This is a genomic window from Mesorhizobium sp. B2-4-3, assembly GCF_006442815.1.
In the GTDB taxonomy this organism is placed as follows: domain Bacteria; phylum Pseudomonadota; class Alphaproteobacteria; order Rhizobiales; family Rhizobiaceae; genus Mesorhizobium.
Genome location: NZ_VFVL01000012.1, coordinates 111,719 through 153,964, shown reverse-complemented (window position 1 = coordinate 153,964; position 42,246 = coordinate 111,719). Strand labels below are relative to the sequence as shown.

Annotated in this window: 36 protein-coding genes, 1 tRNA gene and 1 riboswitch (1 of these 38 running past the window's edge); of the genes, 11 read left to right on the top strand and 26 right to left on the bottom strand. The window is 63.8% G+C overall.

Going from position 1 to position 42,246, the window contains the following annotated elements:
• Positions 1 to 283 precede the first annotated feature (283 nt).
• Positions 284 to 670, bottom strand: a complete 387-nt coding sequence (locus FJ956_RS14595) for a MerR family DNA-binding transcriptional regulator (protein WP_027168973.1) — start codon at positions 668 to 670, stop codon at positions 284 to 286.
• A gap of 145 nt (positions 671 to 815) precedes the next feature.
• A complete protein-coding gene (mgtE, locus tag FJ956_RS14590) occupies positions 816 to 2,234 on the bottom strand; it encodes a magnesium transporter (protein WP_140683816.1) in 1,419 nt (472 codons plus the stop codon).
• A 362-nt stretch (positions 2,235 to 2,596) separates the two neighbouring features.
• On the opposite strand from mgtE, the gene FJ956_RS14585 reads away from it, so the two are divergent.
• The 6 genes from FJ956_RS14585 (at position 2,597) to FJ956_RS14560 (ending at position 9,642) form a co-directional block, all read left to right on the top strand.
• Complete coding sequence (locus FJ956_RS14585; protein WP_246672222.1) at positions 2,597 to 3,268, top strand: response regulator transcription factor; 672 nt, start codon at positions 2,597 to 2,599, stop codon at positions 3,266 to 3,268.
• A gap of 135 nt (positions 3,269 to 3,403) precedes the next feature.
• Entirely contained in the window at positions 3,404 to 4,594 is a 1,191-nt protein-coding gene (locus FJ956_RS14580) for an aminotransferase class V-fold PLP-dependent enzyme (protein WP_140683814.1), read from the top strand.
• A 10-nt stretch (positions 4,595 to 4,604) separates the two neighbouring features.
• Positions 4,605 to 5,585 (top strand): CoA ester lyase, encoded by a 981-nt coding sequence (locus FJ956_RS14575; protein ID WP_140683812.1) that lies wholly within the window; start codon positions 4,605 to 4,607, stop codon positions 5,583 to 5,585.
• Positions 5,586 to 5,603: 18 nt separating this feature from the next.
• Positions 5,604 to 6,791 carry a malate--CoA ligase subunit beta gene (locus FJ956_RS14570; RefSeq protein WP_140683810.1) on the top strand — a complete coding sequence of 396 codons (1,188 nt, stop codon included), beginning with the start codon at positions 5,604 to 5,606 and terminating at the stop codon, positions 6,789 to 6,791.
• A gap of 13 nt (positions 6,792 to 6,804) precedes the next feature.
• Positions 6,805 to 7,704: a succinate--CoA ligase subunit alpha gene (gene sucD / locus FJ956_RS14565; RefSeq protein ID WP_040981997.1), complete on the top strand. Its 900-nt coding sequence runs from the start codon at positions 6,805 to 6,807 to the stop codon at positions 7,702 to 7,704.
• Positions 7,705 to 8,088: 384 nt separating this feature from the next.
• Complete coding sequence (locus tag FJ956_RS14560; RefSeq protein WP_140683807.1) at positions 8,089 to 9,642, top strand: anti-phage dCTP deaminase; 1,554 nt, start codon at positions 8,089 to 8,091, stop codon at positions 9,640 to 9,642.
• A gap of 23 nt (positions 9,643 to 9,665) precedes the next feature.
• Here the strand turns inward: FJ956_RS14560 and FJ956_RS14555 are convergent.
• Positions 9,666 to 9,750, bottom strand: a tRNA-Leu gene (locus FJ956_RS14555).
• Between the two features lie 182 nt (positions 9,751 to 9,932).
• Between FJ956_RS14555 and lipB the strand changes: the two genes are divergently transcribed.
• Positions 9,933 to 10,676 carry a lipoyl(octanoyl) transferase LipB gene (gene lipB, locus FJ956_RS14550; protein ID WP_140683805.1) on the top strand — a complete coding sequence of 248 codons (744 nt, stop codon included), beginning with the start codon at positions 9,933 to 9,935 and terminating at the stop codon, positions 10,674 to 10,676.
• 12 nt (positions 10,677 to 10,688) lie between these two features.
• On the opposite strand, the gene FJ956_RS14545 is transcribed toward lipB, so the two are convergent.
• The 23 genes from FJ956_RS14545 to FJ956_RS14435 form a co-directional block, all read right to left on the bottom strand.
• On the bottom strand, positions 10,689 to 11,939 hold the full coding sequence (locus FJ956_RS14545) for an SRPBCC family protein (RefSeq protein WP_140683803.1): 1,251 nt from the start codon (positions 11,937 to 11,939) through the stop codon (positions 10,689 to 10,691).
• A gap of 543 nt (positions 11,940 to 12,482) precedes the next feature.
• Complete coding sequence (locus FJ956_RS14540; RefSeq protein ID WP_140646673.1) at positions 12,483 to 13,163, bottom strand: ABC transporter ATP-binding protein; 681 nt, start codon at positions 13,161 to 13,163, stop codon at positions 12,483 to 12,485.
• The gene (locus FJ956_RS14535; protein WP_140683801.1) at positions 13,163 to 14,449 is read right to left on the bottom strand and encodes a lipoprotein-releasing ABC transporter permease subunit; all 1,287 of its coding nucleotides are present in this window, start codon (positions 14,447 to 14,449) and stop codon (positions 13,163 to 13,165) included. The genes FJ956_RS14540 and FJ956_RS14535 overlap by 1 nt, the downstream gene beginning before the upstream one ends.
• On the bottom strand, positions 14,446 to 15,774 hold the full coding sequence (gene proS, locus FJ956_RS14530; RefSeq protein WP_140683799.1) for a proline--tRNA ligase: 1,329 nt from the start codon (positions 15,772 to 15,774) through the stop codon (positions 14,446 to 14,448). The genes FJ956_RS14535 and proS overlap by 4 nt, the downstream gene beginning before the upstream one ends.
• 572 nt (positions 15,775 to 16,346) lie before the next feature.
• Positions 16,347 to 16,631, bottom strand: coding sequence for a DUF1467 family protein (locus FJ956_RS14525; protein ID WP_140683796.1), 285 nt, complete (start codon positions 16,629 to 16,631; stop codon positions 16,347 to 16,349).
• Positions 16,628 to 17,032, bottom strand: coding sequence for a methylmalonyl-CoA epimerase (gene mce / locus FJ956_RS14520; RefSeq protein WP_140542006.1), 405 nt, complete (start codon positions 17,030 to 17,032; stop codon positions 16,628 to 16,630). The genes FJ956_RS14525 and mce overlap by 4 nt, the downstream gene beginning before the upstream one ends.
• A gap of 109 nt (positions 17,033 to 17,141) precedes the next feature.
• Positions 17,142 to 18,812: a ribonuclease J gene (locus tag FJ956_RS14515; protein WP_140683792.1), complete on the bottom strand. Its 1,671-nt coding sequence runs from the start codon at positions 18,810 to 18,812 to the stop codon at positions 17,142 to 17,144.
• Between the two features lie 94 nt (positions 18,813 to 18,906).
• The gene (locus FJ956_RS14510) at positions 18,907 to 19,728 is read right to left on the bottom strand and encodes a biotin--[acetyl-CoA-carboxylase] ligase (RefSeq protein WP_140683790.1); all 822 of its coding nucleotides are present in this window, start codon (positions 19,726 to 19,728) and stop codon (positions 18,907 to 18,909) included.
• 4 nt (positions 19,729 to 19,732) lie between these two features.
• Positions 19,733 to 21,169: an NADH-quinone oxidoreductase subunit NuoN gene (nuoN, locus tag FJ956_RS14505; RefSeq protein ID WP_140683788.1), complete on the bottom strand. Its 1,437-nt coding sequence runs from the start codon at positions 21,167 to 21,169 to the stop codon at positions 19,733 to 19,735.
• A gap of 14 nt (positions 21,170 to 21,183) precedes the next feature.
• The gene (locus tag FJ956_RS14500; protein ID WP_140683786.1) at positions 21,184 to 22,689 is read right to left on the bottom strand and encodes an NADH-quinone oxidoreductase subunit M; all 1,506 of its coding nucleotides are present in this window, start codon (positions 22,687 to 22,689) and stop codon (positions 21,184 to 21,186) included.
• Positions 22,689 to 24,662, bottom strand: a complete 1,974-nt coding sequence (gene nuoL, locus FJ956_RS14495; protein WP_140683784.1) for an NADH-quinone oxidoreductase subunit L — start codon at positions 24,660 to 24,662, stop codon at positions 22,689 to 22,691. Before nuoL ends, FJ956_RS14500 begins: the two co-directional genes overlap by 1 nt.
• A gap of 11 nt (positions 24,663 to 24,673) precedes the next feature.
• The gene (gene nuoK / locus FJ956_RS14490; protein WP_027168992.1) at positions 24,674 to 24,982 is read right to left on the bottom strand and encodes an NADH-quinone oxidoreductase subunit NuoK; all 309 of its coding nucleotides are present in this window, start codon (positions 24,980 to 24,982) and stop codon (positions 24,674 to 24,676) included.
• A gap of 1 nt (position 24,983) precedes the next feature.
• Complete coding sequence (locus FJ956_RS14485; RefSeq protein WP_140683782.1) at positions 24,984 to 25,604, bottom strand: NADH-quinone oxidoreductase subunit J; 621 nt, start codon at positions 25,602 to 25,604, stop codon at positions 24,984 to 24,986.
• A gap of 239 nt (positions 25,605 to 25,843) precedes the next feature.
• Positions 25,844 to 26,335 carry an NADH-quinone oxidoreductase subunit NuoI gene (gene nuoI, locus FJ956_RS14480; RefSeq protein ID WP_140683780.1) on the bottom strand — a complete coding sequence of 164 codons (492 nt, stop codon included), beginning with the start codon at positions 26,333 to 26,335 and terminating at the stop codon, positions 25,844 to 25,846.
• On the bottom strand, positions 26,335 to 27,378 hold the full coding sequence (nuoH, locus tag FJ956_RS14475) for an NADH-quinone oxidoreductase subunit NuoH (RefSeq protein ID WP_140626976.1): 1,044 nt from the start codon (positions 27,376 to 27,378) through the stop codon (positions 26,335 to 26,337). The genes nuoI and nuoH overlap by 1 nt, the downstream gene beginning before the upstream one ends.
• Positions 27,379 to 27,380: 2 nt before the next feature.
• Positions 27,381 to 29,462 (bottom strand): NADH-quinone oxidoreductase subunit NuoG, encoded by a 2,082-nt coding sequence (gene nuoG, locus FJ956_RS14470; RefSeq protein ID WP_140683777.1) that lies wholly within the window; start codon positions 29,460 to 29,462, stop codon positions 27,381 to 27,383.
• Between the two features lie 74 nt (positions 29,463 to 29,536).
• Positions 29,537 to 30,220, bottom strand: coding sequence for an NADH-ubiquinone dehydrogenase (locus FJ956_RS14465; RefSeq protein ID WP_140683775.1), 684 nt, complete (start codon positions 30,218 to 30,220; stop codon positions 29,537 to 29,539).
• Positions 30,221 to 30,294: 74 nt separating this feature from the next.
• Complete coding sequence (gene nuoF, locus FJ956_RS14460; protein WP_140683773.1) at positions 30,295 to 31,599, bottom strand: NADH-quinone oxidoreductase subunit NuoF; 1,305 nt, start codon at positions 31,597 to 31,599, stop codon at positions 30,295 to 30,297.
• A gap of 10 nt (positions 31,600 to 31,609) precedes the next feature.
• Positions 31,610 to 32,935: an NADH-quinone oxidoreductase subunit E gene (locus FJ956_RS14455; RefSeq protein WP_140683771.1), complete on the bottom strand. Its 1,326-nt coding sequence runs from the start codon at positions 32,933 to 32,935 to the stop codon at positions 31,610 to 31,612.
• Positions 32,935 to 34,125 carry an NADH-quinone oxidoreductase subunit D gene (locus FJ956_RS14450; RefSeq protein WP_140683768.1) on the bottom strand — a complete coding sequence of 397 codons (1,191 nt, stop codon included), beginning with the start codon at positions 34,123 to 34,125 and terminating at the stop codon, positions 32,935 to 32,937. Before FJ956_RS14450 ends, FJ956_RS14455 begins: the two co-directional genes overlap by 1 nt.
• Entirely contained in the window at positions 34,125 to 34,727 is a 603-nt protein-coding gene (locus FJ956_RS14445; RefSeq protein WP_140683766.1) for an NADH-quinone oxidoreductase subunit C, read from the bottom strand. Before FJ956_RS14445 ends, FJ956_RS14450 begins: the two co-directional genes overlap by 1 nt.
• A 4-nt stretch (positions 34,728 to 34,731) precedes the next feature.
• Positions 34,732 to 35,313, bottom strand: coding sequence for an NADH-quinone oxidoreductase subunit B (locus tag FJ956_RS14440; protein ID WP_140683764.1), 582 nt, complete (start codon positions 35,311 to 35,313; stop codon positions 34,732 to 34,734).
• Positions 35,304 to 35,669 (bottom strand): NADH-quinone oxidoreductase subunit A, encoded by a 366-nt coding sequence (locus FJ956_RS14435; RefSeq protein ID WP_140644309.1) that lies wholly within the window; start codon positions 35,667 to 35,669, stop codon positions 35,304 to 35,306. Before FJ956_RS14435 ends, FJ956_RS14440 begins: the two co-directional genes overlap by 10 nt.
• A 330-nt stretch (positions 35,670 to 35,999) precedes the next feature.
• Between FJ956_RS14435 and FJ956_RS14430 the strand changes: the two genes are divergently transcribed.
• The 4 genes from FJ956_RS14430 to FJ956_RS14415 form a co-directional block, all read left to right on the top strand.
• Positions 36,000 to 37,199, top strand: coding sequence for a winged helix-turn-helix domain-containing protein (locus FJ956_RS14430; RefSeq protein ID WP_140781974.1), 1,200 nt, complete (start codon positions 36,000 to 36,002; stop codon positions 37,197 to 37,199).
• Positions 37,200 to 37,228: 29 nt separating this feature from the next.
• Positions 37,229 to 37,433, top strand: a riboswitch (cobalamin riboswitch).
• A 39-nt stretch (positions 37,434 to 37,472) separates the two neighbouring features.
• Positions 37,473 to 37,898: a DUF1636 family protein gene (locus FJ956_RS14425; RefSeq protein WP_140674427.1), complete on the top strand. Its 426-nt coding sequence runs from the start codon at positions 37,473 to 37,475 to the stop codon at positions 37,896 to 37,898.
• A gap of 2 nt (positions 37,899 to 37,900) precedes the next feature.
• Entirely contained in the window at positions 37,901 to 38,938 is a 1,038-nt protein-coding gene (gene cobW, locus FJ956_RS14420) for a cobalamin biosynthesis protein CobW (RefSeq protein ID WP_140674429.1), read from the top strand.
• An 18-nt stretch (positions 38,939 to 38,956) separates the two neighbouring features.
• Positions 38,957 to 42,246: the 5' portion of a cobaltochelatase subunit CobN gene (locus FJ956_RS14415; protein WP_140674431.1), read on the top strand. The gene runs 265 nt beyond the window's last position; the window shows 3,290 of its 3,555 coding nt (coding positions 1-3,290); its start codon is at positions 38,957 to 38,959; the stop codon falls past the right edge of the window.

The window sequence follows — 42,246 nt, the reverse complement described above, 5'->3', positions numbered from 1 at the left end:
CGAAGCAATCCCCGTTTGCTTTACAGCTGCAAAGACTTAGGACGGGCCGCCGCTCAGACCACGGTCATAACGTCTAGAATCCATGCCGTTGCCTATCGGCGTTGCTGCGGTGCAGAAAGCCTTGTTCTGCACCGTCCTCATCCTCCGGCGAAGGTCACGGAATGGATCCTCGGGTCTTCGCTCCGCTTCGCGTCGCTACGCCCAAGGATGACGAAGTTCGGGAGGCTCCGGCCAATCTCGAACGTTTGTGCCACCTAGCGGGATTCTTTGGGCTGTCAGCGGGCTACGTATTCACACCCAACTCAGCCAGCCGCTCCACGCAGGACTCTTCAGCCTGGTCCAGCTCGGCCAGCGTCTCCTCCAGGTCGCGCCGCTTCTGGCGCAGATCCTCGCGTTTCTCCTCAATGCGCTTGATCATCAGCTTGAGTTGGCCGACCTCGCCGGGCGGCTCCTTGTACATCTGGATAATCTCGCGGATCTCGTTGATCGAGAAGCCGAGCCTTTTTCCGCGCATGATCTGGCGGATCAGGTGCCGGTCGGACGGCCGGAACAGCCGCGTGCGGCCGCGCCTTACAGGCTGCACCAGCCCTTCGTCCTCGTAAAAACGCAACGTCCGCGTCGACACGTCGAATTCGCGTGTCAGCTCGGTGATCGTGTAATATTCCCGCATTCCCGCTCCCAAGCCCGGGCATCGCCGCTTGGTGCGTCGCCCTTCCCTCCGATCAGACCCATCCCGTGCCGGAATCGGCACGTGACCCCAGGGGGCAACCTCGCACGGCATTTACGTAAAAGTCAATTGACGGCGCCTTCTTGCTTTAGCGAATGCTGAACCACCAGGTAGCCAACCCAAGGAAAGCAAAGAAGCCGACGACGTCGGTAACGGTGGTGACGAAGACGGCGGAGGCCACGGCCGGATCGATCTTGAAACGGTCAAGCAGCAGCGGGATGAGAATCCCGGCCAGTGCGGCGGCGAACATGTTGATGATCATCGCCGCCGCGATGATGCCGCCCAGATTGGCGTCGCGGAACCAGAAACCGGCAACCATGCCGATGAGCACCGCGAACACCATGCCGTTGATGAAACCGACGCCGACCTCGCGGCGGATGATGCGCGCCGCGTTGTAGATGTCGAGCTCCCGCGTCGCCAGCGCGCGCACGGTGACGGTCATGGTCTGCGAACCGGCATTGCCGCCCATGCCGGCGACGATCGGCATCAGCACCGCCAGCGCCACGATATGCTCGATCGTGCGGTCGAACAGGCCGATCACCGAAGCGGCGAGGAAGGCGGTCACAAGGTTGACCAGCAGCCAGGGCACGCGCGAGCGCGAGGTGGCGAGCACCGTGTCGGACAGTTCCTCGTCGCCGACGCCGCCCATGCGCAGAAGGTCCTCTTCCGCCTCCTCCTGGATGACGTCGACCACGTCGTCGATGGTCAGCACGCCGACCAGCCGCCCGTTCTCGTCGACCACGGCGGCGGAGAGCAGGTTGTATTGTTCGAACTCGCGCGCCGCCTCTTCCTGGTCCATCGTGGCCGGGATCGCATGCAGGGTCTCGTGCATGACCTCCTCGACCTTGACCGCGCGCTTGGTACGCAGGATCTGGTCGAGGTCGATGGCGCCGAGCAGCTTGAAGCTCGGGTCGATGACGAAGATCTGGCTGAAGCGCTCGGGCAGGTTCTTGTCCTCGCGCATGTAGTCGATGGTCTGGCCGATCGTCCAGAAGGGCGGCACGGCGACGAACTCGGTCTGCATGCGCCGGCCGGCTGTCTCCTCCGGATAGTCGAGCGAGCGCCTGAGCCTGATGCGCTCGGTGAAAGGCAGCTGCGACAGGATCTCGTCCTGGTCTTCCTTCTCGAGGTCCTCGAGGATGTAGACGGCGTCGTCGGAATCGAGCTCCTGCACCGCCTGCGCGATCTGCGCGTTGGGCAGATTGTCGACGATATCGAGGCGGATCGCCTCGTCGACCTCGGTCAGCGCGGAGAAGTCGAAATCGGAGCCGAGCAGCTCGACCAGCGCGCGGCGCTGTTCGGGATGAAGCGCCTCCAGCACGTCGCCGAGCTCCGACTGGTGCAGGTCGTCGACTTGGCGCTTGAGGGTGATCGTGTCGCGGTCGGCGATCGCCGCGCCGATCTGGGCAAGGAAGGAGGCGCGCACGGCGCCGTCCTCGCCATAGATGTCGGCATGGTGCTCCTCGGCGGGCGCGGCGCCGGTCGTCTGTCTGTCCTGGCCTTCCACCAGCGCCTCCCGCAACGAGGAATCCCGAAATGAGGTCTAGTGCATGATCCCGAAAAGTGGAAACCGCTTTTCGGGAAATCCAAACCCTGTGCGGCAGATAGCGCGGTAATAGGATTCGTCTTGGAAAGATGTCGCTCTAGCGCACGGAATAGCCAAGGAAATGTGGCGGTTGTCTTCGGCTCGCACCCCCTTCAAGAGCAGCATGCGGCGTCCCCGTCGCAGGCGTGACAATCGCTTCAGCCGACGCGACAGCGCATGTCGCTGGGGAAAGAGCACCCCTTCCCCATTGAGGCAGAATTGTCATGATGCATGATCCAGCAGGATCAACGCATCGCCAAACAGTCCGAGGACAAACGCTGCCCTTGAACATCAAGTCCGCAAAGACGAACCAAGGAAATGCCGAGCAGCGCGTTCGCGTGGTCGTTGCCGAGCGCAATCCGTTCGTCGTTTCGGCACTGCGCGAAATGCTGGAATGCGACGGCCGTTTCGATTTGCTCGGTGTTGTGCACAGCGGCGCGCAATTCCTGGAACTGGCCGCCGCCACGAAATTCGATGTTGCTGTCGTCGGCTGGAAGCTCGCCGATATGGATGGCGCCGACGTCCTCACGGAGGTCCAGAACCGCGAGCTCGGTGTGCGTATCACGATTTTCTCCAACGACCACGACATCGGCATCCTGAAGCAATGCGTGCGCCTTGGCGCGCAGGGCTACTGCTTCCAGTTCGACGAGCCGCCGGTGATCTTCGAGACGATCCTTGCGGTCGCGCATGGCCGCATCTGCATCCCCTATATCGACATCAACAAGGTCAACGACACGCCCTTGTCCCGCCTCACCGTGCGCGAGCGCGAGTTGCTGGCGGTGCTTTCCGACGGCTGGACCAACCTGCAGATCGCAACGCGGACCGGGATTTCCGAGAACACGGTGAAGTATCACCTGAAGAATCTCTATGACAAGCTGGACGTGCGCAACCGCGCGATGGCCGTCGCGCTTTATTCCAGCGAGAAACGCCGCACGTCCAAACCGCCTTTCGGTTAGGCTGCCCGGGTAGGCCAATCGGGTAGGACCATCCCACCCGCAAGGGCCAACAACTTACCCGGCAAGGTGTTGTTGCCGAGCCTCGCCGGGACGAAACTTCCTCCACTATCCCAAACGATCGGAGGAGTTTCGCGCATGGCTGGGTTCACGCATCTTTTCATCCCGGGGCCCACCAACATTCCGGAGCAAGTCCGGCAGGCCATGAATCTGCCGATGGAGGATATGCGCGCCGCCTCCTTCCCCGACCTGACCTTACCGCTGTTCGAGGACATCAAGCGAGTCTTCAAGAACGAGACCGGTCGCGTCTTCATCTACCCCTCCTCCGGCACTGGCGCCTGGGAGGCGGCGATGACGAATGTGCTCAGCCCAGGCGACAAAGTGCTGATGTCGCGCTTCGGCCAGTTCTCGCATCTGTGGGTCGACATGGCCGAGCGCCTCGGCTTCGTGGTCGACCTCATCGACTGCGAATGGGGCACCGGCGTTCCGCTCGAAATCTATGCGGAGCGGCTTAAGGCCGACAAGGCGCATCTTATCAAGGCGGTCTTCTGCACGCAGAACGAGACCGCGACGGGCGTCACCAGCGACGTCGCCGGCTGCCGCGCCGCGCTCGATGCGGCGAACCACCCGGCGCTCCTCTTCGTCGACGGCGTCTCCTCGATCGGCTCGATCGACTTCCGCCAGGAGGAGTGGGGCGTCGACTGCGCCGTCAGCGGCTCGCAGAAAGGTTTCATGCTGCCGGCCGGCCTCGGTTTCCTGTCGGTCAGCAAGAAGGCGCTGGCCGCCTCGCGGGTTTCGACGCACCGACGCTGCTTCTTCTCCTTCGAGGACATGATCCGCGCCAACGATGCCGGCTATTTCCCCTACACGCCGGCGACGCAGCTGCTGCGCGGCCTACGCGCCTCGCTCGACCTGATCGAGGAGGAAGGGCTCGACAACATCTTCGCCCGCCACCATCGCCTTGCCGAAGGCGTGCGCAAGGCGGTCGACGCCTGGGGCCTGAAGCTCAGCGCCAAGGCGCCGAAATGGCATTCCGACACGGTCAGCGCCATTATGGTGCCGGAAGGCATCGATAGCGGCGATGTCGTCAAGCGCGCTTACCAGGCCTACCAGACGTCGCTCGGCGGCGGCTTGAACAAGGTGTTCGGAAAAGTCTTCCGCATCGGCCATCTCGGCTGGTTGAACGAGGTGATGGTCTGCGCCTCGCTGTCGGCGGCTGAAATGGCGCTGCTCGATTGCGGCGTGCGTCTGGCGCCCGGCTCGGGCGTGGCCGCGGCGATCGAGCACTTCCGCCGCACGGCCGGCGTCCCGGTCGCCAAGGCGGCGTGAGGAGCGGACCATGAGCCACACCATCAACCATCTGAAGAAACTCAGGCTGCAGCGCAGCGAGCTCGCCGTCCCGGGTTCGAGCCCGGAGATGATCGACAAGGCGGCCAACAGCGCCGCCGACTTCGTCTTCCTCGACATCGAGGATGCGGTCGCGCCGCCCGACAAGGAGCGCGCCCGCAAGAACATCATCCAGGCGCTGAACGACATCGACTGGCGCGCCAAGGGCAAGGCCGTCTCGGTGCGCATCAACGGCCTCGACACGCATTACATGTACCGCGACGTCGTCGACGTCATGGAGCAGGCAGGCGACCGGCTGGACACCATCCTGGTGCCGAAGGTCGGCGTGCCGGCCGACCTCTATATGGTCGAGGCCATGGTCAACCAGATCGAGATGGCCAAGGGTTTCAAGACCCGCGTCGGCCTGGAAGCGCTGATCGAGACGGCGCTCGGCATGGCCAATGTCGAGGCGATCGCCGCTACGCCCGGTCGGCTGGAAGCCATGCATTTCGGTGTCGCCGACTATGCCGCCTCAAACAAGGCGCGCACCGTCAACATCGGCGGCCTCAACCCCGACTATCCCGGCGACCAGTGGCATTTCGCGCTGTCGCGCATGACGGTCGCCTGCCGCGCCTATGGCCTGCGCGCCATCGACGGACCGTTCGGCGATTTCTCCGATCCCGAAGGCTACAAGGCGGCCGCCAGGCGCGCCGCGGCACTCGGCATCGAAGGCAAATGGGCGATCCACCCCTCGCAGATCGCCTTGGCCAACGACGTGTTCTCGCCGCCGGAGAAAGAAGTCACGCGGGCCAGGCGTATCCTCGAAGTGCTGAAGGAGGCCGAGGCGCTCGGCAAGGGGGCGGCGGCGCTCGACGGCAAGATGATCGACGCGGCGTCGGAGCGCATGGCGCGCAACGTGCTGGTGGTCAACGAGGCGATCGAGCGCGCCGGCCAACGTGTTAGCGAAAAGAAGCCGCAAGCCGCCGCACAATAGAATGACCGGGAGGACATGATGGACATCCACGAATACCAGGCCAAGGAACTGCTTGCCCGCCACGGCGTGCATGTGCCGCGCGGCGGCCTCGCCTACAGCCCCGAACAGGCGACCTACCGTGCCAGGGAGATCGGCGGCGCGAAATGGGTGCTGAAGGCGCAGGTTCACTCCGGCGCGCGCGGCAAGGCCGGCGGCATCAAGCTCTGCTCGAATGACGAGGAGATCTCCAACGCGGCCGAAGCCATGCTCGGGCGCAAGCTGGTGACCCACCAGACCGGACCGCGCGGCAAGCTGATCTCGCGCCTCTATCTCGAGGAAGCCGTCGATATCGCGCAGGAGCTCTATCTCGGCTTCGTGCTCGACCGCAAGGAAGAGCGCGTCATGATCGTGGCGTCGGCGGCCGGCGGCATGGAGATCGAGGAGATCGCCGAGACGGCGCCGGATTCGATCATCCGCGCCACCGTCGATCCGGGCGTCGGCATGCAGCGCTTCCAGGCGCGCGAGATCGCCTTCGGCCTCGGGCTCGAGGACAATCTGATCGGCAAGGCGACCGAAACCATCCTCGGCTGCTACCGGGTGTTCCGTGATTACGACGCCACGATGCTGGAGATCAATCCGCTGGTGGTGACGCGCGACGGCAGCCTCGTCGCGCTCGACGCCAAGATGTCCTTCGATGAGAACGCGCTGTTTCGCCGCCCGGAAATCTCTGAATTGCGCGACAAGAGCCAGGAAGACCCGCGCGAGACCTTCGCCAGCGACCGCGGCCTCTCCTATGTGGGCTTGGACGGCAATATCGGCTGCATCATCAACGGCGCCGGCCTCGCCATGGCGACGATGGACATGATCAAGATCGCCGGTGGCGAGCCGGCCAATTTCCTCGACATCGGCGGCGGCGCCTCGCCCGAACGGGTGGCGAAATCCTTCCGCGCGGTGCTCGGCGACAAGAATGTCGAGGCCATCCTGGTCAACATCTTCGCCGGCATCAACCGCTGCGACTGGGTGGCCGAAGGCGTCATCAAGGCGATCCGCGAGGTCGGCGTCGATGTGCCACTGGTGGTGCGCCTTTCCGGCACCAAGGTCGAGGAGGGGCGCAAGATCCTGGCCGATTCCGGCGAGGCGGTGATCGTCGCCGACACACTAGCCGAAGCCGCCGAAAAGGCCGTCGCGGCCTGGCGCGAAGCCACCAAGAACAAAAAAGCAGCCTGAGGGAGGTCGAGAAATGGCAATCCTGCTCAACCGCAGCACGCGCGTCATCGTGCAAGGGTTCACCGGCAAGATCGGCAGCTTCCATGCCGATGACATGAAGCGCTACGGCACCAAGCTGGTCGGCGGCGTCACCCCCGGCAAGGGCGGCCAGACGCATCTCGGCCTGCCTGTCTTCAACACCGTCAAGGGCGCGGTGCGCGAGACCCGCGCCGAGGCGAGCATCGTCTTCGTGCCGCCGCCCTTCGCCGCCGATTCGATCATGGAGGCGGCGGACGCCGGGATAAAACTCTGCGTCTGCATCACCGACGGCATCCCCTCGCAGGACATGATGCGCGTCAAGCGCTACATGCGCCGCTACCGCTTCGAGGACCGCATGCGGCTGGTCGGCCCGAACTGCGCCGGCGTCATCACCCCCGGACAGGCGCTGATGGGCATCATGCCGGGCAGCATCTATCTGCCCGGACGCGTCGGCATCGTCGGCCGCTCCGGCACGCTGGGTTACGAGGCGGCCTCGCAGATGAAGGCGCTCGGCATCGGCGTGTCGACCAGCGTCGGCATCGGCGGCGATCCCATCAACGGCTCGTCCTTCAAGGACATCCTGCAGCTCTTCGAACGGGACGACGACACCGACGCCGTGGTGATGATCGGCGAGATCGGCGGCCCGCAGGAAGCCGAAGCCGCGATCTGGGCGCGCGACAATATGCGCAAGCCCCTGATCGCCTACATCGCCGGGCTTTCCGCACCGAAGGGAAGGCGCATGGGCCATGCCGGCGCCATCATCTCCGCCTTCGGCGAGTCGGCGCAGGAAAAGGTCGAGATCCTGAAGGAAGCCGGCGTCGTCATCGTGCCCACCCCCGCCTCCTTCGGCGAAGTGGTGGCCGACACGCTGGCGCGGACGAAGAAGGCGGCTTGATAAGCAAGGCATATAATCGCCTATAGCGTGTGAAATTAATTTCACACAAAAAGCCTTCCAAAACAAAGCCCGCTGCCATTTGACAGCGGGCTTCACTTTTTATCGGTCGATAGCGTCGTCGCCTATCGCTTTGTATTCGAGTTCGTTTGAGCGTTTGAAACGCTTTTAACGACGAAAGGCCCCCTCAATTCCTGCGGACGCTCACTCAACGATTTTGCAGCTTGGCTGAGGCTTTTCTCAATCTGCACCGAATACTTGTGGTTCGACGTACTCACAGCATGCGCTCCATGAGACTCCTTTGCCATATTTGATTCCTCCACAACTCCAATTATTGAATCGTTCAGAGAGAACCGACAAGGGCGTTATCGGTTCCAAGGGGGGAAAATGACAAATAGTGATCAAGCGACAACGGATTCCACCAATTTTCCAGAGCTGGTTTTTGGATTGGTGGGACCAATTGGCGTCAACATGGACATTGTCGAACGGAAACTCGCCGACGCACTGACTTCGGTCGGATATCGTTCAGAGCGGCTAAGATTAACAGAATTGATGAAGGGGATCGAAGTCGAAGGCTTGGAAATCGAGGAAAGCCAAGACCCCTATGTCCGCTACAAATCTCGAATTGATTTTGCCAATGCCGTACGAAAAAAATGTGAAAATGACGCAGCGCTGGCTGCCCTGGCAATCGCCGAAATTCGGGTCAGACGAGCGAAACACTGGATCGACGACCGAGGCGACGTTTCCGCTGAGGACATTCCAGTGGAAAAGACAGCGTACATCCTCCGACAACTAAAAAGGGCCGAAGAAATCCAGTTGTTGAGGAAGGTCTATGGCCGCAAATTCATTCAGATATCCATCCACGCAAGCGATCGTGAACGGTTGAAAAATCTGGAAAGAAACATCGCGCTTTCCAACCCAAACCTCTCCCCAGCCGAGTGCACCGACGCCGCTGAATTCCTTATGGACACTGACATGAACGAGAGGTCCGACATTCATGGGCAACGAATTGAAGAAGTTTTCCACCTTGGCGACGCATTCATCAATGGTAGGAACGAAGAAAGTATTTCCCGAACTATGGTTCGCTTTATTGACGGCTTCTTTGGAAAAAATTCAATTAGCCCCAACCGAGATGAATATGGTGCGTACATCGCTGCCTCGGCATCACTAAGGTCGATCGACCTAGCGCGGCAAGTCGGCGCCGCGATCTTTTCCCCCCGAGGCGAGGTTATCGCGCTGGGCTGTAACGAGGTTCCCAAATTTAGTGGCGGAACCTACTGGACTGAGGATCAGGATACCCACCGGGATCTGGACGATGGAATTGATGCGAATAGAACGGAGAAAAACCGCATAATCTTTGATTTTCTTCGAACACTTGAGGAAGCTCAAGTGCTGAAACCTGGGGAAACGGCTTCCTCGCTGTTTGCGGACGACGAGGTTAAGAAGCGGATAAAATCAGCATCGATATCGGACATTACCGAATTTGGTCGAATGACGCATGCTGAAATGACCGCTCTATGCGATGCCGCCCGCTTAGGCCGCCCGACTGCCGGTGCTTCGATTTTCGTGACAACATTTCCTTGCCATAACTGTGCCAAGCACATTATCGCCGCAGGCCTTCGGCGCGTCGTTTTCATCGAGCCGTATCCAAAAAGCAAAGCTTTGGCATTTCACGAGGACTCTGCCGTCCTTGATGAAAAGAACGATCAACGTGTGACCTTCGAGCACTTTGTTGGGATTTCGCCGCGGCGCTACCGTGATATTTTCGAAAAAGGATCGCGCCGCGCCTCGGACGGCAAGATAGCCGAATGGTACCGCAGCGAACCCATGCCTATGATTGAAGACAAAGGGCCAGCTTACGTCTGGAACGAAGCGTCCGCCATTTTCTCATCGCTATCGAATGTTGCGGCAGAGCTCGGCATAGAAGTAGCAGCGAAATAGAATTGCCACTCTCAGCGGCAATTTGGTGCGGTCGAGAAGACTCGAACTTCCACGGGTTGCCCCACAGCGACCTCAACGCTGCGCGTCTACCAATTCCGCCACGACCGCACGTGGTAGGAGCCGGAACCGTCCGGCTCGGGGCCTGTAGCAAATCGTTTCCGGCGAAACAAGTGCGCTGAGCGGAATATTCGTCGCTGATTTGCGCATCCCTCCGCGGCCCGGCTTCATGCTGGTGAAACTGGACGTTTTGATCGATTGCCGCCATATGAGAGGAGCATCGAGAAAGTTCCATGACAGAACGCAGCCAGATCGCCACGTCGTTCCTGCCCCTGCCCGGCTCGGCGCCGGTCGAATGGGTGATAGAGCCCGGCCTCATCGCCTATCCGGACGCATTGGCCTTCATGGAGGCGCGCGCCGAAGCGATCCGCAGCGGCGCGGCAGGCGAAATGGTTTGGCTGGTCGAGCATCCGCCGCTCTATACCGCCGGCACCAGCGCCCGCAGCGAGGACCTGATCGATCCCGACCGGTTCCCGGTCTTTGCCGCGGGCCGCGGCGGCGAATACACCTATCACGGCCCCGGCCAGCGCGTGGCCTATGTCATGCTCGACCTGAAGCGACGGCGCGAGGATGTGCGCGCCTTCGTCGCGGCGCTCGAGCAATGGATCATCTCCACGCTCGCCGCCTTCAACGTGCGCGGCGAGCGGCGCGAGGACCGCGTCGGCGTCTGGGTGGTGCGGCCGGACCGGCCCGCCCTGCCGGACGGCTCACCCGCCGAGGAGAAGATCGCGGCAATAGGCATCCGGCTGCGGCGCTGGGTGAGCTTCCACGGCATCGCCATCAATGTCGAACCGGAGCTTGGCCATTTCAGCGGCATCGTGCCCTGCGGCGTCTCGGACCATGGCGTGACCAGCCTCGTCGATCTCGGGCTGCCGGTCACGATGGCCGACCTCGACCTCGCGCTGAACTCCGCTTTCGAGGATGTGTTCGGACCGGCTGAAGTTCCGGTTGCCGAGCCTGCTCGCAAGGCCGGCTGAGCCGCCGTCTCGCTACATCAGCTGCGCGGAGGCCCACAGCATGCCGTAGCCGTGGATGGCGAAGACGGCGAGCAGCGCGCCGGCCATGGCCAGCCGGTCGAGAGGTCCGATCGGCTTCAACTCGTGACGCGGCTTCACGCCGCTGCCCACGGTGATCAGGCTGAGGATCGCGAACACCGCGCCGGCGATCAGCAGGAAGCCCGGCGAGAAACCGGCCCGCCAGCCGAGCGCCAGAAGCGCCGACAAAAGCAGAAAGGACGCCAGCGCGAGCGCCGCGGGGCCCGGGCAGATCTGACGCAGCACCTGGCCGCCGTCGAATTTCCACACCGGCACCAGATTGGCGATGTTGAGCAGCGACGCGCAGCCGGCGAGCGTGGCCAGGAGCATGGCGGCCAGCCGATGCCCCTCTTCATTGGCAAAACCGCTGGCGACGATCAGCACCGGCACCAGGAAAGCCGAGAAGCCGGCGCCCATCAGCGCCACGAAAGCGACCTCGAAGCGGCTGTCATAGGGCCTGCCGCCGATGGCGATGCCGCCGAGCAGCGGAATGAAGATCATCCGCGCCCGGCGATGCCCCGTCAGCCGGAAGGCCGCCATATGGCCGAGCTCGTGCAGGGCGACCACCGAGGTCAGGATCGCGGCCAGAGCCAGGCCGCCGAGGTTGAGACCGAAGAAGGGCCACAGGATCATGGCCGAGAGCACGGCGAAGCCGATCTGGCTCACCGGATGCTCGAACCAGCCGCCCTTGCGATACGTGCCGGTCGCCGCCCAGACATCCAACTTGCTGAGCTCGCGGCGCATGGCGAAGAAACGGAAGACCAGGAACGCGACGCCGCGATAGCGATCGGTTTGAGTAAGCGTGACCTGCGTCGCATCACCCTCGGGCACGAGTTCGGCGGTCTCGCGATAACTCGCCCAGAACGACGGATCGAGCGCCGTGTCCTCGATGACGGTCATCGAGAAGCGGCTTCCCTCGCTGACCTCCTCGAACCGCGCCTTGCGTTCGATCGGCCGGCCGTCCCGGCCATCCCACGACAATCTGATCAGCGCCGTCCCCTCGCCGTCGAGCGGCTCGGCGGAAAGGATCTCGCCCGACCAGCCGGCATCGCCGCCGAACGGCCACAGCGCCTGCCAGAGGCGATTGCGGTCGGCTTTGATCACGCGGCTCGCCGTCACCCTGCGCAATCCGAGCGGCACGGTCATCAAAAGAAAGATCAGTCCGAGATTGCCGGCCACGAGCGTGACCGTGACGATGACCGACACTGCCTTGGCTCCCTATCTTGAAGGAGCAGCCTAGCGTCGGCGCGGCCAAGAAAGACTTAACAACAATGGGCGGGCTCTTGCCCGTCCCAAGGCGGGCTCTTGCCCGTCCCAGATCCTAGGCGGGCCTCATGCCCGCCATACCAGGGCGGCGAAGCCGCCCGATCACATGGCGCCGATCCAGATCGCCATGGAAACGAGGAAAGTGCTCATGCAAACCAGTGAAACGACGTCCTGAACAAGATCGCTCATAACTCTCTCCTGTTGTTGCTATGTTCATAATTTGTTCTAATTTTGTTCGAATGTCAACGACCATGGCGGGCGCGCCGGAACGAATTCAGGCTGTCCGTTTGGGCAGGGTTAAGGAAAGGTTGACGGCGGATTGGGCCTTGTTGCGCAGAGCCAGGGCAAGCCGAGATTCGGATCAGGCTAAGTCGAGGACGGTAGGTTCCGAGAACCGGAACGGAGCGTACTTAAAGTACGTGAGTACCGGAAGCGCAGGAACCTGCCGTCCGCAGGCCGGCCTCATCCGAATATCGGTTTGGCCTAAAGCGGCACTACCTTGCCCTCGGCCAGCGTCACGCGCCGGTCCATGCGCGAGGCCAGCTCGTGGTTGTGGGTGGCGATCAGCGCCGCGAGGCCCGACTGCCTGACCAGCGCCTCCAGCGCATCGAAGACATAAGAAGCCGTGACCGGGTCGAGATTGCCGGTCGGCTCGTCGGCCAGTAGCACCAGCGGCGCATTGGCGACCGCGCGGGCAATGGCGACGCGTTGCTGCTCGCCGCCGGAAAGCTCGGCCGGCCGGTGCTGCGCGCGCTTGCCGATCTGCATGTAGTCGAGAAGCTGCGCTGCCCGTTCCGAAGCGTCCTTGGAGGAAAGCCCCTTGATCAGCTGCGGCATCATGATGTTCTCGAGCGCCGAGAACTCCGGCAGCAAATGATGGAACTGGTAGACGAAGCCGACATCGTTGCGGCGGATAGCGGTACGCTCCTCGTCCGACAGCCGGCCGCAGGCACGGCCGGCGAGGATCACGTCGCCCGCATCGGGCCGCTCCAGCAGTCCCGCCGTGTGCAAAAGGGTTGACTTGCCGGTGCCTGACGGCGCCACCAGCGCCACCATCTCGCCGCGCCGCAGCGAAAAGTCGGCGCCGTTCAGAATGGTGAGCTTGCGCGGCCCCTGGACGTAGTGCCGCTCGACGCCCTTCAACTCGATAATGGCCTCGGCCATCATTCGTACCTCAAGGCTTCGACGGGATCGAGCCGAGCGGCTCGCCAGGCCGGGAACACCGTCGCCAGGAACGACAGGGCCAGCGCCATGATGACGACATAGGTCGTCTCGCGCGGATCCATCTTCGCCGGCAGCTGGCTGAGGAAATAGAGCTCGGGGTTGAACAGGATCTTGCCGGTCATCCAGGAGAAGAACTGGCGGATCGATTCGATGTTGAGGCAGATGACGACGCCGAGCAGCACGCCGGCGATGGTCCCGGTGACGCCGATCGCCGCCCCCGTCATCAGGAAGATGCGCAGGATAGCGCCGCGCGAGGCGCCCATCGTGCGCAGGATGGCGATGTCGTGGCCTTTGTCCTTCACCAGCATGATGAGGCCGGAAATGATGTTGAGCGCCGCCACCAGCACGATCAGCGTGAGAATCATGAACATGACGTTGCGCTCGACCTGCAGCGCCGAGAAGAAGGTCTCGTTGCGCTGTCGCCAGTCGACGAGGTCGACCGGCCGCTGCGCCGCTTGCTCGACTAGCGGCTTCAGCGCGTCGACATTGTCGGGATTGTCGACATAGATCTCGATGGTCTGCGCGCGGCCGTCCATGTTGAAATAGAGCTGCGCTTCGGAGAACGGCATATAGACGATCGAGCTGTCATATTCCGACATGCCGACCTCGAAGATCGCCGCCACCTTGTAGCCCTTCATGCGCGGCGTGGTGCCGAGCGGCGTCACGTCGCCGTCCGGCGAGATCAGCGTGATCGTGTCGCCGAGCACCAGTCCGAGGCTTTCCGCCATCCGCTTGCCGATCGCCACGCCGTCGCTGGTGTCGAAACCGTCGAGCGTGCCCTGCTTGATGTTGCTGGAGACGATCGAAATCTTGCCGAGGTCCTCGCCGCGGATGCCGCGCACCAGGGCGCCCGTGCCGCCGCCGACATTGCCTTGCGCCAGCACCTGGCCGTCGATCAGCGGAATGGCGTATTTGACGCCCGCGACGCCGTTGATGCGGCTCGCCACCTGGGCGTAATCCTCCAGCGGCGAATCGAGCGGCTGCACGATGAGGTGGCCGTTGACGCCGAGGATGCGAGTAAGCAGCTCGGCGCGAAAACCGTTCATCACGGCCATGACGACGATCAGCGTCGCGACGCCGAGCATGATGCCGAGGAAGGAGATCGAGGCGATGACCGAGATCACCGTCTCCTTGCGACGCGAGCGCAGATAGCGCCACGCCACCATGCGCTCGAAGCCCGAAAAGGCGCCCGCCGCTGACCTGGCCGCTGCCGCCGGCTCGCTCATGCGGCGATACCCAGGCGTTTCCTGGCCTCGGCGATCGGCAGGGTCGCGCGCTCGCCCGACTTGCGGTTCTTGATCTCGACCTCGCCGGCGGCCACGCCGCGCGGGCCGACGATCACCTGCCACGGCAGGCCGATCAGGTCGGCGGTGGCGAACTTGCCGCCGGGACGTTGGTCGGTGTCGTCATAAAGCACATCCTTGCCGGCTGCGTTGAGCGCCGCATAGAGCTCGTCGCAGACGCGGTCGCATTCGCCGTCGCCGACCTTCATGTTGATCAAGCCGATGTCGAAGGGCGCCACCGCTTCCGGCCAGATGATGCCGTTCTCGTCATGACTGGCCTCGATGATCGCCGCGACCAGGCGCGACGGACCGATGCCATAGGAGCCCCCCGAGGCGAAGTGATCCTTGCCGTCGGGCCCGGTCACCTTGGCGCCCATGGGCTTGGAGTATTTCTCGCCGAAATGGAAGATGTGGCCAACCTCGATGCCGCGCGCCGAGACCTGCTCGCTTGGCGGAACGTTCGCCCAGGCCGCCTCGTCATGCATCTCGTCGGTGGCGGCATAAGGCGTCGTCCACTTCTTCACGATGTCGCCGATCTCGGCATCGTTGGCGAAGTTGGTGCCGGCGCCCGGCACGTCGAGCGTGAGATAAGCACGGTCGCAGAACACCTGGCTCTCGCCGGTGTCGGCCAGGATGATGAACTCATGGCTGAGATCGCCGCCGATCGGGCCGGTGTCGGCGCGCATCGGAATGGCCTGCAGGCCCATGCGTGTGAAGGTCCTGAGGTAGGAGACGAACATGCGGTTGTAGGCGGCCTTGGCGCCCTCGAAATCGAGGTCGAAGGAGTAAGCATCCTTCATCAGGAACTCCCTGCTGCGCATGACGCCGAAGCGCGGGCGCACCTCGTCGCGGAACTTCCACTGGATGTGGTAGAGGTTGAGCGGCAGGTCCTTGTAGGACTTCACATAGGCGCGGAAAATCTCGGTGACCATCTCTTCATTGGTCGGCCCGTAGAGCATGTCGCGGTCCTGGCGGTCCTTGATGCGCAGCATCTCCTTGCCGTAGTCGTTGTAGCGGCCGCTTTCGCGCCACAGATCCGCCGACTGGATGGTCGGCATCAGGATTTCCAGCGCGCCGGCGCGGTTCTGTTCCTCGCGGATGATCTGGCAGACCTTGTCCAGCACGCGCTTGCCCAGCGGCAGCCACGAAAAGCTGCCCTGCCCTTGCTGCCGGATCATGCCGGCGCGCAGCATCAGCCGGTGCGAGACGATCTCGGCCTCGCGGGGATTTTCTTTGAGAATGGGCAGGAAATAGCGCGACAAACGCATGGACTGGTCCGTGAGTGAAAATGGCGGCGCGGGAATCGGCGCAACCGAGGCTGCTTGCCCCGGCTTCATAGCCATTTCATGGCAGAATGGAAACCCGAGTGCCCCAAAGTATCGGGCCTTCTGCACCTTACCAAAAAGGCGATTTTGGCTGCAAAGTGCCGCAAATGGCTATTTGATCGATTCACAAGCAAGCCCTGCCGCACTATTGTGCAGTGCAGCACGATATTGCCTGTTTCGAGGCAAAATTCTTCGTGACATTTTCACCTGCCTTGGTCTAGTGTGCGCCGATAACCGAGAGGGCGGAGAAAAATCTGCTCTCCTACGCGGTCAAAGTCTTGGGAGGATGCGATCTAGGCGCGGTAATTCGCTGCCGCCGGACACCGGAAACAGATCGGACGCGTTTAAATTGCAAGGCCTCGTGCCTTGCATTTTTTTTGTGCAATCATCTTCTTAGCACAACCATCTGCCAAACAGCATAAGGCGTGATTAGCCGTTGAAATCGGAAGCCGGCTTCCGATTTCAACCTTTGCGGGCGTATGCTTCCCAATACTTGCGGAACTGTATCTTCAGCTTCAGTGACTGACGTTCGGACTAAAGTCCGGCATGATCCGCATGATGTCGTCGAAGCTGACCCCCAGGCCCATCGTCAGGCCGTAGAGGATGCCCATCACGACTATCGTCACGATCGTCGCGCGGGCGAAGGCGCGCAGCATATGCGGGCCGCGCGGCGCGCTGGAAACGGTGCCAAGCGTGACATCCTGATCGTCGTCCTGGGTGCGCAGGCTGAACGGAAGAACAACGAACAGCACCAGCCACCAGGTGACGAAAAACAGCGCGGCGAACAGAATCCAGTTCATGCCTGCTCCAGTTCGACCAGCGTGCCGAAGAAATCCTTAGGATGTAGGAACAGCACCGGCTTGCCATGCGCGCCGATCTTCGGGTTGCCGTCGCCCAGCACACGCGCGCCGCTTTGCTTCAAATGATCGCGAGCGGCCAGGATATCGTCGACCTCATAGCAGACGTGATGCATGCCGCCGGACGGATTCTTCTCGAGGAACGCGGCGATGGGCGATGCCTCGCCCAGCGGCTCCAGCAGCTCGATCTTGGTGTTGCCGACATCGACGAACGCCACGCTCACACCATGCTCCGGCAGCGCCTGCGGCTCGCTCAACCGCGCGCCCAGCGTATCGCGATAGGCGGCCATTGCCGCGGCCAGATCCGGCACGGCAAGCGCGACATGGTTGAGACGTCCGAGCATTGGCTCACTCCAAGGGAGTAGTGAGTAGTCAGTAGTGAATGGTGAATGGTGAATGGTGAATGGTACCAAACAGCGGACATCACCATTCACCACTCACTATTCACCCTCACTACCTGGTCACGAACACCGTCACCAGCGGCTTCTTGCCCCAGGCTTCGTTGGCGGCGCCGCGCACGGCACGGCGCACCGCCTCCTGCACCAGATCGAGGTCTTTTCGGCGCTGGCGTGGAATGGAGTCCACCGCGCCGATTGCCGCATCGAGCATCAGGTCTTCCAGCGTCTCGCCGCTGGCATCGGCCTCGGCGACGCCGATCGCCACCAGGTCGGGGTCGCCGGCAAGCTCATATTTGTCGTCGAGCACGACATTGACCGCGACATGGCCGGCGAAGGAAAGCTTGCGGCGGTCGCGTATGCCCATCGCCTGGTCGGTGCCGATCAGCGAGCCATCCTTGTAGAGCCGCCCGAACGGCACCTGATCGATGATCGTCGCCGGCCCCGGCCAGAGCCTCAGCATGTCGCCGTCGCGCACCTGCGCCACCTGGCCGATGCCCGACATCGACATCAGCGAGCCCTGCGCCACCAGATGCGCCGCCTCGCCATGCACGGGAACGCCGATCCGCGGCCGCACCCATTCATACATCTTGCGCAACTCGCTGCGGCGCGGATGGCCGGAGACATGCACCAGCGCGTCGCCGTCCTCGATGATCTTCATCCCGAGATCGATCAGCCGGTTCTTGATCTCGAGGATCGCCTTCTCGTTGCCGGGAATGGTGCGCGAGGAAAATACCACCGTGTCGCCGGCCGTCAGCGCCACCGACTTCATCTCGTCGCGCGAAAGTTTTGCAAGCGCTGCCAGCGGCTCGCCCTGGCTGCCGGTGCAGATGATCACCAGGTTCTCGCGCGGGATAAAGCCGTAGTCCTCCTCGGCGATGAACTCCGGAAGGCCGTCCATGTAGCCGAGCTCGCCCGCCACATCGATGACGCGCTTCAGCGAGCGGCCGAGCACCAGGCACTGCCGGCCGGCATCGCGTGCCGCCCTGGCGATCGAGACGATGCGCCCGACATTGGAGGAGAAGGTGGTGACGGCAACGCGCCCCTTGGCCTTCTCGATGACGCCCTTGAGGCCTTCGCCGACCGCGACTTCCGAGGGCGACTCCCCTTCCCTCAACGCATTGGTGGAATCGCAGATCAGCGCCAGCACGCCCTTGTCGCCATAGGCGCGGAAACGCGCCTCGTCGGTCTTCGGGCCGATCGTCGGTTCCGGGTCTATCTTCCAGTCGCCGGTGTGGATGACGGTGCCGGCTGGCGTGGTGATCGCCAGCGACATCGGCTCGGGGATGGAGTGAGCGACCGGGATAGCTTCGATCTCGAAAGGTCCGATGGTGAATTTCTCGCCGGCCCGGTAGATCGACGCCGGAATCTTTGGCGCGCCCTGCTCGCCCTGCCGCTTGGCCTCGAGCAGGCCGGCGGTGAACGGTGTCATCCAGACCGGCGCCTTGAGCTTCGGCCAGATATCGAGCAGCGCGCCGTAATGGTCCTCATGCGCGTGGGTGATGACGATGCCGCGCAGGCCGTCGATATTCTCCTCAATGAAGCGCGTATCGGGCAGGATGAGATCGACGCCGGGATGCGCGCTGTCGGGGAACGTGACGCCGACGTCGACGATGATCCACTCGCGCGCGTCGGCGGGCCCATAGCCGTAAAGGGCGAAGTTCATGCCGATCTCGCCAACCCCGCCCAGCGGCGCGAAAACGAGCTCGGCGTTTTCCTTATTCGCCATGAATTCTTTCCTTCCTGGCCGTCAGACCAAGCCGTTGGAGCAATTCCGGGAAATGCATGTCACGGTTTTCCGTCCGGAATTGCGCTAAACAAGATTACACCCGGGCCGAGGCGACAGCGCCGAAATGCACGTCGCCGGCTGCGATCGTCAAAACCGATCCCTCATCGTCGCGGATCACGAAACGGCAGTCCTCGTCAATGGTCTCGAAGACGCCACGCACCACATTGCCGTCAATTCTGACGGCAACCTCGCCGCCGAGGCCCGCTGCGCGGCCAAGCCAGCGCTTTCTGATGGCATCGAGCCCGCGCCCGTCATCCCACATCCGGGCATTCTCGCTCCAGGCATCTGAAAGCGCCAGGAACAGGGTTTCGGCGTCGCACCCGGCGCCCAATGCCTGCAGCGACGTCGCCGGATAGGGCAGATCTTCCGGATAGGCCACGACATTGACGCCGATGCCGACGGCAACCGCGAAGCGGCCGCCTTCCAGCATCGCCGATTCCAGCAATATGCCGGCAAGCTTGGCGCCCGAGGCCAGCACGTCGTTCGGCCATTTCAGCTCGAAGCGGTTGCGGCCCCTGCTCGCGCCATCCAAGGCGACGGCGATCCGGCCCTTCGGCACGACGGCGTCGAGCGCGTCGGCCAGCGCCAGCCCCGCGACGAAGCCGAGCGTCGCGGCAAGCCGCAACTCGCCGCCCGGAACCAGCAGCAGCGTCGCCGCAAGATTGCCTTCGGGCGTGGCCCAGACACGGCCACGGCGGCCGCGGCCGCTTTCCTGCTTCTTCGAAACGACCCAGAGCTTGCCGGGATCGCCGGCACGCGCGTGTTCCAGCGCCAGCGCGTTGGTCGAGCCGACGCTGTCATGCGCTTCGAGCCGGAACCCCTCCGACGCGGCGGTTGGAGCCAGCCGAAATGCCATCCCGTCAGAAGAAGGTCTTGGCGGCGGCTTCGGCATAGCTGCCGATCGGCCCGCCGATCAGCACATAGAACAGCACGAAGGCGCCGCTGACGCCGAGCACAAGGCGCAGCTCGCTGGCCATCGGCACGAAACCGCCGACCGGCTCGTCAAACCACATGATCTTGATGATGCGCAGATAGTAGTAGGCGCCCACCACCGAGGCCAGCACGCCGATGATCGCTAGCGCGTAGAGATGCGCGTTGATGGCGGCGAGGAACACGTACCACTTCCCCCAGAAACCCGCGAGCGGCGGAATACCGGCCAGCGAGAACATCAGGATGGTGAGGATGGTGGCCATGATCGGGTTGGTCGAGGAAAGGCCGGCTAGATCGCTGATCTGCTCGACATTGCCCTCCTTGCGCCGCATGGCGAGGATGAAGGCGAAGGTGCCCAGCGTCATCACCAGATAGATCAGCATGTAGATGGCGACGCCGCGCACGCCGGCCTGGCTGTTGGCGGCAAGGCCGACCAGCGCGTAGCCCATATGGCCGATCGAGGAATACGCCATCAGGCGCTTGATGTTGGTCTGGCCGATGGCCGCGAAGGCGCCGAGCGCCATCGAGGCGATCGAGATGAAGACGACGATCTGCTGCCAGTCCGATGCGATCGGCTTGAAGGCTCCCATGGTGACGCGCACGATCAGCGCCATCGCCGCCATCTTCGGAGCTGCTGCCAGGAAGGCGGTGATCGGCGTCGGCGCGCCCTCGTAGACGTCCGGCGTCCACATATGGAACGGCACGGCCGAGATCTTGAAGGCAAGGCCGGCGAGCACGAACACCAGGCCGAAGACAAGACCGAGCTGGCGCTCGCCGCCGGAGAGCGCCGTCGCGATCTCCTGGAAGCCGGTGTTGCCGGTGTAGCCGTAGACGAGGCTGATGCCGTAGAGCAGCATGCCCGACGACAGCGCGCCGAGGACGAAATATTTCAGGCCCGCCTCGGTCGAACGCAGATTGTCGCGGTTGATCGCCGCGAGCACGTAGATCGCCAGCGACTGCAGCTCGAGCCCGAGATAGAGCCCGATCATGCCATTGGCCGAGATCATCAACAGCATGCCGAGCGTGCAGAGCAGGATAAGAACCGGGAATTCGAACTTGTCGAAATGTTCCTGGCGGGCAAAGCGCATCGACATGACCAGCGTCACCGCCGAGCCGATCAGCGCCAGCATCTTCATGAAGGCGCTGAAGGAATCCTGGACGAAGGCGCCGCCATAGGCATCGCCCCGGCCGCCGGAGAAGGCGAGCCACAGGCCGGCCACCACCAGCACGATGACGGCCAGCCCGGTCACGGTCATGGTGTTGTTGGAGCGCGAATAGGCTCCGATCATCAGGAGCACCAGCGCGCCGACGGCCAGGATCAGTTCCGGCGTCGAGAGCGAAAGGCTGGAGAGAAGGTCCGGCGTCATGGTCTATTCCCCAGTCAGTTCGCCGCCGCGGTCTGCGCGGAATTGATGGATGCGGTGACGTTGGTGACGAGCGCCTTGACCGACTGCGTCGTGGCGTCGAACACCGGCGCCGGATAGACGCCGAAGAAGATCACCAGCACCACCAGCGGGTAGACGATCGCCTTCTCGCGCGGCGAAAGGTCGAGCAGGTTCTTCAGGCTGTCCTTGCTCAGCGCGCCGAAGATCACCCGGCGATAGAGCCACAGCGCATAGGCCGCCGACAGGATGACGCCGGTGGCGGCGAAGAACGCCACCCAGGTGTTGACCTTGAACACGCCGAGCATGGTCAGGAATTCGCCGACGAAGCCGCTGGTGCCCGGCAGGCCGACATTGGCCATGGTGAAGATCATGAACACGGTCGCGTATTTCGGCATGTTGTTGACGAGGCCGCCATAGGCGTCGATCTCGCGCGTATGCATGCGGTCGTAGATGACGCCGACGCACAGGAACAGCGCACCCGAGACGAGGCCGTGGCTGAGCATCTGGAAGATCGCGCCCTGCACGCCTTCCTGGTTCATCGCGAAGATGCCCATGGTGACGAAGCCCATATGGGCGACCGACGAATAGGCGATCAGTTTCTTCATGTCCTCCTGCATCAGCGCCACGAGCGAGGTGTAGATGATGGCGACGACAGAGAGCGTGAACACCAGCGGCGCGAACATCGCCGACGCCTCCGGGAACATCGGCAGCGAGAAGCGCAGGAAGCCGTACCCGCCCATCTTCAGCAGGATGGCGGCCAGGATCACCGAGCCTGCCGTCGGCGCTTCGACATGGGCGTCGGGCAGCCAGGTGTGCACCGGCCACATCGGCATCTTCACCGCGAAGGAGGCGAAGAAGGCGAGCCACAGCCAGGTCTGCATGCTGGCCGGGAAATTATGCGTCAGAAGCGTCGGGATATCGGTGGTGCCCGACTGGAAGAACATCGCCATGATGGCGAGCAGCATCAGCACCGAGCCGGCGAGCGTGTAGAGGAAGAACTTGAACGAGGCATAGACGCGCCGCTTGCCGCCCCAGACACCGATGATGATGAACATCGGGATCAGGCCAGCCTCGAAGAAGACGTAGAACAAGACGATGTCGAGCGCGCAGAACACGCCGATCATCAGCGTCTCGAGGATCAGGAAGGCGATCATATAGGCCTTGACCCGCTTCTCGATCGCTTCCCACGAAGCGAGAATGCAGAACGGCATCAGGAAGGTCGTCAGGATGACGAACAGCATCGAGATGCCATCGACCCCCATGTGATAGGAGATGCCCGAATCCAGCCAGGCGTGCTTCTCGACGAACTGGAAGCCGGCCTGCGAATTGTCGAAGCCCGTCCAGATGAACAGCGAGACCACGAAGGTGAACGCCGTCGTGATGAAGGCGATGGCGCGGATGTTGCGGCGCGCGTTTTCGCTGTCGTCGCTGATGAACAGGATGAGCAGAACACCAACCAGCGGCAGGAAGGTGACCAGCGAGAGGATTGGCCAGTCGGTCATCAGAGCATCATCCAGGTGACGAGAGCGGCCACGCCGATCAGCATGGCGAAGGCATAGTGGTAGAGATAGCCGGTCTGCAGCTTGACAACCCGGTTGGTGACGTCGACGACGCGCGCCGAAATGCCGTCGGGGCCGAGGCCGTCGATGATGGCGCCGTCACCGGTCTTCCACAGGAACCGGCCGAGGCGCTTGGCCGGCTGCACGAACAGGAAGTCGTAGAGCTCGTCGAAATACCACTTGTTGAGCAGGAAGGCGTAAAGGCCGCGATGGTTAGCCGCCAGTTCCTTCGGCGCCTCCGGCTTGCGGATATAGAACTGCCAGGCGACCAGCAGGCCGATCACCATGGCGACGAAGGGCGCCAGTTCCACCCAGAGCGGCAACTCGTGGATCTCGTGCAGGATGTGGTTGTCCGCCAGCGTGAACAGCGACGCCTTCCAGAACTCGCCATAGCCTTCGCCGATGAAGGCGCTGTGGAAGATGATGCCCGCAAACAGCGCGCCGGCGGCCAACACATAGAGCGGCACCAGCATCACTGGCGGCGATTCGTGAACATGGTGCATGACCTCGTGGCTGGCGCGCGGCTCGCCGTGGAAGGTCATGAAGATCAGCCGCCACGAATAGAAGCTGGTGAAGCAGGCGGCGACCACGAGCAGGATAAAGGCGAACCCGGCGACCGCATTGTGGCTGGCGAACGAGGTCTCGATGATGGCGTCCTTGGAGAAGAAGCCGGCGGTGCCGATCACCGTCGCCGGAATGCCGACGCCCGTCAGCGCCAGCGTGCCGATGATCATCATCCAGTAAGTCTTCGGGATCAGCTTGCGAAGGCCGCCCATCTTGCGCATGTCCTGCTCGTCGGACACCGCATGGATGACCGAGCCGGAGCCGAGGAACAGCAACGCCTTGAAGAAGGCGTGCGTGAACAAATGGAAGATCGCCGCGCCATAGGCGCCGACGCCGAGCGCCACGAACATGTAGCCGAGCTGCGAGCACGTCGAATAGGCGATGACGCGCTTGATGTCGTTCTGGACGAGGCCGACCGTCGCCGCGAAGAAGGCGGTGAAGGCGCCGATGAAGGTGACGACGGTCAGCGCCGTATGCGACAGCTCGAACAGCGGCGACAGCCTCGCCAACATAAACACGCCGGCGGTCACCATGGTCGCCGCGTGGATGAGCGCGGAGACCGGGGTCGGGCCTTCCATCGCGTCCGGCAGCCAGGTGTGCAGCGGCACCTGCGCCGACTTGCCCATGGCGCCCATGAAGAGCAGCAGGCAGACCACGGTCAGCGCCGACTGCTTGTCGAGCGCATGGCCGAGGAAAGTGAGCACGGCAGCGCCCGCCGACGCGCCTTCGGCCGTCAGGTAGGTGGCCGCGTTGGCGAAGATGGTGCCGAGATTGACCGAGCCGAACAGCACGAACACGCCGAAGATGCCGAGCGCGAAGCCGAAGTCGCCGACACGGTTGACGACGAAAGCCTTGATCGCCGCCGCGTTGGCCGAGGGCTTCTTGTACCAGAAGCCGATCAGCAGGTAGGAGGCGAGACCGACGCCTTCCCAGCCGAAGAACATCTGGATGAGGTTGTCGGCCGTCACCAGCATCAGCATGGCGAAGGTGAACAGCGACAGATAGGCAAAGAAGCGCGGCCGGTTCGGATCGTGATGCATGTAGCCGATCGAGTAGATATGGACCAGCGCCGACACCGTGTTGACGACGACCAGCATAACCACCGTCAGCGTATCGATCCTCAGCGCCCACGACGCGTCGATGCCGCCCGACTGGATCCAGCGCAGCACCGGCACGGTGAACACCTCGCCATGGCCGAAGCCGACGGTGAAGAACGCGATCCACGACAGCACCGCCGCGATCAGCAGGAAGCCGGAGGTGATGTATTCGGAAGCCTTGGCGCCGAGCGAATTGCCGAACAGGCCGACAATCAGGAAGCCAAGCAGCGGAAGGAAGACGATAGCCTGATACATGGTGGTTCCCGTCAACCCTTCATCGCGCTCACGTCTTCGACCGCGATCGAGCCGCGGTTGCGGAAGAAGACGACAAGAATGGCAAGACCGATCGCGGCTTCAGCGGCCGCGACCGTCAGCACGAACAGGGCGAAGACCTGTCCGACGAGGTCATGCAGCGCCGCGGAGAAAGCGACGAAGTTGATGTTGACCGCAAGCAGGATGAGCTCGATCGACATCAGGATGACGATGATGTTGCGGCGGTTCAGGAAGATGCCGAACACGCCGAGCGTGAATAGGATCGCCGATACGGTCAGGTAATGTGCAATGCCGACGACCATCTCAGATGCCCTCGCCCGATTTGACCTTGCGGATTTCCATGCCCGTCGCCGGCGTGCGGCCGACCTGCGCGGCGATCGACTGCCGCTTGACGCCTTCCTTGTGGCGTAGCGTCAAGACGATGGCGCCGATCATGGCGACCAGCAGCACCAGGCCGGAAATCTGGAAATAATAGAGGTAGTCCGTATAGAGGATGTCGCCGAGCGCCGCCGTGTTGGAGCGCGTGGCGAGATCCGGCGTTGCCTTGGCGACCGTCGAGGCAAGCTGCGGCGCGAATGTGTAGCCGCCGAGCACGACGATCAGTTCCGCCGCCAGGATCAGCCCGACCAGCGCGCCGATCGGCGCGTATTGCAGCGCGCCCTGCTTCATCTCGGCGAAGTCGACGTCGAGCATCATGACGACGAACAGGAACAGCACCATGACCGCGCCGACGTAGACGACCAGCAGGATCATCGCCAGGAACTCGGCGCCGGTCAGCATGAACAGCCCCGCGGCGTTGAAGAAGGTGAGGATCAGGAACAGCACGGAATGCACGGGGTTGCGCGACGAAATGACCATGAAGGCCGACGCCACGGCGATAAAGGCGAAGAGGTAGAAAAAGGCCGCCTCTAGTCCACTCAGCATGGGTTCCCCCGGGTTCCTGTCGGATTGGACATTCGCCCTCTCCGTTGTCTCGGGCTTGGTTCCGCATCCGGTACCGAAGCCGCGTGTTCCTAGCGCATGTTCCGATCGGGTTGAAAGACCCGATCGAAAGAAACATGCGCCACTCTCTTTACTCCGGAGGATGATCTTGTCCGAAAAGTCTGCAACTTTTCGGGATCATCCTCTGGACGAGGCCCCTCGCCCCGTCCATGCGTCAAATGTCAGCGATAAGGCGAGTCCAGCGCGATGTTGCGCGCCAGCTCCCGCTCCCAGCGATCGCCGTTGGCGAGCAGCTTTTCCTTGTTGTAGTAGAGCTCCTCGCGCGTCTCGGTCGCGAATTCGAAATTCGGGCCCTCGACGATGGCGTCGACCGGGCAGGCTTCCTGGCAGAAGCCGCAATAGATGCATTTCACCATATCGATGTCGTAGCGCACCGTGCGGCGCGTGCCGTCATTGCGGCGCGGGCCGGCCTCGATGGTGATGGCCTGCGCCGGGCAGATCGCTTCGCAGAGCTTGCAGGCGATGCAGCGTTCCTCGCCGTTCGGGTAACGGCGCAGCGCATGCTCGCCGCGGAAGCGCGGGCTGATCGGCCCCTTCTCGTGCGGATAGTTGATCGTTTCCTTCGGCGCGAAGAACTGGCGCATCGACAGGAAGAAGGCGCTGACGAAATCCTGCAGCAGCAGTGCCTTTGCGGCTTGGCCCAGAGCGGACATCACGCAAACCCCGTGATCTTGAGGAAGGCCGCGGTGGCGACGACCATGAACAGCGAGATCGGCAGGAAGACTTTCCAGCCCAGCCGCATCAGCTGGTCGTAGCGGTAGCGCGGCACGAAAGCCTTCACCATGGAGAACATGAAGAACATCAGGCAGATCTTCAGCACGAACCAGATCACGCCTGGAACCCAGGTGAAGGGCGCGAAGTTGAACGGCGGCAGCCAGCCGCCGAGGAACAGGATGGTCGCCAGCGCGCACATCAGCACGACGGCGACATACTCGCCGAGGAAGAAGAGCAGGAACGGCGTCGATGAGTATTCGACCATATGGCCGGCGACGAGCTCCGATTCCGCCTCCACAAGGTCGAAGGGCGGGCGGTTCGTCTCGGCCAGCGCCGAGATGAAGAACACCACGAACATAGGCAACAGCGACAGCCAGTGCCAGTCGAGGAACGTGTTGGGCAGGCCGAGCCGCGTGCCGAGGCCGTCCTGCTGCGACATGACGATGTCGGAGAGGTTGAGCGAGCCGACTGTGAGCAGCACGGTGACGATGACGAAGCCGATCGAGACTTCGTAGGACACCATCTGCGCGGCCGAGCGCAACGCGCCGAGGAACGGATATTTCGAGTTCGACGCCCAGCCGCCCATGATCACGCCATAGACCTCAAGCGAGGAGATGGCGAAGACATAGAGGATGCCGACATTGATGTTGGCGATCGCCCATCCTTCACTGACCGGAATGACCGCCCAGGCCGAAATCGCCAGCACCGCCGAGACCAGCGGCGCCAGAAGAAACACGCCCTTGTTGGCGCCCGACGGGATCACCGGCTCCTTGAAGACGAATTTCAGAAGGTCGGCAAAGGCCTGCAGCGTTCCCCACGGACCGACGACGTTCGGGCCGCGCCGCAATTGCACCGCCGCCCAGATCTTGCGGTCGGCATAGAGCAGATAGGCGACGCCGATCAGAAGCACGACGATCAGCACGACCGACTTCAACAGGATCAGCAGCGTCGGCAGCACGTAGAAGGAGAAGAAGGTGTCCATGCTTATTCCGCCGCCTGCTTGAAGCCGCTCTTGGCCAGCGCCGAGCATTCGGCCATCACGGCCGACGCCCGCGCGATCGGGTTTGTGAGATAGAAGTCCTTCACCGGTGAGGTGAAGGTGCCCTTGTTCAGGCGGCCGCCGAGCTTCGCCACCTTGGCGATGTCGTCGCCGCTGCCGGCCAGCACCTGGTCGATGCGGGCGAGATGCGGGAATTCGCCATAGAGCTTGGCGCGCAGCTGCGCCAGCGAATCGAAAGGCAGCTTCTTGCCGAGCACGTCGGAGAGCGCCCGCAGGATCGCCCAGTCCTCGCGCGCCTCGCCAGGGGCGAAGCCGGCGCGGTTGGTCTGCTGCACGCGACCTTCCGTGTTGACGTAGGTGCCGGACTTCTCGGTGTAGGCTGCGGCCGGCAGGATGACGTTGGCGCGGTGCGCGCCGGCGTCGCCATGCGTGCCGATATAGACGACGAAAGCGCCCCCGGTCCTGGCCATGTCGATCTCGTCGGCGCCGAGCAGGAAGAGCACATCGGTGTCGCCCAGCATGCCGGCGACGTCCTTGCCGCCCTCGCCCGGCACGAAGCCGACATCGAGGCCGCCGACTCTTGCCGCGGCGTTGTGGAGCACCGCAAAGCCGTTCCAGTCGGCGGTGACCGCGTTGACGGCGGCCGCGAGCTTCGCCGCCTGGCCGAGCACCGCGGCGCCGTCGGCGCGCGCCAGCGCGCCCTGGCCGACGACGATCAGCGGATGCGTGGCCTTGCTCAGCACCTCGAAGAACTTGCCGTTGCCGTCGGCCAGGCCCTTCAGGGATTCGGGGCCGGCGCCGATCAGCTCATAGTCATAGCGTGTATCGCCGATCTCGCCGATCACGCCGACCGGCAAATTGCCGACGCGCCAGCGCTTGCGGATGCGGGCATTGAGCACCGAGGCCTCGAAGCGCGGATTGGCGCCGATGATCAGCACCGCGTCGGCCTGCTCGATGCCTTCGATGGTCGGATTGAAGATGTAGCTGGCGCGGCCGAGCGACGGATCGAGCGCGGCACCATCCTGGCGGCAGTCGATGTTCTTCGAGCCGAGCGCCGCCATCAAAAGCTTGAGCGCGTAGATTTCCTCGACCGCCGCGAGGTCGCCGGCGATCGCGCCGATCCGCTCTGGCGCCGCCTTGCCCACCTCGTCCTTGATCGCGGCGAAGGCTTCCGCCCAGCTTGCCGGCGCCAGCTTGCCGTTCCTGCGCACATAGGGGCGGTCGAGGCGCTGCGTGCGCAGGCCGTCCCAGATGAAGCGGGTCTTGTCGGAGATCCACTCCTCGTTCACCGCCTCGTTGACGCGCGGCAGGATGCGCATCACTTCGCGCCCTCTGGAGTCGACGCGGATCGCCGAGCCGACGGCATCCATGACGTCGATCGATTCCGTCTTGGTCAGCTCCCACGGCCGCGCCTGGAACGCGAACGGCTTTGAGGTCAGCGCGCCGACCGGGCAAAGGTCTATGACATTGCCCTGCAGCTCGGAGGTCATCGCCTGTTCGAGATAGGTGGTGATCTCGGCATCCTCGCCGCGGCCGATCAGCCCGAGCTCGGAAATGCCTGCGACCTCGGTGGTGAAGCGGACGCAGCGCGTGCAATGGATGCAGCGGTTCATCACCGTCTTGACCAGCGGGCCGATATACTTGTCTTCGACCGCGCGCTTGTTTTCGTGATAGCGCGAGGAATCGACGCCGAAGGCCATCGCCTGGTCCTGCAGGTCGCATTCGCCGCCCTGGTCGCAGATCGGGCAATCGAGCGGATGATTGATCAGCAGGAATTCCATCACGCCTTCGCGGGCCTTCTTGACCATCGGCGTGTTGGTGAAGATTTCCGGAGGCTCGCCATTCGGGCCGGGGCGCAGGTCGCGCACGCCCATGGCGCAGGATGCCTGCGGCTTGGGCGGACCGCCCTTCACCTCGATCAGGCACATGCGGCAATTGCCGGCGATCGACAGCCGCTCGTGAAAGCAGAAGCGCGGCACTTCCGCGCCGGCGTCCTCGGCCGCCTGCAGCAGCGTGTAATGGTCGGGTACCGTGATCTCTTTCCCGTCGACCTTCAGCTTTGCCATTCGCCTCAAACCCTCGCGGATGTCCCGCAATCTCTATTTCCGGGCGCGGCTTGAACCGCGCCCGGTATTTCAATTCACTTCTTCGCGGCGAGCGCCGCCGCCTGTGCGGTCCAGTCGTCGCGGCCGATACGGCCGGCGAGCGACAGATAATCTTCCACCCAGGCGATCTCTTCAGACGTCCAGGCGGCGATCTGGCCATAGGTCCAGATGCCGAGACCATTGAGCACCTTCTCCAGCTTTGGTCCGATGCCCGAAATCGCCTTCAGGTTCGACGGCTTTGCCGGCTTGTCGACGGCCTTCGGCTGCCTGAAATCCTCCGGCATCAGCCCGGTCGCGGCCGGTTGCGCCACAATATCGGCCCCAGTCGCGTCGAGCGCCTTCTCGGTCGCGTTGGCCGCGATGTCGGTCACGTCCCTGGCGAAGGTCTGCGCCCTGGCGATCAGCGTCTCGGTCGCCTTGCGCGCCTTGGACGCGTTGGCGGCCGCTTGGTTCTGCGCCTCGAGATCGTCGAGGAACGGCTGGAACATGCGCTGCGAAGCTTCCAGCGCGCCGGTGAAGGCGCCCATCCACATGCCGACGGCATGGTTGGCGAGACCGATGCTGAGCGCCGACATCGCCGCGGCACCCGCGACCGGATGCGCCAGAAGGTTGACGGCGCTGGCCATCTCCTTCGGCATCATCTTGGTCAGGTCCTGGTTCATCTTCTCGAGTTGGTCCAAATCAGGCATGAACGGGTAGGCTATCGAATACGGCGACATAGATATCTCCTGGTCGTTTCTTCGCGTGCCCGCCCCTGCTGTCAGTCTTGGGCTTGCGCCCGTATTTCAAAGTCCTATTCCGCCGCCACCATCACCGGCTCGACCCGATGCGCGTTGCGCGAAAACTCGTCGATGCGGCGCTCCACCTCGCCGCGGAAATGCCGCATCAGGCCCTGGATCGGCCAGGCGGCCGCGTCGCCCAGCGCGCAGATCGTGTGACCCTCGACCTGCTTGGTGACGTCGAGCAGCATGTCGATCTCGCGCTTCTGCGCCTCGCCGCGCACCAGACGCTCCATCACCCGCCACATCCAGCCGGTGCCTTCGCGGCACGGCGTGCACTGGCCGCAGCTCTCATGCTTGTAGAAGTAGGAAAGCCTGGCGATCGCCTTCACGATATCCGTCGACTTGTCCATGACGATGACGGCCGCCGTGCCGAGGCCCGATTTCAGGTCGCGCAGCGCGTCGAAATCCATCGGCGCATCCATGATCTGCTCCGCCGGCACCAGCGGCACCGAAGCGCCGCCCGGAATGACCGCGAGCAGATTGTCCCAGCCGCCACGGATGCCGCCGCAATGCTCCTCGATCAGCTCGCGGAACGGGATCGACATCGCCTCTTCGAAAGTGCACGGATTGTTGACGTGGCCGGACACGCAGAACAGCTTGGTGCCGGCATTGTTCGGCCGGCCGAAGGACGAGAACCAGGCAGCGCCGCGGCGCAGGATGGTCGGCGCCACCGCGATCGACTCGACGTTGTTGACGGTGGTCGGGCAGCCGTAGAGGCCGACATTGGCCGGGAATGGCGGCTTCAGCCGCGGCTGGCCCTTCTTGCCTTCCAGGCTTTCGAGCAGCGCCGTCTCCTCGCCGCAGATATAGGCGCCGGCGCCGTGATGCATGTAGACTTCGAAGTCGTAGCCGGACGTGTTGTTCTTGCCGATGAGCTTGGCCGCGTAGGCCTCGTCGATGGCGCGCTGCAGCGCCTCGCGCTCGCGGATGAACTCGCCGCGCACATAGATGTAGGCGGCGATCGCGCCCATGGCGAAGCCGGCGACCAGCGCGCCCTCGACCAGCGTGTGCGGATCGTTGCGCAGGATGTCGCGGTCCTTGCAGGTACCGGGCTCGGATTCGTCGGCGTTGATGACGAGATAGCTCGGCCGGCCGTCGCTCTGCTTCGGCATGAACGACCATTTCAATCCGGTCGGGAAGCCGGCGCCGCCACGGCCGCGCAGGCCGGACGCCTTCATCTCGTTGACGATCCAGTCGCGCCCTTTGGCGATCAGGCCGGGCGTGTCGTCCCAGATGCCGCGCGACTGCGCCCCGGCCAACGACGTGTCGAAGAGGCCGTAGATGTTGGTGAAGATGCGGTCTTTGTCCTGAAGCATTTTTCGTCCCTCAGACCGGCTTCTTGCCGAAGACGCGGATGTATTCGGCGACGCCGCCCTTGGCGAGCGCCTTGGCCTGCTTCACCCAGTCGTCGCGATCGATGCGGCCGTGGAAGCTGAGATAGCCGTCGACCCATTCGCGCTCGGCCTTCTTCCAGGAGGCGACCTGCGCGAAGGTGTAGATGCCCAACGAATGCAGGGTGCCTTCGATCTTCGGGCCGACGCCGGAGATCAGCTTGAGATCGTCGACCGTTGCCGGGCGCTCGATGCCGGCGGGCCGGTTCTTGTCGTCGAGCGAAGGTTTCGCCGTCCTAGCGACAGGCTGCTTGGTTTCCGGCGCCTTGAAAGCCGTGGCCGGCTCGGCCTTTGTCTTCGGCCCGCTGCGCGGCTTGGAAACCGCCTCGACTTCCGGATCGGCCTGGTTGGCGTTGGCGGCCGAATGGCGCGGCGCCCTGACACTGGCGCCGTTCTCGGTGGCCGGGGCGACCTTGACCGGCGACGGCGTGTTGAGCGCCGGGCTGGTTTCAGCCGCATGGGTCTTCGGCTTGCTGGATTTGGACGGCGCAACCGGGCCCGAAGCGGCGGGCGCCGAAGCTGCTGGCGCAGCGGGTGCCGCCTGCGAGACGACGGCGGCAGGGGCAGCAGCCGGTGCCGCGGCGGCGGCATCCTTGGCAGCCTTCGCCGCCGCCTTGGCTTCCTTGTCGCGCGTCGACTTCAGGATCGCCTTTTCATTTGTCAGCGTCTTCAAGCCGCCGGCCGGCTCGGAACCATGGCGGCCGTTCTGCGGACCCGGCTTGACCTCGGCGCCCTTACCGGCGTCGTAGAGATCGATGATCTCGGCCAGCCGCTCGGGCGTCAAGTCCTCGAACGTGTCCTTGAAGATCATGACCATCGGCGCGTTGACGCAGGCGCCGAGGCATTCGACCTCCTCCCACGACAGCGTGCCCTTGTCGTTGGTGTGGAACTGGTCGTGATGGATTTTTGACCGGCAGACATCCATTAGCGCTTCCGAGCCGCGCAGCATGCAGGGCGTGGTGCCGCAGACCTGGATATGGGCGCGCGTGCCGACCGGATTGAGCTGGTACTGCGTGTAGAAGGTCGCGACCTCGAGGCCGCGGATGCGCGGCATGCCGAGCATGTCGGAGATCGTCTCGATCGCCGCCTTGGTGACCCAGCCTTCCTGCTCCTGCGCGATCATCAGCAGCGGGATGATGGCCGACTGCTCGCGCCCCTTCGGATATTTGGCGATCCACTGCTGCGCCGCCGCCGCGTTCGCCTTGTTGAAGGCGAAGGAAGCTGGCTGGACGCTGGCATCTGCGAGACGACGGACTGACATTAGCGATCGACCTCACCAAACACGATGTCGAGGGAGCCAAGCACGGCGGTGACGTCGGCCAGCATGTGGCCGCGGCACAGGAAATCCATGGCCTGCAGATGCGCGAAGCCTGGCGCGCGCAGCTTGCAGCGATAGGGCTTGTTGGTGCCGTCGGAGACCAGATAGACGCCGAATTCGCCCTTCGGCGCTTCGACGGCCGCATAGACCTCGCCGGCCGGCACGCGATAACCCTCGGTATAGAGCTTGAAGTGATGGATCAGCGCTTCCATCGACCGCTTCATCGCCTGGCGCTTCGGCGGCACCACCTTGCCGTCGAGGTTCGACACCGGGCCGGCGCGTTCCTTGCCGAGCAGGAGATCGATGCACTGGCGCATGATCCTGGCCGACTGGCGCATCTCTTCCATGCGCACCAGGTAACGGTCGTAGCAATCGCCGTTCTTGCCGATCGGGATGTCGAAATCCATCTCGGAATAGCATTCATAGGGCTGCGATTTGCGCAGGTCCCAGGCGGCGCCCGAGCCGCGCACCATCACGCCCGAAAAGCCCCAGGCCCAGGCGTCGGCCAGCGACACGATGCCGATATCGACATTGCGCTGCTTGAAGATGCGGTTGCCGGTCAAAAGCGCATCGAGATCGTCGATCGACTTCAGGAACGGATCGATCCACTTGCCGATATCCTCGACCAGCTTCTGCGGCAGGTCCTGGTGCACGCCGCCCGGCCGGAAATAGGCTGCATGCATGCGCGAGCCGGAGGCGCGTTCGTAGAACACCATCAGCTTTTCGCGCTCGACGAAACCCCACAGCGGCGGCGTCAGCGCGCCGACATCCATCGCCTGTGTCGTCACATTGAGGATGTGCGACATGATGCGGCCCATCTCGGAATAGAGCACGCGGATCAGCTGACCGCGCTTCGGCACCTCGATGCCGAGCAGGCGCTCGGCTGCGAGAGCGAAGGCATGCTCCTGGTTCATCGGCGCGCAATAGTCGAGCCGGTCGAGATAAGGCACGGCCTGCAGGTAGGTCTTGGCCTCGATCAGCTTCTCGGTGCCGCGGTGAAGCAGCCCGATATGCGGATCGACGCGGTCGACCACCTCGCCGTCCAGCTCGAGAACCAACCTCAAAACACCGTGCGCCGCAGGGTGTTGAGGTCCGAAATTAATATTGAAATTGCGGACGGAAGTTTCGGCCATTACTGCTTTGCCTTCTCATCCCCCGGCAGCACATAGTCGGTGCCTTCCCAGGGGGAAAGAAAATCGAAATTTCTGAATTCCTGCTTTAATTCCACCGGCTCGTAGATGACCCGCTTGGCCTCGTCGTCGTAGCGCACCTCGACAAACCCGGTCAGCGGGAAATCCTTGCGCAGCGGATGGCCCTCGAAACCATAGTCGGTGAGAATGCGGCGCAGGTCTGGATGGCCCGAAAACAGCACGCCGTAAAGGTCGTAGGTCTCGCGCTCGAACCAGTCGGCACCGGGATAGACGCCGGTCAGCGACGGCACCAGCGTTTCCTCGTCGGCCTGGACCTTGAGGCGGATGCGCACATTCTGCTTCGGCGACAGAAGGTGGTAGACGACATCGAAGCGTCTGGCGCGCGACGGGTAATCCGCTCCGCAGACGTCGATGATCGAGATGAACTGGCAGCGCGGATCGTCGCGCAGGAAGGTCGCTACCTCGATCAGGTTGCCCGGTTCGACCGAAACCGTGAACTCGCCATAGGCAAGCACGGCTTCGCCGATGCGGCCGGAGAGCTTCTCGCCAAGATAGGTGGAGAGTTCGTTCAACGCCTGGGTCATCGGCTCACCGTTCGATCGTGCCGGTGCGGCGGATCTTCTTCTGCAGAAGGAGAATGCCGTAGAGCAGCGCTTCGGCGCTCGGCGGGCAGCCGGGCACATAGATGTCGACCGGCACGACGCGGTCGCAGCCGCGCACCACCGAATAGGAATAGTGGTAATAGCCGCCGCCATTGGCGCAGGAGCCCATCGAGATGACGTAGCGCGGCTCCGGCATCTGGTCGTAGACCTTGCGCAGCGCCGGCGCCATCTTGTTGGTCAGCGTGCCGGCGACGATCATGATGTCGGACTGGCGCGGCGACGCGCGCGGCGCGACGCCGAAACGCTCCGAGTCATAGCGCGGCATCGAGGTGTGGATCATCTCGACCGCGCAGCAGGCGAGGCCGAAGGTCATGAACATCAGCGAGCCGCTGCGCGCCCAGGTGATCAGCGCTTCGGTCGAGGTGACAAGGAAGCCCTTGTCGGCCAGTTCATTGTTGATTTCGAGGAAGAAGGGATCGTCCTCCCCCATCGGCCTGCCGGTGTTGGGGTCGATGATGCCCTTGGGCTTCGGCGCGACGAGGGTGCCTGAACTGTCGTTCAATCCCATTCCAGCGCTCCTTTTTTCCATTCATAGGCAAAGCCGATGGTCAGCACCGCCAAAAACACCATCATCGACCAGAAGCCGAGCATGCCGACCTTGGAGAAGGAGACCGCCCACGGGAACAGGAAGGCGACCTCGAGATCGAAGATGATGAACAGGATCGACACCAGGTAGAAGCGGATGTCGAATTTCATGCGGGCGTCGTCAAACGAGTTGAAGCCGCATTCATAGGCGGAAAGCTTTTCCGGGTCGGGATTGCGGTAGGCCACCAGGAACGGCGCTATGAGCAGCGCAAGGCCGACGACCAGCGCCACGGCGATGAACAGGACGATCGGCAGGTATGAACTCAGGAGTGCGCTCATGCGGCGGCTTTCCTTAGGCGGGCAGTTCACTTTGATTACAGCAACGGACTCTAATGCGGAAGCGTGACAGTTTAACCGCTGAACCGTTTTAAGGGGCCCATGCTGCAACGCGGCGAGGGTTAGCGCAGCGGTTTCGGTGACGCAAGTCAAACCTTGTTCAAATCGCGGCCCTGGACGCCTTATCGGAAGAAACTGGTCCGATCCGCTCCTGTTTGATTTCCTTCGCTTATTACTCCACTTTTCTCTCCTGACATATCTCCCGCCATTTGCCTGCTAGCATCGCAGGAATCACCGGCTAAAAATCCAACGGACGATCGGGGCAAGGACCTGATGAAGGACAAGATTTCGCTGGCCATGGCGAGGCGCATTGCGCTCGCAGCACAGGGGTTCAACGACCCTAGGCCCGGTGGCGTTCCGGATCGCCGCCATCTCGCGCGCGTGCTGTCGCGAACCGGCTTGTTGCAGATCGATTCCGTCAGCGCGGTTGTGCGCGCGCATTATATGCCGCTCTATTCTCGCCTCGGCCCCTACCCGCTTGCGCTGCTCGACAACGCCGCGGTCGGCCGCAAGCGCGCGGTCTTTGAATATTGGGCGCATGAGGCGTCGTTCCTGCCTGTCGAGACCTACCCTTTGATGCGCTGGCGCATGCTGCGCGCCGAGCAGGGCGACGAGATGTATCTCGGTCTGGCGAAATGGGGCCGGGAGCGCAAGGCGATGATCGACGAGATCTATGCGCAGGTCGCCGAACGCGGCCCGATCGCCGCGTCCGACATCGAAGGCCACAAGGGCAATGGCGGCTGGTGGGGCTGGAGCGAGGCCAAGCACGCCTTCGAATGGCTGTTCTGGGCCGGCCGCATCACCACCGCCTACCGGCGCGGCTTCGAACGCTATTATGACCTGCCCGAGCGCGTTTTGCCGCAGGCTGTCCTCGACCTGCCAATACCCTCGGTCGAGGATGCGCATCGCGAATTGCTGCGCATCTCGGCCCGCGCCCATGGCATCGCCACCTATGGCGACCTTCGCGACTATTTTCGTCTCGCGCCGGGCGATACGAAAGACCGCATCGAGAACCTGGTCGAAGCGGGCGAACTGCTGCCTGTGAAGGTCGAGAGCTGGGACAAGACCGCCTATCTCCACAAGGACGCCCGCTTTCCGCGTCGGATAGAGGCCCGCGCCCTGCTCGCCCCCTTCGATCCCGTCGTCTTCGAGCGCACCCGGACGGAAAAACTCTTCGGCTTCCGCTACCGCATCGAGATCTACACGACGTCCGAAAAGCGCCAATACGGCTACTACGTGCTGCCCTTCCTGCTTGGCGACCGCATCGTCGCCCGTGTCGATCTGAGAGCCGATCGGCCGGCGAGCGTGCTGCGCGTCCACGCCGCCTATGCCGAGGCCGGTGCTCCCGCCGAAACGGCGGCCCAGCTTCTCGAGGAGTTGAAGCAGATGCAAGGCTGGCTCGGCCTGGAGGCGATCGAAGTGACGCCGGCCGGCGACCTCGGACCGGCGCTGGCCGACATCGCGGTGTCGTAGCTGCGCGTTGACAGGCACCCGGCCGTAAGCCTAAATCCGCCGCAGACGGTCTTCTCCCGGCAAAGGGAGGAGCCAAGAGGGAATGCGGTGCGGGTCAAAAACCCAAATCCGCGGCTGTCCCCGCAACTGTAAGCGACGAGCCCCGGCCGAAAACCACTGGGATGTTCCCGGGAAGGCGGCATTCAAGGCGACGACTCGCGAGCCAGGAGACCTGCCGTCTGAGACTTTAAGTATCCGAATGCCCGGCGGGTTTTCCGGGCAAGGAGCCTGGTTTTGGATCGCAACGGCAGTTTCCCGGCAAATAGTGCGGATATTTCGTCCGAGCCCGACGCGCTAGCCGGCGTGACCGTCATCGTCTGCTCCTCTTGCCGCGACGAGACCGGGTCCGATGCCCATCCGCGCGCCGGCGCCTTGTTGGCCGAAGACGCGCGCCGGGCTGCTTCCGGCGAAAAGATCAACATCCGTACCGTCGAATGCCTCGGCAACTGCAAGCGCCGGCTGAGCGCCGCGCTGCTGCGCGACGGCTGCTGGAGCTACGTTTTCGGCGACCTGGAGACCACCAGCGGCGCCGACCTCATCGCCGGCGCGAAACTCTTCGCCACCTCGACCGACGGCCTGATCCCCTGGCGCGGCCGGCCCGATTCCCTCAAGCGCGGCCTAGTTGCCCGCATCCCTCCTCTCGACATGCTGAAGGACTGACCATGAACGCATCCGTTTCCCGTGTTCCCTGCACCGTCGTCACCGGCTTCCTCGGCGCCGGCAAGACGACGCTGATCCGCAACCTGCTCGAGAACGCCAAGGGCAAGCGGCTGGCGATTATCGTCAACGAGTTCGGCGATGTCGGCATCGACGGCGAGATTCTCAAAGGCTGCGGCGTCGACTCCTGTCCAGAAGAAAACATCGTCGAGCTTGCCAATGGCTGCATCTGCTGCACCGTCGCCGACGATTTCGTGCCGGCGCTCGACCAGATCCTGTCGCTCAACCCCAAGGTCGACCACATCCTGATCGAGACTTCCGGCCTCGCTTTGCCGAAGCCGCTCGTCCAAGCCTTTCAGTGGCCGACGGTGAAGAGCCGCGTGACGGTCGATGGCGTCATTGCCGTGGTCGACGGTCCGGCGCTGGCCGACGGCCGTGTCGCTTCCGACATGGTTGCCCTCCAGGCGCAGCGCGCCGCGGACGTGACGCTCGACCATGACGATCCGGTCGAAGAGGTGTTCGAGGACCAGATCGCGTGCGCAGACCTGATCATCCTGTCGAAGAGCGATTTGATGGACGCGGCGGGCTCCGCCCGCGCCAACGCCGTCATCGGCGAGCATGTCGCGCGCGCCGTCAAGGTCGTGCCGACAACTCAGGGCAAGGTCGATCCGTCGGTGCTGCTCGGCCTTGGCCTTGCGGTGGAGGACGACATCGAGAACCGCAAGACCCATCACGACGATGAGCTCGACCATGAGCATGACGATTTCGATTCTTTCGTCCTCGACATCCCCGCGATTTCCAACCCGGATGAGCTGGCCAAGCGCGTCGCCCTTGCCGCCGAGCAGGAAAATGTGTTGCGCGTCAAAGGCTTCGTCGAGGTCGGCGGCAAGCCGATGCGCCTCCTGCTCCAGGCCGTCGGCCCGCGCGTCAACCACTATTACGACCGCGCCTGGACGGCCGAGGACGATCGCCGCTCGCGGCTGGTCGTCATCGGTCTCAAGGGGCTGAACCGCCCGGCGATCGAGCGTATCCTCGCCGGCTGAGGCTAACACCAAAAAGCGATGCATATCCTCACCACCACATCCGCTTCGCTCGACGATCTCGCCGAGCCGGTCGACCTCAGGCAGACCCCTGCGGATGTCGTGGCGCTGTCCTTCACCGACAGCGACCTCGCCGGTCTGGCCGCCGCCTGGAAGGCCGATGCCGCGCGGCTGCCCTCGATGCGGCTGGCGGCCCTTCGCGACCTTCGCCATCCGATGTCGGTAGACCTGTGGATCGACAGCGTCGCCCGCCACGCCAGGGTCGTCCTGGTGCGCATCCTCGGCGGCTATGAGTGGTGGCGTTACGGCTGCGACCAGCTCGCGGCGGTCGCGCGCGAGCGCGGCATCAAGCTGGCGCTGCTGCCCGGCGAGAGCCATGACGAGGACCAGCGGCTGATCGAGGCTTCCACGCTGCCGCGCCCCGAGCTCGACGCGCTGCTCGGCTATTTCCGCGAGGGCGGGCCGGCCAATATGAGCGCGCTGGTGCAAAGGCTGGCGCGGCTGGCTGGGACAGATGCGGCCGTGGCTGACGCGGTCAGTGTGCCGAAGGCGGGATTCTATCAGCCGGGCCTGGGAGTTATCGACAAGCCAGCGCTATCCAAGGCTGGCGATCCGACGGAACTCGACGTCGACAATATCGGCGCCCCCGTTATCCCAATTCTCTTCTATCGCTCCATGCTGCTCGCCGCAGATGTCGCGCCCATCGATGCGCTCGTTGCCGCCTTGCGCTCGCAAGGCATGGCGCCAATACCCATCTTCGTCTCCAGCCTCAAAGACGCGGCATCCCTGGCCTTCGTTGAAGCCGCCCTCACCTCGCTGAACCCCGCCGCCATCGTCACCGCCACGGCCTTCGCCTCCGGCGCCGAACCCGGCGCCGAAACCCTGTTCGACCGCGCCGGCGTTCCGGTGTTCCAGGTCATCGTCGCCACCACCCGGCGCGAGGTCTGGGAGAAGAACCAGCGCGGCCTGCCGCCCGCCGATCTCGCCATGCATGTCGTATTGCCCGAGCTCGACGGCCGCATCCTCGCCGGCGCGATCTCGTTCAAGGGCGAGGTCGAAACCGATCCGGCGCTTGCCTTCCGCGCCTTCGCCAACCGGCCGGAGGCCGATCGCGTCGAGCAGGTCGGCAGACGCATCGCCGCGTTTATCCGCCTGCAGCGGACCGAGCGGGCCGAGCGCAAGCTTGCCATCCTGATCCCGGATTATCCGAGCGCGCCTGGACGGACCGGCTATGCCGTCGGGCTTGATGTGCCGTCGAGTGTGCTTGCGATGCTGCATGACCTGAAGGAACAGGGCTATGCGGTTGAAGCGATTCCGCTATCGCCGCGGGGATTGCTGGATGTGTTGGAGGTTGGTGGGCTTGGCCTTGCCTTGACGGATTATCTCGCCCTTTCGGCAGATCTGCCGGAGGTAGCGCGCGATGCAGTAGAGGCTGTGTGGGGCAAGGCAGAACGGATAGGTTGGCGCGAGGCACCCCCCTCTGTCCTGCCGGACATCTCCCCCGCAAGGGGGGAGATTGATCTGTCGCGACCGCTTTCGCCAATTGTCGGAGTTGCAGGAATGGCACCTTCGCCGGAACTGCCAATCTCCCCCCTTGCGGGGGAGATGTCCGGTAGGACAGAGGGGGGTGTTCAAGCGCCAACCTCAAAATTCCCCTTCCGCGCCGCAACCTTCGGCAACGTCACCGTGGCGCTGGCCCCTGACCGCGGCCGCTCGGCCGACCGCCGCGCCGACTACCACGACCCGACGCTGCCCCCGCGCCACGAGTTGATCGCCTTCGGCCTCTGGCTGCAGAAATCGCTCGGCGCGCATGCCATCATCCATGTCGGCGCGCATGGCACGCTCGAATGGCTGCCGGGCAAGACGGTGGCGCTCTCCGACGCCTGCTTCCCCGAGATCGTCACTGGATCGCTGCCGGTCATCTACCCCTTCATCGTCTCCAATCCAGGCGAGGCGGCGCAGGCCAAGCGCCGCATCTCGGCCGTCACGCTCGGCCATCTGCCGCCGCCGCTGACCGGCGCCGGCCTCGACGAGGGCCAACAGAAGCTCGAAAGGCTGGTCGACGAATATGCCCAGGCCGACGGCCTCGACCGCCGCCGCCGCGACCGTCTGGCTAGGCTGATCGTCGAGACGGCGCAAAAGACTGGCCTCGCCTCCGAAGCCGGCGTTGCCGGCACAGACGCTCCGGACGAAGCGCTGCGCCGCATCGACGCCTGGCTTTGCGACCTCAAGGATTTCGCCGTCAAGGACGGGCTGCATGTCTATGGCCGCGCGCCGGAGGACGAAGCCGATCCACTGCGCCGGCAAAGCGCCGAAGCCGAGAAGTCTGCCCTGCTCGCCGCGCTCGATGGCCGCCACATCAAGGCAGGTCCCGCCGGCGCGCCGGCGCGCGGCCGCTCCGACGTGCTGCCCACCGGCCGCAACCTCTTCACCTCCGATCCGCGCACCATGCCGACGCCGACCGCTTATGATCTCGGCCAGGCGGCAGCAGAGGAAGTGGTGCGCAGCTATATGCAGAGTCACGGCGACTGGCCGCGCTCGCTGGTCATCGACCTTTGGGGCTCGGCCTCCTTGCGCACCGGCGGCGAGGAGATCGCGCAAGGCTTGGCGCTGATGGGCTGCCGGCCGCAATGGGATGCCGCCACCGGCCGCGTCACCGGCATCGAGGTGCTGCCGCCGGCCGCGCTCGGCCGCCCGCGCGTCGACGTCACCTGGCGCATTTCCGGCCTGTTCCGCGACATGTTTCCGACCCAGATCGCGCTGATCGACGCCGCCGCCAACGCCGTCGCCAGCCGCGACGAGGACGATACTGAGAACCCGCTTGCCGCGGCGACGCGCGCTCTGGGGAAGATCGGCCCGCGCATTTTCGGCACCTCGCCCGGCACCTATGGCGCCGGCGTCGAGGACCTTCTGTCGCGCGGCGAATGGGGGGCGCGCGAGGAGATCGGCCGCGCCTATCTCGATGCCACATCGCACGCCTATGGCGGCGCCGACGGCGAAGCGATCTCGGCGCCCGGCGCTTTCGAGGGACGGATCGCCGAAGCCGATCTCCTCGTCCATACCGGCGACGATCCGGGCCGCGACATCCTCGAAGGTTCGGCCGATGTCGCCTTCATCGGCGGGTTTTCGGCCGCCCTTGCAGCACTTGGCAGGAATGCCGACGTCATCGTGCTCGACACCACCGACCCGAACAAGCCAAAACCGCGTTCGGTCGGCGAAGCCGTGTCCCGCGTCGTGCGGGCCCGCGCCGTCAACCCGCGCTTCATCGCCGGCCAGATGCGCCACGGCCCGCGCGGCGCCTCGGAATTCGC

Bases quoted from the DNA above. Each gene is read 5' to 3' on its own strand.
- FJ956_RS14445 (WP_140683766.1), bottom strand. From the start codon at position 34,727: ATGACCCAGGCGTTGAACGAACTCTCCACCTATCTTGGCGAGAAGCTC.
- FJ956_RS14510 (WP_140683790.1), bottom strand. From the start codon at position 19,728: ATGGCATTTCGGCTGGCTCCAACCGCCGCGTCGGAGGGGTTCCGGCTC.
- nuoL (WP_140683784.1), bottom strand. From the start codon at position 24,662: ATGTATCAGGCTATCGTCTTCCTTCCGCTGCTTGGCTTCCTGATTGTC.
- FJ956_RS14440 (WP_140683764.1), bottom strand. From the start codon at position 35,313: ATGGGATTGAACGACAGTTCAGGCACCCTCGTCGCGCCGAAGCCCAAG.
- FJ956_RS14525 (WP_140683796.1), bottom strand. From the start codon at position 16,631: ATGAACTGGATTCTGTTCGCCGCGCTGTTTTTCGTCACCTGGTGGCTG.
- nuoK (WP_027168992.1), bottom strand. From the start codon at position 24,982: ATGGTCGTCGGCATTGCACATTACCTGACCGTATCGGCGATCCTATTC.
- FJ956_RS14575 (WP_140683812.1), top strand. From the start codon at position 4,605: ATGAGCCACACCATCAACCATCTGAAGAAACTCAGGCTGCAGCGCAGC.
- nuoN (WP_140683788.1), bottom strand. From the start codon at position 21,169: ATGACGCCGGACCTTCTCTCCAGCCTTTCGCTCTCGACGCCGGAACTG.
- proS (WP_140683799.1), bottom strand. From the start codon at position 15,774: ATGCGTTTGTCGCGCTATTTCCTGCCCATTCTCAAAGAAAATCCCCGC.
- lipB (WP_140683805.1), top strand. From the start codon at position 9,933: ATGACAGAACGCAGCCAGATCGCCACGTCGTTCCTGCCCCTGCCCGGC.
- FJ956_RS14540 (WP_140646673.1), bottom strand. From the start codon at position 13,163: ATGGCCGAGGCCATTATCGAGTTGAAGGGCGTCGAGCGGCACTACGTC.
- FJ956_RS14430 (WP_140781974.1), top strand. From the start codon at position 36,000: ATGAAGGACAAGATTTCGCTGGCCATGGCGAGGCGCATTGCGCTCGCA.
- FJ956_RS14580 (WP_140683814.1), top strand. From the start codon at position 3,404: ATGGCTGGGTTCACGCATCTTTTCATCCCGGGGCCCACCAACATTCCG.
- nuoI (WP_140683780.1), bottom strand. From the start codon at position 26,335: ATGTCCGCTCTGGGCCAAGCCGCAAAGGCACTGCTGCTGCAGGATTTC.
- FJ956_RS14560 (WP_140683807.1), top strand. From the start codon at position 8,089: ATGACAAATAGTGATCAAGCGACAACGGATTCCACCAATTTTCCAGAG.
- FJ956_RS14465 (WP_140683775.1), bottom strand. From the start codon at position 30,220: ATGTCGCCGTATTCGATAGCCTACCCGTTCATGCCTGATTTGGACCAA.
- FJ956_RS14535 (WP_140683801.1), bottom strand. From the start codon at position 14,449: ATGAGCGAGCCGGCGGCAGCGGCCAGGTCAGCGGCGGGCGCCTTTTCG.
- mce (WP_140542006.1), bottom strand. From the start codon at position 17,032: ATGCTCGGACGTCTCAACCATGTCGCGCTTGCCGTGCCGGATCTGGCC.
- FJ956_RS14515 (WP_140683792.1), bottom strand. From the start codon at position 18,812: ATGGCGAATAAGGAAAACGCCGAGCTCGTTTTCGCGCCGCTGGGCGGG.
- FJ956_RS14455 (WP_140683771.1), bottom strand. From the start codon at position 32,935: ATGTCAGTCCGTCGTCTCGCAGATGCCAGCGTCCAGCCAGCTTCCTTC.
- nuoH (WP_140626976.1), bottom strand. From the start codon at position 27,378: ATGGACACCTTCTTCTCCTTCTACGTGCTGCCGACGCTGCTGATCCTG.
- FJ956_RS14450 (WP_140683768.1), bottom strand. From the start codon at position 34,125: ATGGCCGAAACTTCCGTCCGCAATTTCAATATTAATTTCGGACCTCAA.
- FJ956_RS14500 (WP_140683786.1), bottom strand. From the start codon at position 22,689: ATGACCGACTGGCCAATCCTCTCGCTGGTCACCTTCCTGCCGCTGGTT.
- FJ956_RS14485 (WP_140683782.1), bottom strand. From the start codon at position 25,604: ATGCTGAGTGGACTAGAGGCGGCCTTTTTCTACCTCTTCGCCTTTATC.
- nuoF (WP_140683773.1), bottom strand. From the start codon at position 31,599: ATGCTTCAGGACAAAGACCGCATCTTCACCAACATCTACGGCCTCTTC.
- nuoG (WP_140683777.1), bottom strand. From the start codon at position 29,462: ATGGCAAAGCTGAAGGTCGACGGGAAAGAGATCACGGTACCCGACCAT.
- FJ956_RS14570 (WP_140683810.1), top strand. From the start codon at position 5,604: ATGGACATCCACGAATACCAGGCCAAGGAACTGCTTGCCCGCCACGGC.
- cobW (WP_140674429.1), top strand. From the start codon at position 37,901: ATGAACGCATCCGTTTCCCGTGTTCCCTGCACCGTCGTCACCGGCTTC.
- sucD (WP_040981997.1), top strand. From the start codon at position 6,805: ATGGCAATCCTGCTCAACCGCAGCACGCGCGTCATCGTGCAAGGGTTC.
- FJ956_RS14435 (WP_140644309.1), bottom strand. From the start codon at position 35,669: ATGAGCGCACTCCTGAGTTCATACCTGCCGATCGTCCTGTTCATCGCC.
- FJ956_RS14595 (WP_027168973.1), bottom strand. From the start codon at position 670: ATGCGGGAATATTACACGATCACCGAGCTGACACGCGAATTCGACGTG.